Source organism: Armatimonadota bacterium (genome assembly GCA_017303935.1).
In the GTDB taxonomy this organism is placed as follows: Bacteria; Armatimonadota; Fimbriimonadia; order Fimbriimonadales; family Fimbriimonadaceae; genus JAFLBD01.
The window spans coordinates 775,254-832,924 of the sequence record JAFLBD010000002.1; the positions used below are offsets into that span (position 1 = coordinate 775,254).

53 protein-coding genes (1 of these 53 only partly in view) are annotated in these 57,671 nt (G+C 54.5%); 22 read left to right on the top strand and 31 right to left on the bottom strand.

The window, feature by feature from the left end; all coding sequences use genetic code 11:
• Positions 1–2,500: hypothetical protein (locus tag J0L72_08270; GenBank protein MBN8690772.1), on the bottom strand; the 2,500-nt coding region annotated here is incomplete at its 3' end.
• A 175-nt stretch (positions 2,501–2,675) separates the two neighbouring features.
• On the opposite strand from J0L72_08270, the gene J0L72_08275 reads away from it, so the two are divergent.
• The 4 genes from J0L72_08275 (at position 2,676) to J0L72_08290 (ending at position 5,745) form a co-directional block, all read left to right on the top strand.
• The gene (locus tag J0L72_08275) at positions 2,676–3,635 is read left to right on the top strand and encodes an alpha/beta hydrolase (GenBank protein ID MBN8690773.1); all 960 of its coding nucleotides are present in this window, start codon (positions 2,676–2,678) and stop codon (positions 3,633–3,635) included.
• Between the two features lie 96 nt (positions 3,636–3,731).
• Entirely contained in the window at positions 3,732–4,175 is a 444-nt protein-coding gene (locus J0L72_08280) for a hypothetical protein (protein MBN8690774.1), read from the top strand.
• 192 nt (positions 4,176–4,367) lie between these two features.
• The gene (locus J0L72_08285; GenBank protein MBN8690775.1) at positions 4,368–4,661 is read left to right on the top strand and encodes a hypothetical protein; all 294 of its coding nucleotides are present in this window, start codon (positions 4,368–4,370) and stop codon (positions 4,659–4,661) included.
• A 286-nt stretch (positions 4,662–4,947) separates the two neighbouring features.
• Positions 4,948–5,745: a DUF817 domain-containing protein gene (locus J0L72_08290; protein MBN8690776.1), complete on the top strand. Its 798-nt coding sequence runs from the start codon at positions 4,948–4,950 to the stop codon at positions 5,743–5,745.
• A 699-nt stretch (positions 5,746–6,444) separates the two neighbouring features.
• Here the strand turns inward: J0L72_08290 and J0L72_08295 are convergent.
• Positions 6,445–7,326, bottom strand: coding sequence for a hypothetical protein (locus J0L72_08295; protein MBN8690777.1), 882 nt, complete (start codon positions 7,324–7,326; stop codon positions 6,445–6,447).
• A 69-nt stretch (positions 7,327–7,395) separates the two neighbouring features.
• Here J0L72_08295 and J0L72_08300 point away from each other — a divergent pair, with 69 nt between their 5' ends.
• From J0L72_08300 to J0L72_08325, 6 genes are all read left to right on the top strand, one after another.
• A complete protein-coding gene (locus tag J0L72_08300; protein MBN8690778.1) occupies positions 7,396–8,139 on the top strand; it encodes an ankyrin repeat domain-containing protein in 744 nt (247 codons plus the stop codon).
• A gap of 47 nt (positions 8,140–8,186) precedes the next feature.
• Positions 8,187–9,101 carry a PEP-CTERM sorting domain-containing protein gene (locus tag J0L72_08305; GenBank protein MBN8690779.1) on the top strand — a complete coding sequence of 305 codons (915 nt, stop codon included), beginning with the start codon at positions 8,187–8,189 and terminating at the stop codon, positions 9,099–9,101.
• Positions 9,102–9,345: 244 nt separating this feature from the next.
• Complete coding sequence (locus J0L72_08310; GenBank protein ID MBN8690780.1) at positions 9,346–10,047, top strand: Crp/Fnr family transcriptional regulator; 702 nt, start codon at positions 9,346–9,348, stop codon at positions 10,045–10,047.
• Between the two features lie 79 nt (positions 10,048–10,126).
• Positions 10,127–10,732: a 4Fe-4S dicluster domain-containing protein gene (locus J0L72_08315; GenBank protein MBN8690781.1), complete on the top strand. Its 606-nt coding sequence runs from the start codon at positions 10,127–10,129 to the stop codon at positions 10,730–10,732.
• A gap of 6 nt (positions 10,733–10,738) precedes the next feature.
• Positions 10,739–11,236, top strand: a complete 498-nt coding sequence (locus tag J0L72_08320) for a Rieske 2Fe-2S domain-containing protein (GenBank protein MBN8690782.1) — start codon at positions 10,739–10,741, stop codon at positions 11,234–11,236.
• Positions 11,236–11,469 carry a hypothetical protein gene (locus J0L72_08325; protein ID MBN8690783.1) on the top strand — a complete coding sequence of 78 codons (234 nt, stop codon included), beginning with the start codon at positions 11,236–11,238 and terminating at the stop codon, positions 11,467–11,469. The genes J0L72_08320 and J0L72_08325 overlap by 1 nt, the downstream gene beginning before the upstream one ends.
• Here the strand turns inward: J0L72_08325 and J0L72_08330 are convergent.
• The 13 genes from J0L72_08330 to moaA all read right to left on the bottom strand — a co-directional run bounded on the left by J0L72_08330 (position 11,453) and on the right by moaA (position 25,775).
• Positions 11,453–12,658, bottom strand: a complete 1,206-nt coding sequence (locus J0L72_08330; protein MBN8690784.1) for a cytochrome bc complex cytochrome b subunit — start codon at positions 12,656–12,658, stop codon at positions 11,453–11,455. The two genes, J0L72_08325 and J0L72_08330, sit on opposite strands and share 17 nt — an antisense overlap.
• Before the next feature lie 4 nt (positions 12,659–12,662).
• Entirely contained in the window at positions 12,663–13,127 is a 465-nt protein-coding gene (locus J0L72_08335; GenBank protein ID MBN8690785.1) for a Rieske (2Fe-2S) protein, read from the bottom strand.
• An 84-nt stretch (positions 13,128–13,211) separates the two neighbouring features.
• Complete coding sequence (locus J0L72_08340; GenBank protein MBN8690786.1) at positions 13,212–14,360, bottom strand: cytochrome c; 1,149 nt, start codon at positions 14,358–14,360, stop codon at positions 13,212–13,214.
• Complete coding sequence (locus J0L72_08345; GenBank protein ID MBN8690787.1) at positions 14,357–15,055, bottom strand: 4Fe-4S dicluster domain-containing protein; 699 nt, start codon at positions 15,053–15,055, stop codon at positions 14,357–14,359. Before J0L72_08345 ends, J0L72_08340 begins: the two co-directional genes overlap by 4 nt.
• Positions 15,055–17,493 (bottom strand): molybdopterin-dependent oxidoreductase, encoded by a 2,439-nt coding sequence (locus tag J0L72_08350; GenBank protein ID MBN8690788.1) that lies wholly within the window; start codon positions 17,491–17,493, stop codon positions 15,055–15,057. The genes J0L72_08345 and J0L72_08350 overlap by 1 nt, the downstream gene beginning before the upstream one ends.
• 150 nt (positions 17,494–17,643) lie before the next feature.
• Positions 17,644–18,093 carry a hypothetical protein gene (locus J0L72_08355; protein MBN8690789.1) on the bottom strand — a complete coding sequence of 150 codons (450 nt, stop codon included), beginning with the start codon at positions 18,091–18,093 and terminating at the stop codon, positions 17,644–17,646.
• Positions 18,090–20,273 carry a molybdopterin oxidoreductase family protein gene (locus J0L72_08360; protein ID MBN8690790.1) on the bottom strand — a complete coding sequence of 728 codons (2,184 nt, stop codon included), beginning with the start codon at positions 20,271–20,273 and terminating at the stop codon, positions 18,090–18,092. The genes J0L72_08355 and J0L72_08360 overlap by 4 nt, the downstream gene beginning before the upstream one ends.
• A 45-nt stretch (positions 20,274–20,318) precedes the next feature.
• Positions 20,319–21,023 (bottom strand): sulfite exporter TauE/SafE family protein, encoded by a 705-nt coding sequence (locus J0L72_08365; GenBank protein ID MBN8690791.1) that lies wholly within the window; start codon positions 21,021–21,023, stop codon positions 20,319–20,321.
• Positions 21,024–21,051: 28 nt separating this feature from the next.
• Positions 21,052–22,458 (bottom strand): ThiF family adenylyltransferase, encoded by a 1,407-nt coding sequence (locus tag J0L72_08370; protein MBN8690792.1) that lies wholly within the window; start codon positions 22,456–22,458, stop codon positions 21,052–21,054.
• The gene (locus J0L72_08375) at positions 22,455–22,697 is read right to left on the bottom strand and encodes a MoaD/ThiS family protein (protein ID MBN8690793.1); all 243 of its coding nucleotides are present in this window, start codon (positions 22,695–22,697) and stop codon (positions 22,455–22,457) included. The genes J0L72_08370 and J0L72_08375 overlap by 4 nt, the downstream gene beginning before the upstream one ends.
• Positions 22,694–23,854, bottom strand: a complete 1,161-nt coding sequence (locus J0L72_08380) for a molybdopterin molybdotransferase MoeA (protein ID MBN8690794.1) — start codon at positions 23,852–23,854, stop codon at positions 22,694–22,696. The genes J0L72_08375 and J0L72_08380 overlap by 4 nt, the downstream gene beginning before the upstream one ends.
• Entirely contained in the window at positions 23,851–24,753 is a 903-nt protein-coding gene (moaCB, locus tag J0L72_08385) for a bifunctional molybdenum cofactor biosynthesis protein MoaC/MoaB (protein MBN8690795.1), read from the bottom strand. The genes J0L72_08380 and moaCB overlap by 4 nt, the downstream gene beginning before the upstream one ends.
• Positions 24,750–25,775 (bottom strand): GTP 3',8-cyclase MoaA, encoded by a 1,026-nt coding sequence (gene moaA, locus J0L72_08390; GenBank protein MBN8690796.1) that lies wholly within the window; start codon positions 25,773–25,775, stop codon positions 24,750–24,752. The genes moaCB and moaA overlap by 4 nt, the downstream gene beginning before the upstream one ends.
• Before the next feature lie 46 nt (positions 25,776–25,821).
• Between moaA and J0L72_08395 the strand changes: the two genes are divergently transcribed.
• The 4 genes from J0L72_08395 (at position 25,822) to J0L72_08410 (ending at position 30,945) form a co-directional block, all read left to right on the top strand.
• The gene (locus J0L72_08395) at positions 25,822–27,309 is read left to right on the top strand and encodes an MFS transporter (protein MBN8690797.1); all 1,488 of its coding nucleotides are present in this window, start codon (positions 25,822–25,824) and stop codon (positions 27,307–27,309) included.
• Between the two features lie 121 nt (positions 27,310–27,430).
• Positions 27,431–28,762 (top strand): NarK/NasA family nitrate transporter, encoded by a 1,332-nt coding sequence (locus tag J0L72_08400; GenBank protein ID MBN8690798.1) that lies wholly within the window; start codon positions 27,431–27,433, stop codon positions 28,760–28,762.
• Positions 28,763–28,835: 73 nt separating this feature from the next.
• Complete coding sequence (locus J0L72_08405) at positions 28,836–30,209, top strand: hypothetical protein (GenBank protein MBN8690799.1); 1,374 nt, start codon at positions 28,836–28,838, stop codon at positions 30,207–30,209.
• The gene (locus tag J0L72_08410) at positions 30,193–30,945 is read left to right on the top strand and encodes a Crp/Fnr family transcriptional regulator (GenBank protein MBN8690800.1); all 753 of its coding nucleotides are present in this window, start codon (positions 30,193–30,195) and stop codon (positions 30,943–30,945) included. The genes J0L72_08405 and J0L72_08410 overlap by 17 nt, the downstream gene beginning before the upstream one ends.
• Here the strand turns inward: J0L72_08410 and J0L72_08415 are convergent.
• On the bottom strand, positions 30,864–31,472 hold the full coding sequence (locus J0L72_08415; protein ID MBN8690801.1) for a molybdenum cofactor guanylyltransferase: 609 nt from the start codon (positions 31,470–31,472) through the stop codon (positions 30,864–30,866). The genes J0L72_08410 and J0L72_08415 overlap by 82 nt on opposite strands.
• A 10-nt stretch (positions 31,473–31,482) precedes the next feature.
• Here J0L72_08415 and J0L72_08420 point away from each other — a divergent pair, with 10 nt between their 5' ends.
• The 7 genes from J0L72_08420 to cadA (J0L72_08450) all read left to right on the top strand — a co-directional run bounded on the left by J0L72_08420 (position 31,483) and on the right by cadA (J0L72_08450) (position 41,628).
• A complete protein-coding gene (locus J0L72_08420) occupies positions 31,483–31,803 on the top strand; it encodes a carboxymuconolactone decarboxylase family protein (GenBank protein MBN8690802.1) in 321 nt (106 codons plus the stop codon).
• Entirely contained in the window at positions 31,800–32,840 is a 1,041-nt protein-coding gene (locus tag J0L72_08425) for an MFS transporter (GenBank protein MBN8690803.1), read from the top strand. Before J0L72_08420 ends, J0L72_08425 begins: the two co-directional genes overlap by 4 nt.
• A gap of 335 nt (positions 32,841–33,175) precedes the next feature.
• Entirely contained in the window at positions 33,176–33,631 is a 456-nt protein-coding gene (locus J0L72_08430) for a hypothetical protein (GenBank protein ID MBN8690804.1), read from the top strand.
• Positions 33,632–33,675: 44 nt separating this feature from the next.
• The gene (locus J0L72_08435; protein ID MBN8690805.1) at positions 33,676–34,872 is read left to right on the top strand and encodes a TolC family protein; all 1,197 of its coding nucleotides are present in this window, start codon (positions 33,676–33,678) and stop codon (positions 34,870–34,872) included.
• Entirely contained in the window at positions 34,869–36,443 is a 1,575-nt protein-coding gene (locus tag J0L72_08440; GenBank protein MBN8690806.1) for an efflux RND transporter periplasmic adaptor subunit, read from the top strand. The genes J0L72_08435 and J0L72_08440 overlap by 4 nt, the downstream gene beginning before the upstream one ends.
• Positions 36,443–39,544 (top strand): efflux RND transporter permease subunit, encoded by a 3,102-nt coding sequence (locus tag J0L72_08445; protein MBN8690807.1) that lies wholly within the window; start codon positions 36,443–36,445, stop codon positions 39,542–39,544. Before J0L72_08440 ends, J0L72_08445 begins: the two co-directional genes overlap by 1 nt.
• On the top strand, positions 39,544–41,628 hold the full coding sequence (cadA, locus tag J0L72_08450) for a cadmium-translocating P-type ATPase (protein ID MBN8690808.1): 2,085 nt from the start codon (positions 39,544–39,546) through the stop codon (positions 41,626–41,628). Before J0L72_08445 ends, cadA (J0L72_08450) begins: the two co-directional genes overlap by 1 nt.
• Before the next feature lie 574 nt (positions 41,629–42,202).
• Here the strand turns inward: cadA (J0L72_08450) and cadA (J0L72_08455) are convergent.
• The 6 genes from cadA (J0L72_08455) to J0L72_08480 are packed head-to-tail and all read right to left on the bottom strand — an operon-like array spanning position 42,203 to position 47,835.
• Entirely contained in the window at positions 42,203–44,452 is a 2,250-nt protein-coding gene (cadA, locus tag J0L72_08455; protein MBN8690809.1) for a cadmium-translocating P-type ATPase, read from the bottom strand.
• Entirely contained in the window at positions 44,449–44,640 is a 192-nt protein-coding gene (locus tag J0L72_08460) for a heavy-metal-associated domain-containing protein (protein ID MBN8690810.1), read from the bottom strand. Before J0L72_08460 ends, cadA (J0L72_08455) begins: the two co-directional genes overlap by 4 nt.
• Positions 44,641–44,663: 23 nt before the next feature.
• Entirely contained in the window at positions 44,664–44,957 is a 294-nt protein-coding gene (locus tag J0L72_08465; GenBank protein MBN8690811.1) for a metal-sensitive transcriptional regulator, read from the bottom strand.
• A gap of 49 nt (positions 44,958–45,006) precedes the next feature.
• Positions 45,007–45,771 (bottom strand): hypothetical protein, encoded by a 765-nt coding sequence (locus tag J0L72_08470; protein MBN8690812.1) that lies wholly within the window; start codon positions 45,769–45,771, stop codon positions 45,007–45,009.
• On the bottom strand, positions 45,768–47,309 hold the full coding sequence (locus J0L72_08475; GenBank protein ID MBN8690813.1) for a hypothetical protein: 1,542 nt from the start codon (positions 47,307–47,309) through the stop codon (positions 45,768–45,770). The genes J0L72_08470 and J0L72_08475 overlap by 4 nt, the downstream gene beginning before the upstream one ends.
• Before the next feature lie 43 nt (positions 47,310–47,352).
• Complete coding sequence (locus J0L72_08480) at positions 47,353–47,835, bottom strand: hypothetical protein (protein MBN8690814.1); 483 nt, start codon at positions 47,833–47,835, stop codon at positions 47,353–47,355.
• 79 nt (positions 47,836–47,914) lie between these two features.
• Here J0L72_08480 and J0L72_08485 point away from each other — a divergent pair, with 79 nt between their 5' ends.
• Positions 47,915–48,265: a hypothetical protein gene (locus J0L72_08485; GenBank protein ID MBN8690815.1), complete on the top strand. Its 351-nt coding sequence runs from the start codon at positions 47,915–47,917 to the stop codon at positions 48,263–48,265.
• On the opposite strand, the gene J0L72_08490 is transcribed toward J0L72_08485, so the two are convergent.
• The 9 genes from J0L72_08490 to J0L72_08530 all read right to left on the bottom strand — a co-directional run.
• Positions 48,244–48,651, bottom strand: a complete 408-nt coding sequence (locus J0L72_08490) for an antibiotic biosynthesis monooxygenase (protein MBN8690816.1) — start codon at positions 48,649–48,651, stop codon at positions 48,244–48,246. The two genes, J0L72_08485 and J0L72_08490, sit on opposite strands and share 22 nt — an antisense overlap.
• A 5-nt stretch (positions 48,652–48,656) precedes the next feature.
• Entirely contained in the window at positions 48,657–49,322 is a 666-nt protein-coding gene (locus J0L72_08495; GenBank protein MBN8690817.1) for a hypothetical protein, read from the bottom strand.
• Between the two features lie 209 nt (positions 49,323–49,531).
• Positions 49,532–50,182 carry a DUF305 domain-containing protein gene (locus tag J0L72_08500; protein MBN8690818.1) on the bottom strand — a complete coding sequence of 217 codons (651 nt, stop codon included), beginning with the start codon at positions 50,180–50,182 and terminating at the stop codon, positions 49,532–49,534.
• Complete coding sequence (locus J0L72_08505) at positions 50,179–50,604, bottom strand: cupredoxin domain-containing protein (protein ID MBN8690819.1); 426 nt, start codon at positions 50,602–50,604, stop codon at positions 50,179–50,181. Before J0L72_08505 ends, J0L72_08500 begins: the two co-directional genes overlap by 4 nt.
• Before the next feature lie 2 nt (positions 50,605–50,606).
• Positions 50,607–51,392, bottom strand: coding sequence for a DUF2231 domain-containing protein (locus J0L72_08510; protein ID MBN8690820.1), 786 nt, complete (start codon positions 51,390–51,392; stop codon positions 50,607–50,609).
• A gap of 148 nt (positions 51,393–51,540) precedes the next feature.
• Positions 51,541–53,223, bottom strand: coding sequence for a hypothetical protein (locus J0L72_08515; GenBank protein MBN8690821.1), 1,683 nt, complete (start codon positions 53,221–53,223; stop codon positions 51,541–51,543).
• A gap of 662 nt (positions 53,224–53,885) precedes the next feature.
• Complete coding sequence (locus tag J0L72_08520; protein ID MBN8690822.1) at positions 53,886–54,473, bottom strand: DUF305 domain-containing protein; 588 nt, start codon at positions 54,471–54,473, stop codon at positions 53,886–53,888.
• A gap of 40 nt (positions 54,474–54,513) precedes the next feature.
• On the bottom strand, positions 54,514–54,807 hold the full coding sequence (locus J0L72_08525) for a hypothetical protein (GenBank protein MBN8690823.1): 294 nt from the start codon (positions 54,805–54,807) through the stop codon (positions 54,514–54,516).
• A gap of 206 nt (positions 54,808–55,013) precedes the next feature.
• Positions 55,014–57,671 carry the 3' portion of an AAA family ATPase gene (locus J0L72_08530; GenBank protein ID MBN8690824.1) on the bottom strand. 18 nt of this gene lie beyond the right edge of the window, so only the last 2,658 of its 2,676 coding nucleotides appear in the window; its start codon lies beyond the right edge, outside the window — the gene reads right to left on this strand; its stop codon occupies positions 55,014–55,016.

Consider the following 57,671-nt stretch of genomic DNA (forward strand, 5'->3'; position numbering starts at 1 on the left):
ACTCACGTTCTTTGAGGTTTCTTAAGGATTCCAGGTGGTTCTGGATTTCCTCCATCGTCGAGCGCTTCTCGTGAATCGCATTGACTAGCCCCATTGCAAACTGAAGTTGGAGTTCTGGGTTGGACTCACGTTCTTTGAGGTTTCTTAAGGATTCCAGGTGGTTCTGGATTTCCTCCATCGTCGAGCGCTTCTCGTGAATCGCATTGACTAGCCCCATTGCAAACTGAAGTTGGAGTTCTGGGTTGGACTCACGTTCTTTGAGGTTTTTCAACGATTCCAGGTGGTTCTGGATTTCCTCCATCGTCGAGCGCTTCTCGTGAATCGCATTGAATAGCCCCTTTGCATACACAAGTTGCATTTCTGGGTTGGACTCATGTTCTTTAAGGTTGTCTAAGATAACAATGAGTTTTGACGTTGAGAAATTAGCTCGGCCGACGACATTGACGGTCACCGATGCTCCGATTAGAACCGCATCTTGATCTTGACAGTTGTGTAGGCACGCACTGAGCATTTTCAGCTGACTATCCGATATTTCCTGCCCCGCCTCTGATTCTATTTCTAGGATTACCGCCAACTGGATCAATCGTTGTGCGTCGGACAGATCACGCTCTATAGCAGTATCCTTGGTTAGATCACCAAAGGACTCCCAAACGCGGTAAAGAAATGCGTCAAAGTTCGGATTAGCCTGAGCAACCTTCCAAATATTCTCTGCATCCGTCAACGCCCGATCCGTGAGCATCGGGCGCATAACGTCTCGAAGTCGCGAAAGGACCATCCATTCAGCAATTACGTCGGGACTCAGTCCAAAGACTTCTTGCCCCACTGGAGCTGTAACATCCTCCTGCAGGGAATTTAGACTAGCTAAATTTGGATTCGAGATGGATGTTGGGAAAAGATCATTAAAGCCAAGTTCATGTGCGGCTTCGAGCGCTTGTTGCCGCGTTGCTTTTCCGACAACCGAGGCATACATGGCAAGGTTGTATTCCTGCGGAGTGAGGTTGGCGTTCGCCCAAGAATCGAATTGACGGCGAACCATTATTTCTGTGAGTTCTTCTTTGCCTTTGTAGGCTGTTCTACCTTCGTGCAGGCCAATTGTTGCGAAGAGAACATACAGCGGTAGATTGGTAAGCCCCAATTTTCGGAGATTTTCGATCATGAGCTCGGCCTCTTCAAGAGGGAATTCCTCGTTTTCAAACCGCTTTTGCCAACATTCCAAACTGATCCAAAGTAGCTCTTGATTGGACATTTCGGGCAAAACGAGAATTGTGCCGGATAGATCGAGCTTACTGGAATTGAATACACCATCCTCTTCGTGTCCAGGTTCTTGATAAAGTTTTGGCTCAAGAGTGCGCATAGCCTCGGAATTCAAGACCATTGACCAGCGCAATGAAGTCGCTTCACGGGCGAGAAGGAGAACTCTGACGCGCACTCCAGCTCGCTTGAATTTCTCTTCGGACAAGGCAAGATAATTTAGAAATCTTCGAGTAAGTTCAGGCTTGTCGACGGCGTAGTCGAAAATCAGAAAGGTGTCGTGGGCCGGGGTCCATTTTGCAAAATCTTGATATGTGTCATCTGTGAGCTGCCCCACAAATCCACTGACCCAGCCCTCAAGACGAGCGAGATGAACGAGGTGCAGTGCGAATCGACTTTTTCCTGCGCCACCCGGTCCTGCAATCCTCCACCAGGAAAGTCCCGGTTTACCCTTAAGAAACGCGCCCACCCTTTTGATCTCCTCATCGCGGCCCCGAAACGAAACATATTCGTGCGCAAAATCGAAGAAGCGATTCGCACCAGGATCTTCGGGAATGGTAAAGAGTGGCTGCTGTCGCTCCTCGATAGCCTTGGAGATGCTCTCAAGTTCTTTGGCTTGGGCTTCAAATCCTGTCCCAATCATCTTGAAGAGGAGCTTATGAGCAAACTCGGGCTTTTCTGCCGCGACGTCGAGGAGCGAGTTGAGATAGTTCTTCCGAATGTACTCTGCAAGTCTAACTAGCTCGTCTTCGTTGAGTACTTGTGTTGCTTGGCCGCCCTCAAACTCCGTGAAGATGTATTTAAGGAGTTCGATCCACTGCACCACCTCCCCGCAGGGCTCATTTCGAATAGACACCGATGACTTATTGACGTGACGTGGTAGTTCATCAGTATTTATGGAGTCGACATCTTCGGCGAGCGTGGCCAGGAACCTTGGATGTAAGTCGCGGAGTTTTTTGGCTGCGACAGAGAATCTCTTGTCATTCTTATCGGTGGAATATGTTTCTATGAGTGCACTGAGAGTGAGAATGATGAGATGGGCCATGTGCCCATTGATGAGCCAGTCCTTCGCGCTCTTGTTCTTTCTGAAAACCCTTTCGACGAACGAGCTGGCCACATTTAGGCTAAGACCTGCCAGTACTTGGGTGCCAGCCGCACCATCGGTGCCCAATAAGCTCGGGTTCCCAGTTGCGACAAGTGCAACGCCTGTTAAGCCGATTAGCCAGGCAAGCGATTTTGCGCGATCCACTGTTTATCTTACACTGGCAAATTTATGTTTAGATAACACCCGGCGCGACATTACAATCGGTGACCCAGAATCACACTCTCTTTCCCTTGTTTGTGACGGTCATGAGAAAAGCTACCGGCGGATGCCAAGTAACATGATCTTCGATGACCACAGCAACATCAACGGCGGGTGAGAAGTGAATCTAACACTGATGGCGGTGATGCTACTCGCATCCGGGAGTTCGGGAAATGGAAGTGCGCCAAAGGCGCCGGAAGTCTGGAACCCGGGGCAGGGCAGAACCCAGGTCAACCTATGGTCTGGCAAGATCCCAAGCCCGGTGAAACTCTCCGAGCCCGAATCTCTGATTCATGTCACCGATAAGCCGGTCGGTGGGAAGCCTTGGTACGTGGTCAATAACGTTTCGACGCCCACATTGACCGTCTATAAGCCCACCCGATCGGTGACCAAAACCGCAATGATCGTATATCCGGGAGGCGGATACAACCTCCTCGCGATTGACCTGGAAGGGAGCGAAATCTGCGAATGGCTGAACTCCATCGGCATCACCGCAATCTTAGTGAAGTACCGCGTACCGACGCCAAAGGTCGGGAGATATCACGAGTCGCTTCAGGCCCTGCAAGATGCCCAACGAGCGATCAGTCTGGTCCGATCAAAATCCAAAGCGCTGAACATCGATCCCAAAAAGATCGGCGTGATCGGCTTCTCGGCTGGGGGGCATTTGATTGCGGCAGTCAGCACCCGGTTCAACAAAAGGTCTTATCCCCGCCAGGATTCCATCGACGACATCAGTTGCCGGCCAGACTTTGCCGTTCCGCTGTATCCGGGGCATCTTTCGCCAGGGAGCGAAGTGGGGCAAGGCTCGGCAGCAAAGCGCGAGGGCTTGACCCTGAACCCAAACATCAAGGTGACCAAGGACACACCACCAACATTCTTGGTTCAATCGCAGGACGACCCGGTCGATGATCCGCGCAACTCGCTGAGCTACTTCCTCGCGCTGCAAGAAGCAAAGGTGCCGGTCGAGCTCCACATGTTCTCGCACGGCGGGCATGCGTTTGGATTGAGAAAGGGCACCATGCCCGTTGGCGACTGGCCGAACTTGCTCGAGCGATGGCTCCGGCACATGAAGTTTTTGTGATAGGATGGGAAGGGATTGAAGATTGCCGAAGTGAAAGAAGGACATAGTGAGTGAGTTCTATCAAGGGCCAGAATTTGCACGAAGAGAGTTGTGATAATGTTTAAAAAAAGTAGTTGGTGGAGCGCCGCCGTATCCGTCGCAATATCTGGCGCTGCTGTCGGTTGCAACGGCAACACCGATCGATGTGTGGTATTTGATTTGACCCAGAAAAACTACTATCCTGTGGAAAATCAAGGGTTTACTATTATTCAAAATGTTAAGAAGTCTTTCCCAAATAATACGAACGAGATTGTTGTCCCGTTCAATCGTGCATCTGCAAAACTAGACTTCATGTTGGAACCAAGTATAAAGCTGAAGTGCCGCACCAGAGATGGGGAATATCCAATATTTGGACTAGATGACAAGAGTGTTCCAGAGGATGGGATCGAGAGATTCTGGATAACTTCGTATAAGGATGTCGCAAGCGATTGGCACCTTATCGTGTTTCGCGGTAGCAAGAGCGACGTTTTGAAGCAACTCGGAAATCGTAATTCTAAGTAGGACTTCCTCTTCCGGATACACTCTAATTGCAGGCAATAGTTGCATCTGCGCTTTCGCCGAGTGCACAATCTCATATAGAGGCGCAGATTCAAATCTAAAACATAGAGCCCCAAACTAGTCATGGTAGCAGGTGTCATGTATAGCAGAAACTCAAAGCCAAGAAAAAGACTCCGTCGTTTGCGAATCGCGCTGATGGCAATCGAGTTTCTTCTGTTGACTGGGCCAGCAATCCTCTATCTGGCTTATGCAGATCGCCTGTTAGGAGAATCAAAGAGTCCACCGGGCGATTTCAATCACACCCGAGCCGCATGGGAAGGCTGGAACCAGCACGAGCTATTCATTCGGCCACTGCAAGCAACGATTTGCATATCTTTGCTGATCTGGGTCGCATACTACTGGATCACTGGTCGCAAGCACAGTTGGTATATGTTGTTCGCTTGTGCATGCGTTGGATTGGGATCCATTTGGCTCATTCTTGCGTGGTGAATCACCTAATGCGTGTATGAGCCAGAGCGGTTTATCCATGTGGATTGAAATCCTATTAGCAACTACGTTCTCATTTTCAAATTCGATCACTTAGCGGGCGACCGTCTCGGAATCATCGCAGCCTCTTATCTCGACGAGTCAAGTTGAGGGAGTTTGAGACTCCAATGGATTTGCGACAGTTGGAGCTTCTTGGCTACACCACAAACATGACGCGATGAGAATCCATAATCGGCACGAATAAGCCCAACTAGGAACGATTTCCTGTCTGATCTGCTTGAAATGAGCAGTGTTTCTTCGCGAAGTGAAACTGTTTGTGTGGAGAGAGCTTCAATGCTCTCTTTTCCCCCTTTTCCTCTTCGCGGCGATGGGTCTGACCCTTTTCACCACGTTCGGACTCCCAAGATACGACGCCCTCTTTCTGCTTGCCCTCGGATTCCAGATTTATCTGATTCGGACCGGAATCGAGACACCCAAAGAAGCCTGGACCATCGCGGCTTTCCACCTGATCGGACTCGGTCTGGAGATCTACAAAGTGGGGCACGGCTCCTGGACTTACCCCGACGACGGGTTCAAAATCGCTGGCGTTCCTCTCTACAGTGGGTTCATGTACGCCAGCGTGGCGAGTTACATGATTCAGGGCTGGCGAAGATTCGAACTCACCATGCAGAACCTCCCGAAATGGCCATGGCTAGTTTTGGTCAGCCTCGCCATCTACGCAAACTTCTTTTCTGCGCGATTGTTTGGCGACGTTCGGTGGTGGATTTTTGGACTTGTTCTCGCGGTCTTCTCGCGAAGTTCGCTGGAGTTTACAACGCTGCCGGGCCTACGCCGGCGAATGCCAATCGTAGTCGCGTTCGTCCTGATCGGATTTTTCGTGTGGGTGGCCGAGCAGATTTGCACCCTCCTGAAGGCGTGGCAATACCCGTATCAGCGCGATGTATGGACTTGGGTTGACGCAGGCAAGCTAAGCTCTTGGATACTGATGGTGATCGTCAGTTTTTGCATCGTGGCCGCGCTGAAGCACGAATTCACTCCTCGGAATCTGCGCGAACCCGAGCGCGAAGACGCATTCGGCGTCGCCTGACTCTTCACAGCTGCCGGTTCGTGAACACCGGTTTAGGTGCTGACCGTCACGCTGGTTTTGGAGTAATTGGACTTGTGGTGAGAGTTTGGGGAGGAGGCAGTGCCGGGTAGCCGGCTCCAGCCCCTAAATGTCTCGGCAGAGCGGAGGAGAATGGTAGGGGGATTTGGGTGTCACGTGGCGGCTCGGCGGTTCGATAACAAACCTCTAAATGAACTCATTGCCTCCCCGCGAGAAATAGTGTTTACCGAGAGTTTTCTATTGTTTTCTCTCTGTTTTCATGTGTTTACTCACGGTTTTCATGTGTTTACTGAGAGTTTTCATGTGTTTACCGGGAGTTTTCATGTGTTTACCCACAGTTTTCATGTGTTTACTCGCAGTTTTCATGTGTTTACTGAGAGTTTTCATGTGTTTACTGACAGTTTTCATATGTTTACTGAGAGTTTTCTATAGAAACCCGAGAGAAAACACTGAATATTTTGGTCAAACAATAGGTTCATTTGAACCTGTTTCAAGGTGCGGGAAGGGCGTTTTGAACACCGGCATCCTCGCCACCAATGTCGGCGGCGGAAGCATGAGCTCAATCGAAGTTTTCGCCAGCGAGACCCGTGAGATCGCAATGATTGGGAGTAGGGCAATCGCTCGGCTTACGTCGAAATGAGAGATCTCAAGAGGTCTATGTCCTGATCTTTCGCCGAACTTCTAGCGCGCTAATTTTGTCGGCTTATCGGGAGGGGTGAGGTGTTCGAGGTCGCAGCGAAAGTCGGGAACGCCCGTCTCCAGAGCATTCAGTGTATACCGCTCGATCGCGCTATTCCTGGCTACAAGCAGGTCTCCTTTGGCATCCCAAGTCGCCCAGTCCACTTCCGGTCCAAGAAGGTCAGAGCCTTCTAATTGGAATTCGAACCTATATCCCCCAACCAAGTAGCCGCGGTAGAACATGCGAAGTATGGGATGTTGCTTTGTGGGTTGCCATGACCAGCCCGGATTGTCCGGGCAAAATAAGGCATAGCCCGAATGCTTTAGACGGATACCGACCCAATTATCTGAGGTTCCTTCTTGCTGCCAACCGTCTCGTTTTAACCTTAAGGAAAGGATATCATTTCCATAAACGCTCCAATCAAGCGGCAAGATTTTGAAAGGGTCATTCTCTAGACCAAAAAAATTCCTTATGCGACGCATCGCACTGTCAAAGTCGTTTGAATGTAAGGTTTTTTCGCTTGAGAAATACCCGCCACCAGTGTACATGCTACTATCAGAAGAATCGAGCACCGTTTTCAGCTGTGGCGGTTTACAAATCCCGGTCCAAGCCGCGCCCTTTGACCCCATGGCGAAGTAGACCATCCATTCGCCGTCCCAAGAAAGATCGCAATAATAAGGGAAGAGTCCTCCCTTGAACCACGATCCGTGCACCAATTCATCCGTTGTGGTGTCCCACGAAATGATGTGGAAAACCTTGCTGGGCTTGCGCCGAATGATCACCGCCTTCGACGCCTTGTGCGCGCGGAGGATGTGCATCCGAGCGTGCTTCCTGGGCTTTGTCCAGGCTTTGGGTAGGTCCTCTTCTCGGATCGGCTCTTTCATCTTATTGGCCCTTCAAGTTTAAACGATCCGAAGAGTCCTGAATCTGTTGCGCTAGGGCATAATCCCGAAATGCCTCCTTGGATTATTGCTCTCATCGCTGTGGCTGCGGTCGGTGGGCTGGGATTCCTCTGGATAGAGTCCCGACCACAACACAAATTCATTGATGCGGCTGGCAACGCGGATATCGGAAAACTCCGCGCGTGGATCGACAAAGGAGTGGAGGTCAACCTGCCGGGATTCATGGGCTTGACGGCGTTGAATGCTGCTGTCCAAGAGGGGCGACTTGAGAACGTGAAGTTGCTTTTGGAACGAGGAGCAGATCCGAATCTGATTTCGATGAAGCAACTGCCATTAGGACTCGCTGCATCAGAAAACAAGAACGAAATCGTGGCGTGTCTGCTGGAGCACGGGGCCGACTTCAACAAGCCTTCGTTCCTGAAGGTAACGCCGCTCCAGGAAGCCATGACGGCAGGCAACTGTGAGGCGATGAAGATGTTCATCGACCGCGGCGCGGACGTTAACGGCAAGTCCTCTTTTGGGGACCCACTGCTGAGTTCGCTGTTGCTCACTCTGGTGGGGACGCGGGGCGAAGATGGTCGCGCAAAACTCCGGGCGATGGTCGAACTTCTTCTGGATCATGGCGCAAATCCAAATGTCCGAATGACCACGGGCGTACCCGCGATCATGATCGCGATCGAAGATCCCTTGACTCTGCGCCTGATGGTAGAGAATGGTTCGATCACTCAGACGAGCTACGACGGTATTGATCTGGAGCCAGAAATCCAGGCAGCTCTCGCCACATTGGAGCCGTAGACGGTCGTTGTTTATACAGATTTCGCAAGAATCCCTTATACTAAGGCATGCGCTGTTTTCTTTGCGTGGCTACGGTTTGTGCTTCGGCATTCTCGTTTGCGTCGTTTGACCTGATTTTGGTCACTGACTTTGCCGAGGACTGTGTCCATCGCTACGACGGCGACACGGGCGTCTATCTTGGATCGTTCGGCCAGGCATTTCTCGACGGTCCAAAGGCGATCAGCTTGGACCAAGCCAACAATATGGTGGTTGTTGAGCATGTCAATGGCACTAGCGCTTTCAACTACAACACCGGCACACACCTGTTCACCAGCGTCGTATTTGCCAACTCAGGCGACTCTACTTTCATTGGTTCGACCTATTTCCGGACGATTGGATCGGTCTCCACATCAGCAGTGGGCAGGATCACAAACATTCAGACAAGCACTTCACAGTCAATCCATAATGGTTCCGTTGTTGGGCCGTGGTCTGGAATTGCATCAGACGTTAACGGAAAGGTGTTTGCCGTCGAAAGCACCAGTGGCCGAGTGCTTCGATGGACACCAGGAATAACTGCGGCTGAAGAGGCAATTTCTGGGACAACTGTGATTCGAAGCGGATTGGGCTCTACCGGTGGCTTTATTTTGGGCCTAGGAGCGACGGGAGAAATGGTTTCGGTGAATTCGACCTCCATGGCCGTAGCAACAGGCACCGTTCCGTTAGGTACCGCCTGGACCTCTGCTATTGACGCTGCCGCTGGGCACGGCAGTTCGGCTTGGGGTCTTGGCATGACTGCCGGTGGCGCGATTATCCAAAGCTACGCTAAGCATCCCACTACGAACCTCTATCGTGGGCTCAACCGAATCAGTGCAACGCAAATGACGACGCCATCCGCGATGGTTGTTGTTGTTGCTCCAGAACCAAGTGCGATGCTGGGGCTCGGTGTTGCGGTTCTTGCCCTGCTCCGCCGAAGGCAGAAGTAGTCTTCACGGGTTGGAAGCAGCGTAGTGGGGCGTAAATTGGCGGCCCCGGAGGGAATCGAACCCCCGACGCCCTCCTTAGGACTGACATTTATTAGGTTCAACGAACTAGGCCGTTCGTCCGTCGTTGAACCTAAATGTCCACATTTTTCCACCGCGTTAGAGAGACCTTGGAGAGACAAGAAATGAGCTCAATTGCGGCAATGTGGTCTGAATATGCGCTTGACTAATCTGCCAAACTCATTCCATGTCTGAGCAAGTAGAAGCGCCGTCGCGCCGGGAGGTCTTCTTGAGCAGCACGCTGCTGGGAGGCCTCACAGATGAACAGGTCGGGGAGCTTGTGGTGAACTCTCGGATGGCACATGCCGAGAAGGGCGAGACGATTTGGCTTAGCGGTAGCAGTGTCTCTTTTTTTGGCGTCGTTGGTACTGGTTTTATTAAGATGACTACAGTGGGGCCAAGCCATCAGGAGATCACGACGGAAATCATGGGGCCCGGGCACGTGTTCGGTTTGTTAGGGGCCATCGATGGCACAGGGTGCCCGCAGTCAGCCAAAGCGATCACCGGATCCTGGTATCTCAAAGTGCCGAAGGCAGGCTTTTTGCCGGTCTATGAGAAGAACGTCGTTTTGAAAGAACAGGTTTTCAAGCGCACTGCGCACCGGCTAAGACAGTCATTCGACCTCATCGCCCACCTCTCAGTAGGGACGGTTGAGCAACGCGTGGCGGCGGTGCTTCTCGTACTCACGCGGTCGTTTGGGCGAGAGCTCCCAGAGGGAATCTTGTTGGATGTTCCTCTCACGAGGCAAGAGATTGCTGAACTCGCTGGTACGACCGTAGAGTCCACGATCCGCATCATTAGCCGTTGGCAGAAGCAACAGTGGATCGAAACCCAAGCGCGGCACATCCTTGTGAAGGACCTGGACAAATTGCTTCAGGCTGTGCGTTAGGTTCAACGATTTACCTGGGTGTCATGAACTATGACGGATATCATGGCGCGTGGTCTGTCGCCGTGCAACCATTCTCATTGTGAGTGAGCGGCAGTTCTACTTAGACCCAAGTCGGTGCATCGGTTGCAATGCCTGCGTTCAGGCGTGTGCCGAGTGCGACACGCACCCGGGCGTCTCGATGATTCACTTGGAGCAAGTACAGCGCGCCGATACCGTGCAGACAACGCCGATCATCTGCATGCATTGCGATGAGCCCGCCTGCGCGATGGTTTGCCCGGCGGATGCAATCAAGAAAACCCCCGACGGCGTGGTGCAAAGCTCGCTTAAGCCGCGATGTATCGGATGCACGAACTGCGTTTTCGCCTGCCCATTCGGTGTTCCGAAATATGACGTGGAGGTGGACCAGATGATGAAGTGCGACATGTGCTACGACCGTACTTCCATCGAACTGAAACCCATGTGTGCTACCGTGTGCCCATCCGGCGCTCTGTTTTATGGGACGCCCGAAGAGCTCGCCGCCGAACGCTCAGGAACTCCAATTAACGAGTTCATTTTTGGCCTTAAGAAGATCACCACCAAGGTTCATCTAATGATGCCTCAAGGGACAAAACGGCTCGCAGTCAAGCCGAATGCCGTCGTTCGCCGGTCTGACCTTCTGACCGCCGTGCGACAAGTGGAGCGCTAAACCAACATGAACGACAAGCTGAAAGAAGATTTTCCGATTGAGTGGGAAGACGACCACTTTGTGACCCGACGTGAGTTCTTCAAGTTTCTCACGTTAGCAAGTGGTGGTGTAGCCGTTGGCACGGCAGCACTGGCAGCTTACGCCCAAATTCCGAGGGAGGAAATCAAGTTTGAGGCCGCAAAGATATGCTCGACTGAAGATTTGAAGCCCGGTTCCGCCCTGGCTTTCAGCTTCCCGCGACCTGGTGATCTGTGCATTCTAGTCAGGAAGCAGGACGGCGAATTTGTTGCCTTCAAACGGCGGTGCACTCACCTTTCTTGCCCCGTGGAGTACGAAGTCAAGAACGAGCGTGAGCTCCTCTACTGCCCATGCCACAACGGTGCTTTTTCCTTGGACGACGGTAGCGTGGTTCAAGGTCCGCCGCCGCACCCCCTTCCCCAAGTTAAGATCGAAGTTCGCGGTAGCGAAATCTGGGCGACTGGTGCAATCAAAGGTGACCACTAGTGAATACGCCGCAATTCCATCGCCGTCGCCAAAAAGCAGTCGTCTTCGTCGGTTTTTTGCTGTTTGCGATGATATTGTTTCTCATCCAGCTTTGGCTGTTTGTGATGATCCTCGAAAAGATTTTGGCTGGAAGAACAGAAATGGTTCTCCCAGCCGCCATTGTGAGCATCGTGCTTTGTGCCGTCAACGTTTGGATGTTGATCGGCACAAAGCGACTCATGAACTATCGCTAGTCTTTGTGGCCTTAAGATCGGCGGGCGCGCTGTGGTGCGGCGGGGGCGTTTCCAGAATGCCCTTCAGCGTGAGCAGACCAATCATCAAAATGATCCCGATGCCGGTGACAATGACCCACTGACGCCGAGCTGGGTGCCTTGATTCCGACCGGTCGAGCCATGGGAGGAAAATCATTCCCAGGGTGACCCCAGTGGGAACGACGAATGTGGCGACCAATTCCCACCCGGACGGCATGATCTTCAAGAGTTCATAAAGTCCCAAGAAGTACCATTCCGGGCGGGGGGCGAACTCGACTTGGGTTGGGTTGGCGACGGCTTCCAAGGCTGGTTTGAACGCCAACGCCAGATAGACCAGAAACCCGACGCCCACGAGCTGCACGACTGCATCTTTGAACAACTGATCCGGATAAAACGGAACCGGTTTTCCGCGACGTGGCAAAACTGGGCCCGCAATGTGGTGCCGGCGGACCAAGTAAAGGTGGATCCCCATGAGGCCGATAAGAGCGGCCGGGAGCGCCATGACGTGAAGCGCATAAAACCGGGTAAGCGTTAGTGAGCCAACTTCCGCGCCACCACGAACCAAGTAGAGCAAAGCATCTCCGACAAACGGAATCGTGGCTGCAATTCGCGTTCCGACCACGGTCGCCCAATATGCCTTTTGGTCCCAAGGCAACAGGTAGCCGGTAAAGGAAAAGGCGAGGATGACTTGAAAAATGAAGACGCCTACAAGCCACGTCAGTTCTCGAGGTTTCTTATAGCTTCCCCAGAAGAACACCCGCAACGTGTGAGCCACAACCGCCATCACGATCAATGTCGATCCCCAGACGTGAAGTCCACGCACAAAGTTGCCGAGCGGAACTTCGGTGTTGATGTGCTTTACGCTGTCGTACGCGGTTTCAGGGCTTGCAGAGTAGTACATCGCCAAGGCAAACCCGGTGATGAATTGGAACGCCAGAAGCGTCATGAGCAAGTTTCCGAGCGTTTGCCACCATCCGACGCCAGGGGGCATGGGTTCGTCAAGATTCTTTCGAACGAACCCATACCATCCCAACCGCAGGTCTAACCAGTCTCGCAAACTGGGTCGCGCGAGTCTAAGTTCTTCTTCTGGATGAGTCGTCACCCGGGTTTCATCGGCGCGCTCTTCAGGGGAGATCGTATGTTCTTTTATGGGTAAAGGTGTTCTTGCCATGGAATTAAACCTCTCGATGGAGCAAGATGTTGCCGCCCTCCACTTTTACGAGGTGACGAATGAGACCCTTGGGCGGAGGACCGGAGACGACGCCTCCATGCTTATCAAAAACCCCTCCGTGGCAAGGGCACAAGAAGCGATCCCGATCTACTTGATATTCCACGCGACAACCAAGGTGGGTGCAAGCAGGATCAATGCACATCACTTGTTCCCCATCACGGCGGACATAGATCGAGTACTCCCGATCCACCACGTGGTAGCCATCCTTAGTCCGCATTGAGTATCGGATTTCCGTGGCGCGACCGTCCGGGATTTCTTCGATCCTGGCGATCTTCACCCATCCTTTTTTTCCTCTCTGGTTCATTGGGGAGGTGACGAAGCCCATCACCGGGCCGACGATGGCACCCACAATCCCGACATTGATCACCGCGACAATCGCCCCGAGCATCTTCCGACGTCCGGGCGACATTTCTTCTTGTTCGAGGGGTGATTTGCCTAGGTCTTTGCAGCATTCACATTCTTTTTTATTGGGTTGATGGCTCATGAGAACTCCTTAAGGGAAATAGCGGAGGACCGTCTTCTGATCCGTGTAGTCTGGGCCCAGCGACTCCATTACGCTGTCCACGATGGCCTGCGACTTGTGGTGGCGACCGGGTGAAGGCTCTCGGTCAAAGCCAATCTCGACCCCACTGGCCGACACCGCCTCGGTGAGCCGGGTTATGGAAGCGAGGATAGGCACGACCCACGCATGTTGGAATCGGGAGAACGGCGCGGTGAGGATGAGGAGGGCCACCACAATCAGGTGATAGATGTAAATGGTCAGCACCCACTCGCTCAGATTCATCCGTGCCACGCCCAGCGTGAGGAAGCCCGCCAGCGCGGAATGGAACATTAGATTGACGAATAAGAAATCGCCACTCAAGGTAAGGCCATTATCGATGTACTGATCTGAGCGATAACGGTACATGACGTACATGATGCCAATGAGTAGCATCAGGCCCGAGATGATCGGCAAGGCTTTCAGCGGGTGTTCGAACGGTAAGTCTCCGCGCGCGGGGTTGTAGATGGCCATCAAGATATCGGCCAGCAATAAGCCGCAGAACCCATAGAGCATCAGCCCATGCATGAACCAGCGATGCTTGTTGTCTTTCCAGAGCGAGGCCACCAAGAACCCGTCGACAATCAAAGACACTAGGACCACGGTCGCACTCTTGAACACGCCAAATTTCTTGATTTGAGGCCAGAGACGACCGATGCCAGTTGGTCGGACCCATTTTTCGAGCCTCCAAAGTCCCAGCATGAAGGCGATCACGGAAACGCCCAGGAAGATTCGCCCGACATTCCTCGTCGTCAACACCTGGGAGACCTTGAAAGCGAGCGGGACCTGATCCTCCTGATAGGGCTTTTCCAAAATTTCTTGAAATATCTTTTGGGCGTCTGCGTCGGAGAGGTCGGCCGTTGTGGTCGCTGGCATCATGCCTCTGCCCTTGCGAATGATCTGCATGAACGTGGCAATGTCCAACTTCGTTTTGGCAATGGGTGGACCAAGGCCGCCCATCGCCGATTGCCCGTGACAACCCATGCAATTTGAAGTCGAATAGAGTTCGTTTGGAACTGCTATGGGTGGCTTAGTTGGACTACTTTGGGCGAAAGAAAGCACGCTCGCCACGCCCAGTATCAATGCGATGAAGAGTCGGTTCATGCCTTTCCTCCTTCAGACTCCATGGGGATTGGGGCGTCTTGGCCCAAGGTAGAAGACTTTTGCTCGGCCATGACCCCGAGATACATTCCTGCTGGCTTGGTGCCCGCTTCGGGCAAGAGTTTGAACGGAATTCGTCCCGTCCTTTCTTGTTGTTCGGCGATGAAGTGGTTGATGACACTATCGGGTTCATCGAGGTCGCCAAAGATGCGCGCCGTGGTGGGGCAAGCCACCACGCAAGCGGGGTCAAGCCCCTCGTCTACTCGGTGCGCACAATAGGTGCATTTGCGCGCTTTCGCCTCCGCGATTCGCGGTTTGACGTAGTCCCTTTCATAAGGCTCGTCTTGATTGAGATACCACTTGTCTCCATCGCGGGATAGGTAGATGTTGCCGTAGGGACAAGCAGAGACACAAGCTCCTGTTCCCCGGCAACGATTTTGATCCAGCACGACAATGCCGTCGGGTCGGCGAACAATGGCTTTGTTCGGACAAGACTTGAGACAAGGCGCGTCTTCGCAATGATTGCAAAGCACCGGGATGTAAACGCGCTTCACATTCGGGTAGGTGCCGACTTCCACGTTCAGCACACGCGCAAAGAAAACATCCATGGGGGTTCCGTTTTCTTGTTTGCAGGCCAGCGTACAAGCGTCACAACCGATACACCGTGTTAAATCAATGAGCATCGAATAGCGGGCCATCACTTCACCTTCCTAATGTCAACTCTGGTGTCCTTCCAGTGCTGACCCGGTGCATAGACCGCGGGCAGGAAATACGTTTCGTGGGTTTCTTTGATTTTTTGGTGAGAGTGAACGGCATGGTACTTCCCGCTCGCGAGATACCGATCCCACCAGGCGTGGTCCACGCAAAGCACCCCTGGTTTGATCGCTTCGGTCACGAGCGCCCATAGTTGATAACTTCCATTTTCGTTGAAAATCTCGACCTGATCACCATCGCGAATCCCCTTCTTCGCCGCATCTTTCGGGTTGATTTCGACGACAGGCTTCCGGTTCACGTTCAAAAGCAGCGGGTTATTGCTGTGGGTCGAGTGAACGCGCCACTTCGAGTGAGGGGTGACAATGCTGAAAGGCTGCCGCTGATCTTGATCCGAGAGGTGGTCAAATGCGGGGCGATAGAGCGGAATCGTTTCCCCAAGTTTTTGATAGGAGCTTTCCTCCTTGTAAAACTCCATCCTGCCCGTCTTGAGGAACTCGCGTTGGGCTCCCTCTGGGAAAGGATAGGCGCGTGGTGGAAACAGCTTATCGTCGTGAAATTGTTCATCGAGACCGCATTCAGGATCGTGCACCTTGAGGCGGACGGGCCCGGCCTCGAGTTGATCAACGGTGATCCCTTCGACTTCCGGCCCACCCGTCTGCAGCATGAGGTCAATCACTTCCTTCTCGTCAAAGTCGATTTCTTTGAGTTTGGTCGGATCAATGCGCTTCACCAGTTCTTTCGCCATCCAAAACTCGGTACGGCTGCCATATTGCGGCTTCACCACTTCTTGTTGGACTTGCAAATACGGGTGACAACTCGTCCCGACCAGATCCACTTTCTCCCAAAACGTCGGGGCGGGAAGCACGACGTCGGCGTACTCGCAGGTCGGGGACATGGAGAAGTCGATCGCCACGAAAAGCTCGGTGTTATCAATCGCTTGACGCAGGGGACCTGAAAACTCAGTGACCAGCGGGTTAGCGTGAGAGACGATCAGTCCCTTGATTCCGCCCGTAGGAAACTTGATCTTGGAATTGATCGTGGAAGTCGGTCCGCCCAGTACGAAGTAATGCATAGGGACGGAGTTTGGTCGCTTGCCATTCGGGAACCACCAGCTAGAGACATCCAAACGGAAGTGGTGCTGACCCGAGTAGATCGAAACAGATTCGCCGGGTTTGCCGTGGGCTCCGACGAGGGTGGCAAAAAGGAGGATGGAGCGGATGGTGAGGTCACCGTGAAGACGGTGATTGACCCCCATCCCGATCACGATGGAGCTTGGCCGTTGGGTGGCAAAATCGCGAGCGAGCTTGCGAATCGTCTCCGCGGGAATATCCGTGTCTTTGGCGACATTTTCTGGGGAGTACATCGGCTTGCAGACTTCGTCCTCCACGAGTTCAAACGCAGGCCGAACGCGCACTTTCTGGCCCTGAATATCAACCTCACGAGTGCCATGGAAAGCAAATCGAACTCCCTCGGGAAGTTTCAAGGAGTCCATGGGGAGGACAAAGAGAGCATCCTGCGCTTCGTCCCACACAACAAACTCGGACTCGGTCCCCAAGCCCACGTCGCTGGCGCGGAGTCGCATCCCGTCGTCCTCTCGAACGAGCGTCGCCATGTCTGTGTACTTTTCCAAGAACTTCCAGTTCACAAACTGCTCTTGGATGAGAACTTGGCAGAGCGACAGTGCCAACAGCCCATCCGTACCAGGGTGAATCGGCAGCCAAAGGTCAGCACCTTTCGCGGTTTGGCTGCAGCGCGGGTCAATGCAGACGATTTGGCAGTTGTTACGTTCTTTGGCGTGCTTGGTGAGGAATTTCGCATCAGGAATGCGGGTCTGGAAGACGTTGCTCGACCAAAGTATCACCGTTTTGCAGTGAGCCCAGCTCTTCGTTTCGCACTCCACGCAGTCAATTCCGACTGTCTGCGTGAACCCCATGGAGATGTCGCCGTTGAAGTCATAGGCAGTGGCGAATGACATTCCGAGAAGCGATGCCATCCGTACTTGAGCACCCTTTTGGACATATCCCGTCCCAACAACTTGGTTGAAAAGGAGCACACTTTCCATCCCAAAACGATCTCGAATCGAAATCATCTTGGAGGCGATGTAGTCCAGTGCCTCATCCCATGACGCATCTCGCCACTTGCCTTCGCCACGCTCTCCGACACGGATCTTGGGTTGCTTGATTCGGTCAGGTCCGTAAATCAAGTGCGTCATGGACATCCCGCGCAGACATCCGCGTGGGTTATATTCCTCACACGGATAGTCGGCTGCCGGCTTGAGATCGACAATAACGTCGTTGACGACGGTGGCTAGCCACCCACAGGCGCCCGTGCAATTGGGGCTGTCGGTTGTTCGCACGACGCGAACACTTTCATCGCGCTTGGGCTGTTTAAACCGGCCGGGGACTGCGTGTCGAGTTGCCATATGTAGTCGCTCCGTGGCTATTGCCACTAGCAACTAGTGTGAGGCGCATAGTACAAGCTTTCTATGATCTAAATCATGAAAACTGTGTTGTTTCAAGAATTTCTGAGGCAGACTAAAATGGGTGGTAAAGACGCAGTTATTTATTGTTTGTTATTGGGATTGATAGCGAGCAAATCTGCGTTGCACGATTTCGGCCCGGCTAGGGCAGGTTTCCCACCGGCGATGCTCCATTTTGAGAGCTTCTTGAGCCAAGGTGGCCTCCTCATCGGGGGTCATGCGGGATTCAATCGCGGGAAATAGCAGTCGTTCTTCCCAGCGAATGTGATCTTCAAGAGCTTGCCCAAGCGGTACGCACGAAGTCGGCAATTCGCTGATGAGCTGTTCGATCTGCCGGTGGTCTTCATATAGTCGGGCAGAATCTGCACCGGCGAGCGGGCCGAGGAGCCGCTCCTCCTCGGCAAAGTGGTCGGCAAGCTCCCGCTCCCAAGCCGCACGAGCCAGTGCGGGAGCGTCCGGACGCTCCTCTCTTAGCGCACGAGCGAGGTGCAGGCCGTCATTATGATCCCGAGAGAATGGCTCCAGCGCAAAGGCCCGTTTCATTGCGGTGTCTCAGACTTCTCGATCTTCACGCAGGCTCGTTTGTATTCAGGGATGCCACTGACGGGATCGTAGGAACGGATGGTGAGATTATTTGCCGCCTTACGCCCGGGCCAGTGGTACGGGATGAAAACGGTGTCGGGGCGAATCGTGGTGACCACTTTCGCCTGAAGGACGACTTCGCCGCGCCGACTCGTGACGCGCATCCAATCCTTATCGGCAATACCATATTGTTCGGCCAACGTCGGGTGGATCTCCACGTAGGGATCGGAACAGAGATCAACCAACCCTCCGATCCGGCGAGTTTGTGTTCCACTCAAATAGTGCGACACAACGCGCCCGGTTGTCAGAACCACCGGGTACTCGTCATCCGGTTCTTCCAGCGGCGGACGGTACTTCACAGCATTGAAGTGGGCTTTGCCGTCTGGGGTCTCAAATTTCAGGTCCTCCCACAGGCGGGGGGTGCCTGGGTGGCCAATTTCGGGGCAGGGCCAAAAGACGCCGAGCTCATTCTCGATTCGCTCGTAGGTGATTCCGTAATAATCAGCGGTTCCGCCCTTGCTCGCCACTCGCAATTCGTTGAAAATGTCCTCCGAAGTCTTGAAGTGGTCAAAAAACTTGCCTCGTCCAAGCCGCCGAGCGAGTTCCAAGATGATGTCGGTGTCGGCCTTGGCGTTTCCAGGAGGATTGACCGCCTTTTTGATTCGGATCACCCGCCCTTCGGCGCTGGTGCTGGTTCCATCCTCTTCTTCGTGAAGCGATCCCGCCATCACGATGTCGGCATGGTGGGCTGTTTCATTCAAGAAGAAGTCGATGGCCGTGTAGTGCTCCAGTTTGTTGAGAGCCTCGCGGGTGAAGTTGGAGTCCGGAAGCGACACGAGCGGGTTGAAGCAAATAGAGATGAGGGCTTTGATCTCACCGGCGTGGATCATTTCCATGATCTCGGGTGCGGTGTGGCCCTTGCCCGGGAGTTCTTCGTCGGTGCAGCCCCATACCGAGCAGATGTACTCGCGGTGAGCCGGGTTTGAGATATCCCGGTTCCCAGGGAGCTGGTCGCATTTGTGGCCGTGTTCGCGCCCTCCTTGACCGTTGCCTTGGCCCGTAATGGTTCCGTATCCGCAGCCTTTGCGTCCAATCCGTCCGGTGGCGAGAACGAGGTTGATGCAGCTCACCACGTTGTCCACGCCTTTGGAACTGTGCTCGATCCCGCGTGCGTGCATCAAGAAGCTGGTCTTGGCTTCACCCCACATCTTTCCGGCTCGAACGATGTCTTCGACCTTGATTCCGCTGATGCGGCTCGCCTCTTCCAGCGGAAGCGCAAGAGCCGCTGCTTTCGTTTCTTCCCAGCCCGAAGTGAATTCCGCGATAAACGCTTCGTTGGTCAGTCCCTCTTCGATTAAGACCCGGAGGATGCCAAGGAGGAGGGCTGAATCCGTCCCCGGCAGGACGGGAAGGTGAAGATCGCAGGTGCGGGCGATGGGCGTGACGCGGGGATCGATCACGATGAGTTTCGCGCCACGATCTCGGGCCCGCCAGATGTAATCGGTCGTGACGGGGGAACACTCGGCCACGTTCGTTCCCGCAAGGAGAATCACTTCGGCGTGAACGATGTCCTCCCAGTAGTTTGAAGCTCGGTCAAGCCCGAACGCCTTTTTGTTACCCGCCCCAGCGCTCACCATACACAGGCGACCGTTGTAGTCAAGGTTAGCAGTCTGCAAGCCAAGCCGAGCGAATTTCCCGATCAGGTAGCTTTTTTCATTAGTGAGAGACACACCCGATAGAAACGCCACGGAGTCCTTGCCGTATTTGGCTTGAACTTCCTGGATGGCCTTGATGGTAGTGCTGAAGGCTTCTTCCCAAGAGATGGAGATGAAACCTTGTCCTGGCACGTTTTTCATCGGGTTGAGAAGTCGATCAGGGTGGCCGCCTTGCAGGTATCGCTTCACCCCTTTAGGGCACAACTTACCTCGATTAAAAGGGAACTCCTCCCAAGGCTCGAACCCGATCACTTGGTCTTTCTTGACCTTTAACTGGATCCCGCATTGCATGCCGCAGAAGCAACAGTGCGTCTTCACCAGCTTGTCGGGATCATCCCTGCCCACCCAACCGCCTGGAGGTGTGTAGGCGGGGTGCGGACCGAAATCTTCGATCAGCTTCTCGATTGAGACAGGGGGCTTAGCCATATCTGAAGTTTAGTATCGTTAGGGAGGATGCCGCTATGACAGGCGTCATAGCCCCAATCCCTTCTGGAGCAGCTTAGCCACAGCAAGTAGCAAAACCAATCCCAACGCTCGCCGAAGGGCAAGACTTGATACTCGATTGGCTCCGAGGAAGCTTCCACCGACTGCGCCAAGAATGCCAACTGTGATCAGCGGCCAGAGGCTCAGGCTTTCTCGCAGGAAATCAAAAGGTCGAGCCGAGAGACCGGCCAACGAGTTCGCAAAAATGAAACCCGCCGAAAGGGCTGCCACTTTGTGCGGCTGCGCCCACCGATTCAGAATCATCAATGGAGACAAAAAAATCCCTCCGCCGACCCCGACAAGCCCGCTCAAGAAACCAATGCCAGCCCCCGACCCCACAAGGATAGGACGAACCGGTGGTTGGCTCTCGCCGTCTTTCGCGGGAACGCTTAAAATCAGCACTCCAGCGGCATAAAGAAGCACCACCGCAAGAACGAGGTCTTGGGTTCGGTTCTCAAACTTGAGGCGACCCCCCAAGAAGGCAAAGGGAACCGAACCCAGCAAGAGCGGCCACGCGAGATTCCAATCAAAATGCTTCGCTCGCCCAAATACCACCAAGGTGATGCCTGCGACAAAGACGTTGAGAACGAGCGCTGTTGTGGCCCCGACCGCGCTCGGAATCGCGGTGAATGCAAGCAGCGCGAGGTATCCCGAGGCTCCGCCATGGCCGACCATACTGTAGCCAAGGGCCACAGCGAAGACTCCAAAAAAAAGCCACGGCTCAATCACGTTCAAGGCACTCGACTCCTCCCTGGAGCGAGAAGACGTCGCGAACACCCCGTGCCCTGAGGTCGGCGACGAGGCGGTAACTACGCCTTCCGGAGGCGCAAACGAACAAGGTAGGTCGTTGCCATTCGACTTCGTAGCATTCCGCCATAGGCACTCGATGATGGGGCCGGGTGAGCTCGGGAGTTTCGTTAGGCTCCCGAATATCCACCAACTCAAAGCTTGCAAGATTGATGGAGGTTGCATCTACGTCCCAAACGCTACCCCCGGAACTGAGTTCACTGGAGGACTTGCGACGGATCGTGGTTGCTTCTAAGGTGCGGAAATCAAACAAGAGCAATTTGTCGTCCAAGACCGGCAATCCAAGGATGCCTTTGATGACTTCGTTTGCTTGGAGTACCCCCATCAACGAAGGCACAACGCCGAGTACCCCTGATTGGGCGCAGGTTCCAACACAGTGGTCGGGAGGCGGTTCGGGAAAGAGATCGGCAAGGCACGGTCCTCCGGGCCGAACCGTCATCAGTTGACCTTCAAATTGGTGAACACTGGCGGTGACCAGGGGGCGGCCGAGCCTCTGGCAGACGCAGTCGAGCAGGAGCTTTGTGCTGAGGGAATCGGTCCCATCCACGATCCAGTCGTAACCGGAAATGAGTTGTTCGGCATTACCTTCAGCGAGGCGCACTGGAAATAGCTGAACCGACAGTTGGGGCCGAAGCCGACGCGCGAATACCGCCGCCCGCTCGACCTTCACGCGCCCGATATCGGAGGCGGCAAACAAGGTTTGGCGATGAAGATTCGAGAGCTCAACCAGGTCGGCGTCTACCAGACCCAGCGTCCCGATGCCGGATCCAACGAGTGAAGGCAGGCTCCCGGCCGCAAGGCCCCCCACCCCGACCAGTAAGACCCTCGCCCCAGCAAGCGCAGCTTGACCCTCGGGTCCGACTTCGGAAAGTCGCATTTGCCGGGCAAACATCTCATCGTCCACCGGGCTAGAAGCGGCTTCACCGGGAACAACCCACGCAGCGACCCCGCTGGCGTAGGTTTCGCGCTTCCAAATGGGAACCCGCCACTTGAGCTGGTCCATGATCCACTCGCAGGCTTCAAAGGCCTCTCGCCGGTGGGCTGAGGCCGTTTGCACGACGACCGCCGTATCGCCGATGGCAAGTTGCCCGACGCGATGGATCACTCTGGCTTCCAAAAGCCCAAAACGTTCTATGGCCTCTTGAACAAGCACCTCTCCCTGGGCAATTGACATTTCGGGGAATGCTTCATATTCAAGCCCAACGACGGACTGCCCCTCGGCGTGATTCCGTACTTTGCCTTCAAAAACGACGAATCCGCCGGCTTCATCGTGGGCTATTGGCTCAGCGGCAATCGGGGCACTGCTGAGTGAGAACTTCATCCGCCTGCCACCGGGGGAATCAGGACGAGCTCTCTACCATCATGTAGGGGGGCAGCTGGATCGACAAACTCATGGTCAATTGCAACTCGAATCAGTGCGGGCGGAAGACCGAGCCGGTGCTCGGCGATGAGCGTTTCGACGAGTTCGCCCACGGTCTCGCATGGGGTCGTTTTCTGTTCAACGGCAAGCCCACGGCGCTCTCGCAGGACGGCAAAATAGCGGACAGTGACGGTCTTCATCGGTTTCGATTCCATGGGAAAGGCAAGAACTCGATGTTCTCGCCTTGGGCCAACGTGATCCCATTGGGGTTGATCCTTACAAGTCCGTCGCTCTCCAATAGGCCAAAGTTCGCGTGGGAGCCAATGACGTTTAGGATCACAACCTCACCGCTGGGTAGTAGCTTCGCCGGGAGAAACTCTTCGCGTCCCGGCTTCCTATCCATCTTTCTCGCGACTTGCCTGGATTCACGGGGCAATTCATCACCGAGCCAGGCACTGACGAAGATAAGGAAGCCCACCCAAGTCGAAAGCGGATTCCCTGGGAGGCCAAACCATGCTTTCCCATCTTCGCGCGTTCCGAAGGCAATCGGCTTGCCCGGTTTCACGGCGACCCCATGGAACTTCACGTTGAAGCCCGCCTCTTCCATGGCCGAAAGAACAAGGTCATGCGCCCCGACGGAAACTCCGCCGGTCGTGATGAGGAGCTCGGAACTTTGGATCGACTCGTGGATCTGGGTGTGCAGCTCTTCTTGAGAGTCCCGGGCGTGCCTCACTTGTGCGTCGATGCCTCTGAGGGCCAAAGCTGAAGACAGGGCGGTCGCATTGGAATTGAAGATCTGACCGTCTTGGAGTGACTGGCCAGGCGGCACGACTTCATTCCCGGTGCTGAGGATGGTGACATTGGGCAGACCGCGGACTTCAACCGTGGCAAGTCCGCAACTCGCGCACGCGGCGAGATGGGGTGGTGTCAACGTCGCTCCCTTCTGCGCGACGAGATGCCCCACCGGAGCTTCTTCAGCCTGAAGCCGCACATGCCCGCCCTTTCGAACTTCTCCCACGAGCAAGCCGTCTTGTTCCGAAGCGTCTTCTTGCGCGATGATGCCGTAGGTTCGGGTTGGCACGGGGGCTCCTGTGAAGATGCGCACGGCCTCACACGGCTGGATACCCCCAGGAGCCGTCGCCCCCGCGGCAACCTCACCAACGATTTCCCAGGGCCCTTCCGGACTCCCGACGGCGAAGCCGTCCATGGCAGAGTTATCAAAGAGCGGTATATCAAATGGCGAAACAACATCCTTGGCCAACACCCGCCCCAACGCGTTGCGCAGTTCCATTCGTTCCGTTGGGAAACTCGGGCGATGATCGCGAATAATGGAGAGCGCCTCATCGACGGTGATCACGGATGGCCCTCCCCAGCGAGCATCGAATGAACGTGCAACAGGCTCGGCATCAGGCAGACCATGGCATCCTCGCACGCTCCCGGACTGCCCGGAATTGCCAGCACAACCGTTTCTCCAATGATCCCAGCCAAGGGCCGAGCTAGCATGGCGGTGGGTAGCCGTGAGTGGCTGTAGGATTGGAAGGCAGCGACCACACCAGGGAGGCTTTTTTCGAGGAGCGGTGCGATGGTATCAGAAGTGATATCCCTCGGGCCAACTCCAGTGCCTCCGCTGATCACGAGCAACGAAACACCTCTTTCAGCGGCAGCGCGAACCTCATTAACCAGCAATTCCGATTCATCGGGCAGAACTTTCACCGAGACAGAGCCTGCGCCGTGGCCCTTGAGCGCCTGCTCAAGGGCCGGGCCGCTGCGATCTTCGTACTCGGCACGATGCGCTCGATCTGACATCACCAGAACTTGTGCGCTCCAGTCGCTAAGCTTGGGAAGATCGCTCTTCCCTCCAGTCTTGGAAAGAAGGCGGACGCCGACGATTTCCATGTCGTCGTCGATCATTTTCAGCATGTCGTAGAGGGTGAGCACGGCGGCAGCGGCCCCGGTCATGGCCTCCATCTCAACCCCGGTTTTGCCCACAGAGACAACGAAGACCTCGACCACGATCCGGTCTGCTAGAAACTCAAACTCGACCCGCACATGCTCAATCGGGATGTTATGGCAGTAAGGAATCCACTCGGTTGTTTTCTTCGTCGCCTGAATCGCCGCAACCTTAGCGACGGGAACCGGGTCTCCTTTGGGAGTATCGCCATTCTGCACGCGCCGAATCGTCTCCTCGCTCGCCGTGAGTTCAGCGCGAGCGAGGGCCGTTCGCTTGGTCGTGTTCTTAAAAGAAACGTCTCTCATCCGCCGATTTGCACCATTGTCAAGTTATCTCGTTGAGCCCAGTTTCGCATCGGTGGATGGGCGCTCCACTTGCCATCGAGGCACTCTTGAACGGCTATCTCTAGTTCTGATTCGGGTGCTCCTCCTCGAATCAAGTCCCGTAATGAGACGCTGGGCGGTAGGAAGAGACAAGATTTGAGCTGACCGTCTGCCGTCAAGCGAAGGCGATTGCAACCTGAACAAAAGCTCTCGGTCACGCTTGACACAAAAGCGACCCGGCCTGCGGAGCCACCGATGACATACTCCCGGGCAACACCCGAGGCCCCATAGGCCAGGGGTCGAAGCTCAAAGCGCCCGGAGAGCCGGGTTCGAATCTCAGCGGAAGAGACGACCTGGTCTGCGTTCCAACCGTTATCGAGAAAAGGCATGAATTCAATAAACCGGACGGTCAGATTGTGCTCGCGTGCAAACTCGCCGAAGTGGATTATTTCATCCTCATTCACTCCGGGAAGAACCACCACGTTGATCTTCGTCTCTAGCCCCGCCGCATGGGCCGTCCCAATTCCGTGGAGAACCCTGGATAACTCGTTGCGCCGTGTGATCTCAAAGAAGCGATCCTGCCGCAGCGTATCCAAACTTACATTGACGCTTGCCAGCCCAGCCGTCTTGAGCGCCACTGCGTCTTGGGCCAAGCGGGTTCCGTTCGTTGTCAATGCAAGCTGGTTCAGACCCGGGATGGCGGCAAGGGATTCAACGAGACTAATGTAGCCCTTGCGCAGGGTTGGTTCGCCGCCGGTAAGCCGGATCTTCCGCACGCCACGCTCCACGAAGAACCGAGCAAGACGCTCAATCTCCTCAAAGCTCAAAATTTCTTCGCGCGGTTGCCAGACCACACCTTCTTCGGGCATGCAGTAGACGCACCGAAAATTGCATCGATCCGTGATCGACACCCGAAGGTAGTCGTGGAATCGACCAAACCGGTCCGTCAGCACGTCCGCATGGTTCACGGCTGAATTGTGCCGTAAGCCGCCCCGTGGAACCATGATATCCATCATAAACCTCGCCGAGAGTGCAGGCCATAACAGAGTCATGCCTGATCGAGCCATTGCCAACCGCATGCTCATTCTCAACACCATCGCCTTCACGGTGTGCTTTGCCGTCTGGACGATGTACGGTGTGCTGGGCGCATTTTTGGTCGATAAGCAGATCATTCCGATCTCCAAAGAGCAGCTCGGTTGGCTCCTTGGTGTCCCCATTCTCACCGGGTCGATCATGCGGTTGCCGGTCGGGCTACTCACGGACCGTTTTGGGGGCAAGCCGGTCTACATTGGCGTGATGCTCCTTGCGACCGCCGGAGTTGCATCCGTGAGTTTCGCAACTACGTTCGCCCATCTCGTGATCTCGGGGCTCATTTTTGGGATGAGCGGCGCGGCTTTCGCGGTCGGCATCGCCTACACTTCCGTGTTTTTTCCCAAGGAAAAGCAAGGAACTGCGCTCGGGATCTTTGGAGTTGGAAACGCGGGCTCGGCGTTAACCACCCTGCTTGCTCCCCTCGCGTTGCAAAGACTTACTCAAGAGGGCAACGAATTGGAAGGGTGGCGCACTTTGCCTCTGATCTATGCGGCATGCCTTTTTGGAATGACGATCCTGTTTGCGCTCTTTACGAAGAATCGGGTTACGGAAGGAGCGAGCCAAAAAACGCTCCGCACCATGCTTGCCCCTCTCAAGTCGGTTCGAGTTTGGCGATTCGGTGCGTACTACTTTCTTGTGTTTGGGGCGTTCGTTGCCCTGGCTCAGTGGCTTGTACCTTACTACCTCAACGTCTACGGAATGAGCCTCGCGATGGCAGGCCTGATGGCGAGCATCTTTAGCCTTCCGAGCGGCTTAGTTCGTGCCCTTGGAGGGTGGATGAGCGATAGGTTCGGGGCCCGAGCCACGATGTACTGGGTGCTGGCGAGTTGCGTGGTCTTGTTCGCGCTGGTCGTCGCGCCGCGCATGGACATCATGTCCCCAGGGGAAGGAGTTCTGGCGGACCGAGCCGGAACCGTGACTCAGGTCGGTCAAGATCGGATTCAAATTGATGATCAGTCGTATGCTTTGAAGACGGCCCGTGGCTCGACCCAAACCCTGTCGAGCAAGGGTTCGAGCCTTTCTGAGGGCACGATCATCCTCCCCAGAAGTCAGTCATGGCAGGCGCCGGTGGTGCAGGTGGGCCAAAAAGTTAAGAAGCGCGAGCTACTTGCCCGCGGTGTGACTCACGTTTACTTTCAGGCCAACGTGTGGGTGTTTACAATTATCGTTTTCTTGGCGGGAATCATGATGGGGATCGGGAAAGCCGCCGTGTATCGCCACATCCCCGACTATTTTCCGAATGACGTCGGCGTCGTGGGTGGAATCGTTGGGGTCATTGGCGGGCTCGGCGGATTTGTGTGCCCGATTCTGTTTGGCTACCTGCTAAAACTGACCGGACTCTGGACCTCTTGCTGGCTGCTCCTGGCCCTTATTAGTGTTGTTTGTCTGGTTTGGATGCACGTCACGATCCTTAAGATGGCAAAGCAGGCTCCGGCGACTGAGTAGAGCAGCGCGTTCACCAGAGCCCCAGGACTATGATGCTTGGGCCATTTGGACTTCTATGACGGGCATCATAACGCGCCGTGAGCGGATCATCGACAATGAGGAAAGACAAAGAGTCCGACCCATGAAGACAGAGAACGACACTCAGATAGTTCAAGAATGGCAACCTAACGATCCTGCCTTTTGGGAGTCAACCGCGAAGCCAATCGCCTGGCGGACGTTGTGGATCACTACGTTCTGCCTTCTTCTGAGCTTCTCCACCTGGTTCATGGTGAGCGCACTGGTCGTGAAGCTCTCCGGGATCGGATTCAAATTCACGCCCCAAGAACTGTTCTGGCTGACCGCCATGCCCGGCCTCGCGGCTGGAACTTTGCGCATAGTCCACACTTTTCTCATCCCGATTTTTGGCACACGGAAAACGGTAAGTATCTCGACGTTGCTCTTGGCGATCCCTTGTGTGGGCTGGGGGTATGCAGTCATGAACCCTCAAACTCCGCTCTCAACCTTTTTGGTTCTGGCGTTTCTCGCGGGTTTGGGTGGGGGCAACTTCAGCTCATTTATGCCGAGCACATCCTTGTTCTTCCCAAAATCCAAACTGGGTACAGCACTCGGGATTCAAGCGGGAATCGGCAATTTTGGCGTGAGTGTTGCGCAGTTCCTCATCCCCGCCATTCTCGGGATCGCCCTGGTGGGTAGTTCGCAAACTTTAACCAACCCAAAGACCGGGGCGACCAGCAACATCTATCTTCAGAACGGGGCACTGATTTGGGTGCCTCTTGTGCTCTTAGGTGCTGTGGTCGCTTGGTTTGGGCTTCGGGACGTGCCGGTTCAGGCCAGCTTTAGGGAGCAACTCGATATTTTCAAGGAAAAGCACACGTGGGTCATGACCTCACTCTACATCATGACCTTCGGGTCGTTTAGTGGCCTAGCAGCTGCTTTTCCGTTAATGATCAAGCAACTTTACGGCGGATTCGATGGCGCACCGGATCCACTGGCTTTTGCATTTCTGGGGCCGCTGGTTGGGGCAGGAGTCCGTGCTGCCGCAGGGCCAGTCGCAGACAAAGTTGGCGGGGCAAAGGTGACGATGGTCAGCGGGATCGGAATGCTGGCGTGCAGTATTGCAATCCTGCCATTTGCGAATCCAGGCTCAATGGCCAGTTGGAGCGGCTTCCTGTGGCTGATGCTCGGCATCTTTTTCTTTAGCGGCATCGGCAATGCGAGCACATTCAAGCAAATCCCTATGATTTTCCCGCCGCGCCAGGCGGGGGGCGTCATCGGATGGACTTCCGCGATTGCGGCCTATGGGCCGTTCGCATTCAGTCTGATTCTCGGCTCAGTGCTCGGTTCGGGTCGCAATGCGGCCCCGTTCTTCGTAGGCCTTGCCGCATTCTACGTGATCAATATCGGACTGAATTGGTGGTTCTATTCCCGAAAAGGGGCTGAAAAACCCTGCTAAGCCATCTAGTGGACGTTACCGGTATGACAATCATCATGGCGGCGGCCCGACTGAGCCCTCAATAATGAAAACCATGATCAAAGAGCGGCCTTCGTTGACTCTGCTTCCGATGCGTTCGACGATACCCGTCGCCAGGTCGGGCACGGATCGGGCGGAGACCCAGGTGTACCGCCCCTTTTTTGTGAGCGGCATCATCACCGTATTGACGGTGGGTTGTCTGCTCGGGGCGATTGCCTTGATGGGTATCGCTCGGCAAGGAAGCTATACGGCTTCCGCCTGGACCCCCTACGTCTTGGCTCACGCCAACTCGCAGCTCTTTGGGTGGGTCGGCTTCTTTGTGATGGGCTTTGCCATGCAACAGCACGGAACCACGCTCGCCAAGAGCGCGTCGTTTCACAAGATCGCCTGGTGGGCTCTAGGCAGCATGGGAGCCGGTATTACGCTGCGATTCGCAGCCGAACCTCTCGCCCAGCAAGATGCCTCACGCTGGCTTTGGTTAGGACTAGTCTCTGCTAGCATTCAGATCGTTGCTGTGGCGTTGTTCCTTTACAACATCGGAGCTAACCGATACCGGAAGGGGGAACCTCTCACGTGGCCAACAGCGTTCGTATTTGCCTCCTTGGGGTGCTTGCTCTTGGTCTCCCTAGCCGAGCCAGTAGCATTTGCGCTTAGTCACCAGCCGAGTCGAGAGGCTTCGATTGCCTTTGTCGCCCAATGGTTCACGCCTCTTCGGGAACTGCAATTTTTGGGCTTTGTGGCGATGATGATTTTCGGTGTCGCGGCGAGCAAGTTCCCCGGATGTCTTGGTTTCCGAGCCGCTGATTCAGGTTGGGGCCTTGCCGCATTCGGACTCTGGTCGAGTGGGCTGATCGCCCGGGTGGTGGGTTGGAACGTGTATTTTCAGTCCGGGCTCATGCCGGGCACAGATTTGTGGTTTCGGCTCGGCGGCGTTCTGTTGGCTCTGGGGGCGGGGGCGATGACACTTTCTTTGGGTGTCTTCAGCCCCGTGCGCCATGCGAATCCAAGTCAGAAGTTCATCCGCTCTGCTTTTGCCTGGTTGCTGATTGCCGGCGCGCTTCTGATCCTAGAGCCCTTGCATTTGCGGGCGATAGGCGCTCCGTTTTCGCACGCCTACACCGGCGCGATCCGCCATGCGGTGACGGTGGGATTCATTTCACAAATGATCGTAGCGGTGGGCTACCACTTGGTCACGAAAATGCTGATGCTCGATGAGCGAAAGGTTCCCGCCCTATGGAGTGTCTTTGTTCTGCTGAACGTGGGCAATGCGGCACGGGTCGGTTTGGAAATCATCACGGACGTGAATCGCTCTGCCTTCGCCCCAATGGGCTGGACCGGTTTCGTGGAATTGCTCGGTCTCGGCATTTGGGCTACGGTCATGCTCAGATTCTTGCTCCGAAGGAGCCAGACCTATGCGACAAGCTGCTGATACGATTCGAACCATTCTGGATGGCTGCGGCCTGGGCCATGGCAGTAATCCTGCGAGCCTGGACCGCCTCCAAGCCGCCAGCGAGTTGAGAACATTTGACGAAGGGGCCTACCTCTGGCGTCGTTCGGCTCCAGCAAGATTCTTCTGTGTTCTCGTGTCCGGTTTGGTCAGACTCACTCAAGAGGCGCACTGTGGAAAGCAAGTGGTAGTTGAGCTTCTTGGCCCCAGCGATTGCACCGGCTTGCTCGCGACCCTCGGCAATGTATCTCATCCGTTCTCCTGCTTGGCTCTAACCGATGTTGAGGCCCTGATCGTTGACAGTGATGCCTGGCGGGATGCCACCTTTAATGACCCAGAGCTGCTCCGAAAAGCGACCAGTGCGGCCGTACCGCGTATGTTGGGGGGATACGGGTTTATGGCGGCCATGGCCACTGGCGAAGTGGAAGCTCGATTGGCGCTTGCTTTATTGCGGCTCGATGAGATCAACGCCCGGGATCACGGCCTGGCGACTCCCATCCACCTCACTCGCAAGGCTCTGGCCGAAATCGGGGTCACCACAGTTGAAAGCGCCATCAGGATCACCTCCCGGTGGAACAAAGCAGGAACGATTCTAACGGGCCACAAAAGCCTCACCGTCCTTGACCGGGCCAGTCTCTATTCGACGGCCCACTTGGCCGACTGTAATAAAGTCTTGAGCTCCGACGGCGTATTGACTCCTCTGCACCATTCGGGCTGAACCCCAAGCCGGAGTAAGTCCGATTCGTTGACGATTTCCACGTCCAAGGCCTCCACCCAATCCATGATTCTGGGCGAATCAACAAGGGAGAGCCTCTCCCAGGCATGGCGACAATAAACACCGCACAAAGGTTGCAATCGACCATTGATAGAGGGAATTGCAGCTTCTTTGTCGCCTAGACGGGATTTAAGAGCCCTCGCGACGGCCCCGTCAAAGAGGGGTACATCGCAGGAAAGAACGAAGACAAGATGGCTTGAAGGGCAGAACGCGCGAAGGGCCGCGAGAGGCCCGCGCTCAACCTCGTTATCGGGATGGAAGCAATAGCCATCGAGGGGAGTGCGACCCAGAATAGTGGGTTCCCAACCGGCTTCCCGCAACATTCGTGCTAACCGGACGGCAAGCGGCTCGCTCTCAATCAAGATTGAAGCCTTATCGAAACCCATCCGGCGGCTTGCTCCACCAGTCAACAGGACAGAAGACTGGTCAGCATGATCGATATCATAGTGCGTCACCGCCTGGCCTTCCATACTCTTGACTATGGCACGGTTGCCAAAACGATATGTCCGGTTCTTTGAAGACTTTCCCGAGGTCGGGAAGGCCTACGAGACCTACGGAGAAGCAGTTGCAACCGCAGGACCGCTCGACGAAAAGACCCGATGCCTCATGAAACTCGCGATGTCCTTCGGTGCTCGTCTCGAAGGAGGCGCAAAGAGCCATGCTCACAAGGCCCTCCAAGCTGGGGCAACCGTTGAAGAGTTGCGCCATGTTGCATTGCTCGCCGCGCCGACGTTGGGATTTCCGCACATGATGGCTTGCCTTAGCTGGATTGATGCAGTTCTTGAAGAGGAAAAGCCATGACTAAGAGCCCACCCAAAAATCCACTCCCCATCGCGATCATCGGTGGCTTGATTTCTTCACTCGGTCTCCTCACAGCCGTTTACTTCGGTTCAGGCAAGCTCACTCGCTTCGATTCGCCGCTGGCGGCCTACACGGCAGCAACCATTTTTGCTGCCTTCGCATTTGCCTACCGTTACTTGATGTGGATTCAAAGACCCGCGACCTGGCGTTACTTTGTCGCTTCGTGGAAGCTCTTTATGGAGCCCAAAAAGCTCGTTCGGAACATCTTCAAACTCATCGGTTTGCTGGTCAACAACATAGTCCTTCAGAAGTTCATTGGAAAGCGAAGTACAACTCGGTGGCTCGCCCACATGGGCATGGCGTGGGGTTGTTTGATCGCTTTTGCGATTACTTTTCCGTTGAGCTGGGGTTGGATTCAATTTGGCGTCGCACCGGATGGATACAACTATCAGGTCGAATTCATGAGCATTCCCCAGTTTGCGTTCGACCCGAACAGCATCGTTGGATGGCTCCTCTTTAACGGCCTCAACATCAGCGCGTTTCTCGTCTTGGGAGGCATTGGCCTCGCAATGCATCGCCGCGTTTTCCAGCACGGAGCCCATGCTGTCCAATCCATTGAAAACGACTTGATTCCGCTCGTTCTGCTTTTTGCGGTCTCCATCACGGGCGTGATGATCACGGCGAGCTACAAGCTGATGGGAGGGGCTCACTTTAGCTTCGTCTCGCTGTTACATGCATTCACCGTGATCATCCTGTTGCTTTGGATGCCGTTCGGCAAGCTCTTTCACGTGATCCAGCGCCCGGCTCAGCTTGGGGTTGCGTATTACAAGGAAGCGGGAATTGAGGGCCCTAAGGCGGTATGTATTCGCTCGGGGGATGAGTATCAATCCAAGCTACACCACGATGATTTGGTCGAGGTGATGAAGGAGGTCGGCGTGGACTTCGGCGATCACCAAAATCTGTCACCTGCTGAGAAGCGCAAACTCATCGCCATCAATCAGCTCGCCGCGATGGAGGATCGCTCGTTCGTTGGCTGAGGGAGTAACGCCCTCCACGGTACGGAGGGCGTTAAGCATGCACAACTCTAAGTTCAAATTGGCGGCCCCGGAGGGAATCGAACCCCCGACGCCCTCCTTAGGACTGACATTTTCTAGGTTCAAAGAGGCTGAGGGTTCGTCCGCCGTTGAACCTAATCGACCGTCGTCTTCCACCGCGTTGGAGAGACCTTGGAGAGACCAAAAACTCCGCGTCTCAGCCAGCTTCATTGAACTCTTCGGGAACTCCGAAGAGTTCGCTTTCTCCGCGACTGGCGCGTCCAGTGCTGCAGTGTCCTGGCACTTTTGAAACTTGGTTTACGTCATACTGACGGAACGTGGAAGTTTTCGGCGCGGTGAAATCGGTGGCAGGGCGAGCATTGCTTGCTCTGGTACTTGTGCTGACCCAGTTCCACTTCTGCGAATCAATTTACGTGCGTGACTCTGGCGAAGTTTGCCGAGAGTGCTTGGTCATCGACGATCACGGTGCGGGTGAGGCTGAAATTGATCAGCCACATGGCGACTGCCATGACTGCTGTGAAATTCGAGAATGCGAGACGCCAAAGGCTTTTGAAACTTCCGCGCCCAGCCAGCAGTTTGCGTTCGATTTCGCAATTCTCCCCGAGCCTCTGGCTATGCCGGAGGTCATGGATGGCGGCGTCCCGTGGAAGTCGTTTCCATTTGATAGCGGGGCTCCGGCGACCGGACCACCCCTTGTTCATTTATCCCGCGGGCCCCCTGCTCTCCTTTTCGTTCAGCCGTCTGCTGGACGCAAGGTCGAGTCTTTGGCGTAGCCGCTCGCTCTCTGCTCCAGCCCTGAAACGCATTGGAGCATCCATTGAAGAGAACACTCATCATTCCTGTATTGCTGGCATCAGCATTTTGCCAAGCACAAACTCAAATCTCAGCCACTGACGCCCTCAAACTGGCGTCTCAAAACCGTCCCAGCCTTGCGGCATCTCGACTCGGAGTTGAACAAGCTCGCCTTTCTGCGCGGGCATTGAGCGCACTTCCGCCGCTCAACCTCGCCGCAGGGGCAAGTTCGCGAAGCGAAGTAGGAGCGACAGACCAAGACCTAGCTCTCACTCAAGAAATCGACATCTTTGGCAGAAGACGTGCTTCCGGTCGGGTTGGCGAAGCTGACGTACAGCTTGCTCTCGCCAGATACCGGAAAGAGGCTGGATTACTCCAATCAGAGGTGCTCACCGCGTTTGCCATTGCCGTATCTGCCAGCCACCAGCGGGAAGTTGCAACCGAACTGCTCGAAGTCGCTGAGGGACTCCTCAACGCCACCAAGCGGCGATTTGATGAGGGAAAGGTGGCAGAGCTTCAGGTGACAAGAGCGACAATCGAGTTTGAGCGAGCAAAGCAGACAAGGGAACTCAAAGACGCCGACTACCAAGCTGCGATGACAAGGCTGGCAAGCCTACTCGCTGTTCCTCAAGGCGAACTTAGCGTCGTCCCGGATGCCGCCATAGAGCCCGTCGCGATCCCGAGCATCATGGATCGTCCTGACATTCTAGAAATCAGAGCCGAGGTGGCCAAGGCGTCGGCGGAAGCAGGGTTCGCCAAGGCAACCTCTCGACCTGAGTTTAGCCTTCAAGTCGTTCGGTCACCGTGGTCAAACGACCGAGGCTACTTCGTGGGGAGGGCGCAATTCTCATGGAATCTGTGGGACCACGGCCGAGCACGAAATGAGGTTAGGGCCGCAAACCTCCGGGCTGAAGCAGCAGCCAAGGCACTGTCGGATGCTACCGCACGGGCCGAGCAAGAATTTGCCGCTGTCCAGATCGAGTTAGAGTCTCGACAGGTGCGAATCAAGAGCTACGAGGCGATTCTTGTGTCCGCAAAGGACCTCGTGGTGAAGTCCCAGAAGGGATTTGCGGAGGGATTTGGAACGCAGGTGGACGTTCTTGAAGCGACCAGGGCGCTTCGAGAGGTAGAGCAGGAACTCGTGGAAGCCAGGCAGCAGCTTGCTTTCGCGGTGATCAAGCAGTACGAGGCCTCTGGCTACCTAGTCGAGGTGCTCAAGTGAAGAAGTTCGTACTCTATCTCCTCGCGCTTTTGCTGTTGTCGGGTTGTGGAAGTAAGAGTGAACCTCCCAAGGTTGACGAACACGGTCATGAGGCGGAAGCGGCAAAGACCGACGAGCACGGACACGAAGAGGAGGGGCACTCCGAAAATAAAGTCTCACTGAGCGACGAAGCGAAAGCAATCGCAGGAATCGAAACCACGGCCGTTCGGATGGAGCCGTTCCAGCCGATCCTTCAAGTGCCCGGAACCGTCTCTAGTACTGATAAGGGAAAAGCGGTCGTCACCCCACCAGTTGCGGGAAGAGTTGTCTCGATTTCGGCGCGGCTAGGCGACACCGTGCGTCAGGGCCAAACACTCGCGACCATCGAGTCTCCCGAACTCTCCCAGGCTTGGTCAGCGATTGCCGATGCGACTCGGATTAGAGATGCCGCAAAGTCAGACGTTGAGCAAGCTCGATCTGAAGTTCAGTTGTCGCAGGCAAAACTGAGCGCGGCGAAAACGAACCTTACTCGTCAGCGACAGTTGGCCCAGGCCGGTGCATTCAGCCAAGCTCCCGTCCAGCAGGCGCAGAGCGAATTGAACGATGCACAGAGCGAACTCTTCAGCATTCAGAAGGAACAGGCCAGTCACGCGGAGCAAGTGCGCAGGCTAGAGAATCTCTTTCGCGACGGCATTGTTTCGAAATCGGAACTGGAAGCCGCACGGCTTGAACTTCAGCAGGACCAGATCAAACTGGATCGAGCTAAGGTCCGGATCGAAGCGGCAAAGGCAACCTATGAACGCGAAAAGAACATCGCCGCTCGGGGCCTTCTCAACGCTAAGGAACTTCAATCCGCCGAAGCCGAAGTGAAATCCAGTGAGCTAGAACTCGAGCGAGCAAGGCTCAGAGTTCGGGCAGCGGAGTCTTCGCTTGCGAATGCCAACCGGGCGATCAGCAATGCTCAGGCGGTCTACCGCTCCAATTCTGGAAGCGGTGGAGCGTCGGTGGGCCGAGTATCGTTGGTAGCGCCCATCTCCGGTGTCATCACGCATCTTGATGTCACGAGGGGGCAAGCGGTTGATCGAACCCAAGTGCTTTTGGAAGTCGAGAACCTCCGCTCGGTTTGGGTAACGGCGAATGTTCCTGAGTCAGAAATTGAGAAAGTTCGCAAAGGAGCGATGGCAACACTCTCCGTGGCCTCGCTCCCCAACCGCGAGTTTAAGGCGATCATTCAAGTGGTCGGTACTAGAGTTGACCCGAAAACGCGTTCAATCCCTGTTCAGTGCCTTGTGACCGAATCAAATGGGCTTCTGAAGCCTGATATGTTTGCCAAGGTCTTCATTGGCGTAGGCCAACCAACCACAAAGCTCGTGATCCCGAAATCGGCTCTGGTCATGGAAGGGGGCAAGTCCTTTGTCTTTGCGAAGCATGGCGAAGCCTTCGAAAAGCATGAGGTGGTGCTAGGAGAGCAAGACGGAAGTCGCGTTGTGGTTCTGTCCGGAATTGAGGAAGGCGAGACAATCGCCTCGAAAGGCGCGTTTATCCTGGCCAGCGAGCAGAAGAAATCTGAGCTCAAGGGGCACGAACACTAATGCTTGAACGTGCACTTGAATTCAGTCTGAGGCAACGATTCGTCGTCGTGCTTGGAGCGATCTTGCTTGTCGTTCTCGGCATTCTGGCTTGGCCGCAAGTCAATCTCGATGCCGTCCCCGATATAACGACCAACCAGATTTCGATCAACACCGAAACGGGGGGAATGAGCCCCGAGGAAGTCGAAAAGCTGGTTACCTTTCCAATTGAAACCGCGATGGGAGGGATTCCGGGAGTCGAGCAGGTACGAAGCCTAAGCCAATTCGGTCTCTCCCAAGTCAACGTGGTATTTCGCGATGATAAGGACATCTACTTTGCCCGTCAGCTTGTCTCCGAACGCCTCAATGGGGTGAAGGATGAACTGCCTGACGGTGTGGGTTCGCCAACAATGGGACCGGTTTCAACTGGGCTTGGCGATATCTACATGTATGCGATTGAGAGTCCTGATCGGACACCCGCTCAGCTACGCGAGCTTCAAGACTGGGTCATCGCTCCTCAGCTACGAACCGTTCCTGGAGTAGCCGAAGTGAACGCCACTGATGGCAGTGTGAAGCAATACCAAGTGGTCGTCTCACCCCAAGCGATGCTTGCAAGGAGCGTCTCGGTTGATGACGTGGTTGCCGCGCTTCAGAACAATAACGAAAACGCCGGAGGCGGTCTCCTCGAACGCAACGGCGAGCGAGTACTCATCCGAAGCGTCGGCCTAGCCCAAACCACGTCCGACATCGAGCAGATTGTGGTCAAGTCAGAGGATGGGGTTCCCGTTCTGATCCGCGATGTGGCAAGCGTGGAACTGGGAGTTCCGGTGCTGACCGGGATCTCGACGAAAGACGGCAAGGAGAGCCTTATGGTCATCGTGATGATGCTCAAGGGCGCGAATGGTCAAACCGTTGCCAACGCCGTCAACGAGCGGATCGAGGACATCAAGGGTCAACTCCCGAAAGACGTTACGCTAACAACCACTTACGACCGGGCTGAATTCGTCGGCGATGTCTTGCACACCGTTGAAAAGAGCCTGCTGGAAGGGGCGGCTCTCGTCATCATCGTTCTCGTTGTTCTGCTTGGAAACTTTCGAGGAGCAATCATTGCCGCCATTGCCATCCCGCTCGCCATGCTGTTCGCCGTCCTGGGAATGAAGCAGTTTGGGATCAGTGGCAACCTCATGAGCCTTGGCGCGATTGACTTTGGAATCATTGTCGATGGCGCGGTGATCATGGTTGAAAACTGCGTTCGGAGGCTCTCGGAAGCTCGGGCGATGCTTGGGCGAACGCTCACGAAAGAAGAGCATGCGGCAGTTATTAAGCAGGCGACTTCTGAAGTTCGAAAGGTGACGCAGTTTGGCGAGATGATCATTATCGCCACCTTCATCCCAATTCTCGCGCTCGAAGGCGTGGAGGGCAAGATGTTCAGGCCCATGGCGCTTGTGTTCATTCTGGCGCTGGTCGGCGCGCTCATCCTGTCGCTCACATTGATTCCCACGCTCTGCTCACTCTTCTTGAGCCGAGATACTCAGGAGAAGCATAGTCGGCTTCTGGGGTTCTTCGAGAGGCTCTACGCTCCAACCCTCGCCTTTGCCCTCAAGCGTCGAGCTTGGGTAATTGGAGCAGCTTCGATTCTCTTGGTTGCTTGTGGCTTTCTCTTTACGCGGATCGGGTCGGAGTTTGTACCGAAGCTCGATGAAGGGTCGCTTGTCATTCAGCCGATCCGCGTTCGCACGGTTGACATGGAGCAAACGATCAAACTCGTTACGGCCTATGAGAAGAAGGTTCTGGAGGTGCCCGAGGTGCTGACGGTCGTGACCCGAACTGGAACCCCAGAGATCGCAACCGACCCGATGCCGCTGAGCTTGAGTGATAGCTTCCTCACGCTGAAGCCGAAAGCGCAGTGGCGACCAGGCATGACCAAGGAAAAACTCATCGCTGAGCTTCAATCTAAGATTCAGCAAGTCCCCGGGCAGGGCTACAATTTCAGCCAGCCGATTGAACTCCGGTTTGCAGAGATCGTCTCCGGTGTAAAGGCGGACGTCGGGATCAAGGTGTTCGGCGAGAACCTCGGTGAGCTCAAGGCAAAAGCCGACGAGATCTCAGCCCTGATGCAAGATATTCCGGGAGCGACTGATATTGAAGTCGAGCAAGTCGATGACGTACCGGTGTTCCAGATCGACATTGACCGGGAGGCCATTGCCCGCCTGGGAATCAGCATCGCGGATATCCAGCACATCGTCTCGGTCGCTCTTGGAGGCGAAGAAGTCGGTCAGATTGTGGAAGGAGATCGTCGGTTTGGTCTTGCGGTGCGACTGCCCGAAGATATCCGCAACGATCCAGAAGCGATCAAGTCACTGCGAGTTGAGACCCCCACGGGCGGCTCTGTGCCTCTATCGAGTTTGGCAACGATAGGCGATAGGGTGGCTCCCGCCCAAATTTCGCGGGAAATGGGCAAGCGGCGAGTCGTCGTTACGCTCAACGTTCGGGGTCGCGACCTTGGCTCGTTCATCGCAGAGGCACAACGCAAGGTGAAGTCCGACCTGAAACTTGATGAAGGGTACTACGTGACCTGGGGTGGGCAGTTTGAGAACCTTCAGCGGGCCTCCCAACGGCTGACGATTGTTGTGCCGGTTGCGCTGGGGCTCATCTTCGTGCTCTTGTTTTCGACCTTTGGGTCAATGAAGCAGGCTGCGTTGATTTTCACTGGCGTGCCGCTCGCGATAACCGGAGGAATCATAGCACTGGCTCTTCGCGGAATGCCTTTTAGCATCACGGCGGGAGTCGGTTTCATTGCTCTGTCGGGCGTTGCGGTTCTCAATGGAGTGGTGATGGTTTCGGCGATCAACCGATTGAGGAGCGAGTCGGGAATGTCGGTCTTGGAAGCCGTGAAAACAGGTGCGTCACAACGATTGCGCCCGGTTCTCATGACCGCGCTCGTAGCTGCGCTTGGGTTTATTCCCATGGCGCTGAACACGGGCATCGGGGCAGAGGTTCAGCGACCGCTTGCAACCGTTGTGATCGGTGGGATTCTCTCGGCGACTCTGTTGACGCTTGTGGTCTTACCCGTCCTTTACACCTGGTTCGAGAAAGACACTGTTTCCGTCCCGGAGGTGTCGTGATGCAAAGCAAGTTTCGTATTGATGCGATGGATTGCCCCACTGAGGAAGGGATTATCAGGAATCGACTTGGCAGGATTCCTGAAGTTCAACAGATTGAGTTCGACTTAATGAATCGAACCCTCACGGTTGATCATTCGTTCGTGAACGAAGACCCAATCCTAAAGGCACTTTCTGAAGTCGGGATGAAGCCGAACAACCAATGTGAAGTTGGTTGCCCACCCAAGCGTCGCGTTACCCATGTAAAGGAAACACTTCTTCTTGGGCTTGCACTCTTTCTTGCCGTAATGAGCGAGATTGTTGCTTGGACGACGGGTCAAGAGAAATCTTGGCTCGTCGTCGGGCTTGCCGCGATGGCGATGGTTCTCGGCGGAAAGGAGACCTTCGCCAAAGGAATCATTGCCGTCAAGACATTCACCCTTAACATCAATTTCCTCATGTGCCTTGCAGTCGTTGGAGCGATGATCATTGGATCGTGGCCTGAGGCTGCCATGGTCACCGTTCTGTTCGCAATCGCCGAGCGAATCGAATCCTACTCCTTGGATCGAGCCAGAAATGCCGTGCGAGCCTTGATGGAACTTGCACCTGAGAAGGCTTGGGTGCAAGATGCGACGGGACAGTGGACTGAGGTTCAGGCCTCTTCGGTTGCCGTAGGTCAACGCGTTCGGGTGAAGCCGGGCGAACGGATACCATTTGACGGAGAAGTCGTACTTGGGCAAAGCGCGGTTAATCAGGCTCCAATCACGGGTGAGAGCTTGCCTGTAGACAAGGCTGTGGGAGACCAGCTTTTTGCTGGGACCATTAACGAACAGGGGATTCTTGAGTTCACGGTGACAGGAGATCGAGGAAACACGACTCTCGACCGCGTCATCAAAACGGTGCAGGAAGCGCAAGGGACTCGCGCTCCTACACAGAGGTTCGTTGACAACTTCGCTCGGTATTACACGCCGGTCGTCGTGGTGCTGGCATTGCTTGTTGCCGTCGTTCCACTCGCCTTTGGCCAACCGTTCGAGCCGTGGCTCTACAAGGCTCTGGTTTTGCTCGTGATTGCCTGCCCGTGCGCTCTTGTTATCTCGACACCGGTGACAGTTGTCAGTGGATTAGCCTCCGCAGCGAAGCAAGGGATCCTCATCAAAGGTGGAGCCCACCTTGAGTCAGGCCGCACCCTGCGCATGATCGCTTTGGACAAGACGGGGACATTGACGCACGGAAAACCAAAAGTCACAGACTTCGTCATCTTGCACGACTACCCTCAGGAGAAGGCTCTCCAGATCGCGGCGAGTCTGGATCATTTAAGCGGGCATCCAATCGCCAAGTCGATCACCGATCAATGGTCAGGTGCTCTTCTCGATGTCGATGGTTTCGAGTCGATTACGGGTCGGGGGGCGGTCGGCTCAATCGAAGGTGAAACATACATCATTGGTAACCATCGACTTGTGGAAGAGAGAGGGGTGTGCTGTGACCACGTGCACGTCGAACTTGAGCAGTTGCAGTCTGGCGGTAAGACAACCGTGGTTCTTGCCAACTCTAAAGAAGCGCTTGCCATCTTCGGAGTAGCGGACACCATACGACCGGAGAGCGTCGAAGCGATCCAGCAGCTTCACGAACTCGGGGTCAAAGTCGCGATGCTTACGGGGGACAACGCGCAAATGGCGAAAGCAATCGCGGCTCAAGCGGGAATCGACGACGTACGAGCGGAGCTTCTTCCAGACGATAAGATGAGAGTCGTTGAGGAGTTCATCTCTGATTTCAAGGGTGTGGGCATGGTTGGTGATGGCGTCAATGATGCTCCAGCTCTTGCAAGAGCGACGGTCGGATTCGCGATGGGAACTGCGGGAACTGATACTGCTCTCGAAACCGCCGATGTTGCCCTCATGAAGGACGACCTACGCAAACTTCCCAGCTACATCAGTCTCAGTCGAAAGACCGCAAGAGTCCTCTCCCAGAACATTTGCTTCGCGATCGGAATCAAGGTTGTGTTCTTCGCACTTGCGATGACAGGCCATGCGACTCTGTGGATGGCAGTTTTTGCTGACATGGGAGCAAGTCTGCTTGTAGTCGGCAATGGGCTCCGCTTGCTGCGCTGACGAATTGCTAGGTCGGAGACGTGTTCGGTCCGCACGAACAGTCCTGGACCGTCCCACTTGGAGAACTCCGCCTGGACTCGCCCCTTGATTCGACATATTAACGAGACCTTTGCGTCCTTCACCACGGCGGCGACTCGTCAATTAAGAAACACTATTCCTCCGAAAGGAGGCGATGTTGTCACTGCCGTTCTTCCTTGCCACGGCATCATAACAGAGAGCTATAGGGAAAGTAGCTTGTCGCCTCTGAATAGCGCTCAACAGCTGTCAGAGGCGACGCCCTCCGTGGTCGTAGAGAGACCTTTGAGAGACCAAACACCTCCTACCAAACCCTACTCCCACACTTTTAGATTCAAAAACTTGGCGGCCCCGGGGAGATTCGAACTCCCGACTCACTCCTTAGGACTGACATTTTCTAGGTTCAATGACGCTAGGCACTTGTCCGCCGTTGAACCTAAATGACCGCCGTCTTCCGCCGCGTTGGAGAGACCTTGGAGAGACCTGGGGCGAGACCCTCTAGCCATTCTCAATAAGCGAAATCGGTAAAGCTCAGTTCTAACCGCGAACACACGGCAACCTAAGCTGTTCGTCCATCAAAGCTGCGGAGTCTCAATGAGTTTAGGATGACCGAAACGCTGCTGAACGCCATCGCACCAGCTGCCAACATTGGGCTGAGAAGGCCCAGGGCCGCCAGGGGGATCATAACGACGTTGTAGACGAATGCCCAAAACAGGTTCCACTTGATTGTTGAAAGGGTAGCGCGTGCAAGGCGGATAGCCTGCGCGACGCCGCGAAGATCTGATCGAAGAAGGGTTACTCCAGCGGTCTCCATTGCAACATCCGTCCCGTGGCCCATCGCTATACCAAGGTCAGCTTGGGCCAGGGCTGGCGCATCGTTGATTCCGTCTCCCACCATGCCCACGCGGCCTGCGACTTGGTATTTGCGGACGAATTCGGCTTTATCTTGAGGTAGCACCTGAGCTTCCACTCGCTCAACTCCTACTTGATTCGCAACGGCAGCAGCGGCCCTGAGGTTGTCTCCAGTCACCATGACTGGCTCCACACCAATTTGTTTCAGCAGCCGAATAGCCTCAGCACTATAATCTCCAACCACGTCGGAAACGGCGAGCACAGCGTAGTTAACGCCTGTCTGAAGAACAAAAACAGTCTTACCCATAGACTCAAGCTCTTCAAAGGTCTGGCGAACGTCTTCAGGGATCGCTGCCAACTCTGCGACCCATGAGAGTTTGCCGATTACTGCCATCTCCCCGGACAGGGTCCCTTTCACTCCATTACCACGAATCGCTTCGAAGTTTTCAAGCTGAGGGATGGCTAAGGCTAGGTCTTTAGCTTTCTTCACAACCGCTCGTGCAATCGGATGTTCGCTTTGAGACTCCAGCGCAGCTGCAACGGCCAGAGCTTCTTGATCACCCCAGGTTCCGGAAATGACAATGTCGGTGAGGTGAGGTTTGCCTTGTGTTATTGTTCCCGTCTTATCGAGCAAAACCGTTTTGATGCTGCCAGCCCTTTCGAGAGCCTCGCCATCCTTTACAAGGATGCCCAGTTCAGCACCTCTTCCTGTTCCGACCATGAGTGCGGTCGGAGTGGCCAAGCCAAGGGCGCAGGGACAAGCGATAACAAGAACCGCCACGGCAGCCAAGATGCCCGGTTCAACTCCGCGTCCCGATACTGCATAAACAAGGACAGTTAGGACAGCAATTCCAATAACGGTTGGCACAAACACCGACGACACTTTGTCGGCGAGACCCTGTAGTGGGGCCCGAGAGCCTTGAGCTCGCTGCACCATAGACGCAATCTGGGCGAGCATCGTTTCAGAACCAACGTGCGTCGCTCTGAACAAAAATGAACCTTGATCATTCACCGTTCCACCAGTTACAGAGTCTCCAGTCTTCTTACTAACGGGAACCGGCTCACCAGTCACCATTGACTCATCTACGAACGATTCTCCCTCGGTGACGATTCCATCAACCGGAACGCGCTCCCCTGGTCTAACTCGTATGATCATGTCCTGTAGCACCTGCGTGAGCGGCATCTTCTGTTCCGAACCATCTGGATTAACAACGCTTGCCTCCTTTGGTGCGAGGTCCATGAGCTTCCGGATTGAGTCCGACATGCGAGACTTCGCTCTTGCTTCGAGATATCTGCCGAGCAATACAAGCAGAACAATCACAGCTCCGGTTTCATAATAGATGTGCTCGCTCTGCATGTGACTATGGCCCCGGTGTGCAATGAGCGAGTAAGTCGAGTAAATCCAGGCCGCGCCAGTTCCCATCGCGACTAATGTGTCCATGGTCGTATTTCTATGGCGAAGGGCCTTAGCCGCCACAGCGTAAAACTGACGACCGCACCAGAAGATGGCGGGCGTCCCCAGAAGCAGAAGGCCCCAGTTTGCCCACTCTGCTCGGGGATGCCAGAACATAGAAACGAGGACGAGTGGAACCGTGAGTAAGCCGGAAATCCACAGGTTGGCCCGCATCTTCGCAAGTTCTCCCTCTGACTCGACTCGTAGATGTTCTGCGTGTTCGGACGCGGAATGTCCCGCGTGAGGATCATTCTCGACGAGCTTTGCCGTGTACCCGGCCCCCTCCACCGCGTCCAGCAACTGCGTTTTTTCGAGAGCGATGTCATGCCGAACGGTTGCATGGTGAGTCGCAAAGTTGACTACCGCCGATTCGACACCTCCCTTCTTGACCAGCGCGTTTTCGACGCGCCGAACACAGGAGGCACACGTCATGCCCTTGATAGATATCGCAGTTTCTACGATTTGCTCTTGATCGTGGATATGAGCCGGTTGACTGTTATTCATTGCTGCCTTACCTGATAGCCTTGTTCGACAACTGCTTCAATTGCGGCCCGCACTTCGACTCCACTAACTTCGACTTCGCCCGATTGCAGGTTGACGCTGACATCAGTTGCGCCTGGAATCGATTCGAGTGCCTCGCGCACGTGGCGGACGCAGTTTTGGCAAGTCATTCCTTCAACGATTAGTTTCATTTGGGTTTATACTCCTTGGGGTATTAGGTTTTCACGAGACGCTTCAACACGTCTTCTAGCTCTTCGAAAAGCTCTTGTTCTGACATCGTGCGCGCTGTCGCATGGGCATGCACGCTATCTCGGTTCGCGATGCAGTGGCGAATGTGCTGGGTAGCTACTGCCGCTGAAACTTGATTCAAAGCGGCAGAAACTGCGCTGACCTGAGCGATCACGTCGCAGCAATAAGCGTCTTCGGAGAGGAGTTTTCGCAAACCGCGGACTTGCCCTTCTATGCGGGCAAGCCTGCGGTCAATGCGGGATCGGCTTTCTTCGTTCATGAACCTACACTATCTTATACCCCTATGGGTATCAAGTAGTTCCCGAATCCTAGAATCCTACTGAATAGCCGATAGCGAAGCGCACCGAAGACTTCGCTCGCCCTTTGGTTTCGAAGACATCCGACTCGATGCCAAAGTCCAGAACTGACCTCACTCCTACTTGCTGTCGGATCCCTAAGCCTACGCTTCCAACCCAGTCGCGCGAACGATCCCGAGACTGTTCCATGGAGAACTGAGCTACTAGCGTGCGGTCAAACTGCGTGGGATAGCCAAGGGGCTTGGTGTACCCGACAGTGATTCCTGCTGTTGTCTGACGCTCATCCATGATGCGAGCGGTCGAGGTCATCACGTCCAGGTTGAGATGGATTTTGTCGTACTGACCAACCGTTTTGGTGAGAATTCCGCGAGCGCGGACTTCCACTCCCTTTGAACCTGTGCCAGTGGGTAGGCCCACATCGAGTCGATATGCAAGTGCAGGCTGATCATCTATCTCTCTACGTAACCCGTTGAAGTACGATAACTCGACGTTTCCGAAGTCACCTCGACGATTGCTTGTCGAGTAGCTAGGTTCAAAGCCAATACCAATGTCTTGGTTTTTTGCAAAACCGTATTTGTACTCCGTCTTTAGACCGTACTTTGGGCTGGACCGTCTGAAGGTATCAAGTGTGAACCCTGTTTCGAAGGCTCTTTCTCGGTAAGCGATAGAGTAAGCATCGTCAAATCTCAGCGGTCGTCCTGAATCCACGTTGTTATGGTCAACCGCTAAAACCACACTCGCGAGGAGGCCTGTCGCAATGACGGATATGAGTCTCACCGGCTTCCTCCCGTGGTCGGCTCAGGACGGTATGGGTTAGGTCGGTCAATCTTTCTGTATGTGTCTGGCGTGCCCCGGTTGATTTGAGCCCACGCATCTAAAGAGAGCGGCTTCGATTGGGCGAGATCAGGATTTTCTCTGACAAACTGGTCAAAGGCCGATTTTGATGTAAACGCTCTTGACCATGCACTGCATTCTGGATGCTCCCCGAACTCCTCAAGGAACACAACTCCCGGAATGTTGCTTGTTAGAATTCCTTCCTCGTCTGAGATTAGAACAAGGATTCGTGACGGATCCTCCGTTGCGGCTCGAATGATTGCTCGTCCAGGAGTTTCTGCCGCCATGTCACGAGCACACATGAGGCATCGAACGAGCATAGTCCACCCGTCTGCAGTGACGGTGGCCCCCCACATCGGCCCATCGGGCAAAGGAATCGAACAATGTGCACAAACACTCATGTCCATCCATCCCATCCCCGACATATACATCACATCGTCTTCCATCCCCCTCATAAACCCCATACCTGGGGTGCTGGTTGGGTGTCGATGATCATGTAGGGAACCTGGTACATCTTCGCCCGAGCCCGGTTCGTGTCCTTTGTGCGTTGAAGAGAGCACGCGATATATCGCAATCTTCACCTGTTCTTGTCTCTGCTTTTCGGTCAGTTCCTCTGCCGCCAAAATGTCATTGACGTTGTCGTGAAGCATGTGCAGGTTATCGAATGCGTTAGCGATCATGGGGAAACGCTTTGAGAACCGTGGGCTCATTTCAGCCGTCATCGGCATGAAGTCCCGCATCCGGTAGAGTTCGGTGGTTCGATACTGCGATCCTAGAACGCTATACTGAGCCGCTTGATCCTGCACCGGGACACGAAAGAGCATGTCGTAGTTTACGGTCTGGAGCCAGTGGTATCCCCAGAACAGTCCGTTAACCTTTGGATAGTTACTCCGAAAGCGACCAGAGAATGGAAATGAGTCAAGGTACTCCATGTTCATGGGCAGCCCCGTGATGGCATAGGGTTGCGCCGAGTAAAAGCTCCATAAACGCTCGATTTCCGCCTCTTTCTGAGCATCGCTCCAACCCGGATGCATCAAGACATCGATGGTTTGGAAGTGTAGTATGTGGGCCCAATCAAAGACTTTTTCGAGGTACCCGTACTTTCTGACAAATGTCGGAGATAGAGCCGCTTCATCGACTGGTATTCGAGGTGGTTTCTGGAGGACTCGGTCAATCGTTTCAAACACCTTCGTCTCAAGCTGTGCCTTCCGACCTGTAACTAGAGCCTCGTACGCCATCGCGTGGCCAACTCCCGTTCCGTACATGTCTTGGGCAAACGGTGGAATGCGTTCAATTGCCCAGTTGTATGGGGCAGCTTTGTAGAAAAGATGATCCGCGCCGGGGGAACTGATCCATCGGGGCAAATCTGAGGGCATGGTCGGTAGAGTTCCTGAACGTGTAGGCTGGTGACCGCCATGGTCTTGTGCGACAGCCATCGTGACCGATGTCAGTGCGACGAAAAGTAGAAGTGTGTTTCGCATATAAGTCTCCTGGAAGAGAGGGCCAAAAGTGGCCCTCCAATTGCTAGTTCTTCGCCACCTCCGCGAGGAATTGGTCGAGGGTCAGGGCCTTTGCGCCTTCCGATGGGTTCTTCTTGATGTAAGCATCGAAGGCCGCCTTGCTACTGAATGCTCGAGAAAGAGCGGCGCAATCCTTGTGCTTCTTGAATGTGTTCAAAAACACTGCGCCTTCTGGCGCACTCCATTTACCACCCGTCCTCTTGAGAATGACGGGTGCCCCCACTTTCTCACTTGGCGAGTAGACCACGAGGTCGCCCTTGTACCGCTTCTGATCCTTAATGACGCAATAGAGGCATCGGTACTCGATTCGCTTGTTGCCGACCTTAACGACGACTTCGTTGTCTTGCTCCTTCGTGTTTTGCACGAGTTTGAGCTTGCAGTAGGGGCAATCGGCTTCGTGAGCCGACGCGATGGAGGTCATGCCCATCGCGCCGACCACGGCGAGAAGAGCGAGGGATTTCGAGAGGGTGTTGAGGATGTTTTTCATTTGATTTTCCTTTTGGTTCTGGCGGCGAGCCGCTTCACGCTATGTTCAACAAAGGTGAAGGGCCCGCCACGTTGTTTGTGTGTCTTTCGACCTAAGCGACCACCCCCGAGAGGGACTTGGCGCAGGCGCGGCAAGCTTCGGCGCAAGCCACACAATGGGCATTGTCCTGATGACGCTCGCATTCTTCGGCGCAGGCCTTGCAGGTTTCCGCGCAGGCTTCGCAAAGAAGGTGGGAGCCGTTCTTCATCTCGGCGGAGCAGCGGTCGCATTCGTCGCGGCACTCCTCGCAGAGCGACGTACACGCTTCCATGCCGGGCATGTCGCGGCAGGCGTCTGCGCAAGTTTGACAGTGCGAAGCGCAAGCCTCGCAGGATTCGATGATGTTCTTATGGTCGTGCATAGTTTTGTTTACTCCGCGATGATCGCGTAGGTCTTGAAATCACTGGTCATGGGCGGCTCCTCGCCGCGCTGCTTGTACGCCCGAAGGTCTTCGAAGGCGCGTTTATGGCCTTCGTGAAACTGCGGGGAGCCCACCCAGGCTTTGAAGCTGTCTTCGTCCGTCCAAAAGCTCACGACCAAATACGGCTCGTTAACTTCGGTACAGCGCAACACCTTCATGCCGAGGAATCCGGGCATGTTGTCGATCATGCGAGCGCGGCTGCAGAAGAGGCATTCGAAGCGCTCCTTGTAGTCCGGCTTGCACGCAATGTAGTTGATCGCGACGAATCCCGCACGCGCGGCCGATTCGGCATCGATGCCGGTTTGCGCGCGGGCTTCCGCGATAGGGCAGGTCATAGGTTCTTTGTTTTCGTTCATGGTGGCTATCCAGGGATCGTCGCGGAAATCGTCTCGCTGATGGGGCCGGCCTCTCCTTTCGAGTTGGCCCATCGCAAGACAAAGTGGGCGGTTTGGTTGGCATCTTCGCCGTCGAACTGAGCCGTGTAGGGCGATCGTGTGTCGAGGGCGAGGAACGTGCATTCGCTCAGATCGGTCGGCGCGACGCCGCCGATCTTGACCCAAACTTCGCAGCCGAAGACTCCGGCGGGCTTGGCCCGGTTTGTGGGCGAAAGCTCGTCCACGAAGGCGACCGTGATGCGAAGGCGCTGAGAAGTATTGGCCGAACCGACTGGCCTCGATGTCGGGACGCCAATCGGGCTACGAGTTTTGTCGCGAACCGGAATGCCAAGGGCTTCCCGCTCTGGGTCGCTGACCGATGCGCTGGCTTGCAGGCGGTTTACGAGGGCGCGAATCGCGGCTTCATAGGCCAGTCGGTTGGCGTCCTTGAGCTGCCGGGCAGCCTGGGCCGCCGCCTGCGTGGTGATATGGGCCGAATAGCTGCTGGTCCAAGCGGTCTGCGCCGTCACAAGCGGAGCGAGATCGCCAGCAACCAGGCCAAGGCCAGCCAAGTTCGCATTGGCGTACGTCACTAGGTTGGTCTGCCACGAGTTGAACTGGGCATCCGATGCGGGTAAATAATCGTCAGGCATATTTTTTCTTCCTCCGATATCGCTGGCTTCTCCAACGATGTCCGGGACTGGATCAATAAAGTCGCGGCTCATAAGCTCAACCTCGTTACTCCAATCTTCAACCTCGTTGGTTGAGCTAGCGATGTAAGCGAGCGGCCCCTTGAACTCACTGAGTGGATCAATGAGGCTGCGGGGGAACACAGCGAATCTTGAGGCCGCACGGTCATGGTTTAGACGCCACCTCCCCAGTGGCCGCAAGGGATTACACCTTGTTGTCCCCTCTGCTGCAATGATGTGCGAATCAGTCTGTTCGTCATACGGAATCTCGTTGTCGAGCGGAGAGCTTGCATCTCTCCGATTTCACGGGCTTGGTCCGAGATGACGGCTTCCGCATTCGCCTTCATGTCCGTCCGGGACAGGTTGTCGAGGGCACGCTCGGCGATGGAGATCGCTTCGCTGTGGTGCCCGATCATGGACTTCAGGAACATCATGTCAAGCTCACTGCCCGACATGGCTTCCATGTCCATCATCATCTTGTCGAGGTACGGATCGTTCGGCGAGGCGGGGATCACGTCGCTGCCAGTGAGCGTTTGTCGCACACTCTTTAGTGCCGTGATCTCTGGACCTTGAGCATCTTTAATTGCCTGCGCGATTGCGCGTATCTGGGTGTCTGAACCACGATCAAGCACCATCTGCGCCATGTCGATAGCCATCAGGTGGTGCGGCACCATTGCGTCGATGTACTGCACGTCGCTCTTGGCGATGAAAGGGACGGTGTACGCGTTTGCTCCCAAACCGAGTCCGCCCCCGCTGCCACCGCAACCGATCATTCCGACTCCAAGCACCGTCGCGGCGAGCCCAGCAAGGATCAATCCTTTCATTTCACCACCACCTTGCCGCGGATCATGTCCATGGAGCAGGCGAACTTGATTTCGCCAGCGGATTGGGGGGTGAACGTGAATGTCACGGTTCCACCTTCCTTGACGGTTTTCGTTTGCTTGAGCGACTTGAATTCAATCGTCGAGCCGCAGCCCATGTTTTTGCCGCCCTTAAAGGTCAGAATGACTTTCTTTCCCTTCTTGACTTGAATCGTCGCTGGCGAATACTTGCCATCCTGGACGGTGACAGTCGCTTTCTGAACGTCTTTTGTTTGCTGAGCTACTTGCGTCTTGGCCGGGCTTGATTCGCCTTGCCCACAACATCCGCCTGAGTGACCCGAGGATTGGAAGGCGAGGGCTGAAGCCGCCAAAGAGAGAAGGGCGATTGCCGCCATCGTTGTCGAGTTAATGAGTTTGTGTTTCATGTTTAGTTTCCGTAGACCAGTTGGCCTCCAAAGTGCCCCGCCAGAGCGACCGCGAGAGCGGCCACTAAAAGGAGAGCGAAGTACGTCTTGCTCTGGATTTCGCCCTTGCGTCTCCAGAGGGTTGTTGAGATCATGAGTGCCGTTGCAGTTGCTGCAAAGAGTGCATGACTAAGTGCTGGGCCCGTCCACTGGTAGCCGCTTCGCAGAAGGGCAGCCACTCCCGTAGGAATTGCAACAGCCGTGCTGATTGTTCCCAGGAGCAGGCCCCACCATCCGGTCGTTCGCAACCCGCTGTCTTTCTTCCGTGCTCCGATCAAGTCGAACGCAACTCCAAAGAGAAAGAGTGCTATGGGGAAGTGAATGACAACAGGATGAAGCGAGTGCTTTGGAATAACTTGATCCAAGCCGACACTGATACGGGCATCGGTTTGGGTCTCCTTTCGTGAACGCGACTCAGCCGGATGGTCGCCTGGATCACCTGGAAGCGTGTCCAAACGAACCTCCTCACCATTCGACCATCCATCCTGGTCTGAATCGATACTGGCTAAGCGAGTCCAAATCTCGGCGTCTACTCCTGCTCGTTCAGACGACTTGATTGCGCTTCTTACATCTCTGCCAAATGGATTGTGCAAAGGCACATCCGTATGGCAAGTCATGCATTCAGCTTTGAGCAGTTTGGAACTCGGCTTCAGTTCAGCAACGCGATGCAACCGTTCCATCTCCTCTGGAGTTGCCACGCTAATGGCAACCCCTAGCACGAGGCAAAGACTCGAAACAATTCGTTTCATTGACCCGCGCCCTTTTTGGATCGGCATCGTTTAGCCCCGCAGCCGCAGTTTGGACGTCCAGCCCCGCCGACGTTAAGTCGTCGTAGAATGAGCCAGATGTACGCTGCACCTGCGAGTACCAGTAAGAACACGCTGCCCCAGTTCGCCACTACTTCACCTCGATAGCAAAGCCGAGAGTTCGTACTGAGCCGCGCCAGTCAAACTGGGCGTAGACCTTGTATAGACCGGGTTTGGGAAATCGACCAGTGAAGCGCATCACGCCTCGTTTCACGAGTGCTTCGCTCTCCGAATCTTCGGCGGGATGACTGTGGACCACGGTTTGCCCATCTTGATGAAAGATCATCATGTGGCCAGCCGCACCAAGCCACTTGACTGTATCCGTTGCGGGAGCACCTGACTTATCATCGAAGAGCTTCACTTCAACGATTGCTTTCTTGCCGACTTCGATGGGCTCAAGCGTGCCAAGTTCGCCACGAAGTCCGCCATCTTGGGCAGTTCGGGTGAGGGTTAGTTTGGTATCCCAAGTGGGTTTGTCCCCATGAACGCTCACCTTGGCGATCAGCACCCTGGAACCTTTTCCGGTTGGAGCGACATCTCCGTAAACCCAGTAGTCGCCACCGGCTGGAAACGTGATGGGAATCTCCCATGTTCCGTCTTCTGTCATTTCAGGATGTTCGTGGATGAACCAATTCAGGTCACGACTGGCAATGAGAAGATGGAACAGCTTTTCATGCGCGATATCGAAGTCACGTTGAGTAGTGCCAGCTTTGACATCGATCACTCTCATGCGAAGCTTGGTTGGCTGACCCGCCATCGCATGCGTGGGCCAGTCGACTACGTCAAGGCGGTAGGGTTGCGGCCTGCTTGCATTGGCAGGACGCTCGTCTTTGACATCCACTAAGAAGCTGATGGTCTTCTTGCCTTCGCCCGGAATATCCAAGGCTAAGTCAATCTTGTAGTCCCCGCCATGGGGGAAATACAACTCGATTCCGTAATCGCCCGGCACTCCTTCGCGATGAACGTTAGGCTTGGCCTCTGGCATGCCTTGCATACTCGGCATCGTCATGACGGCGGTGGCTGAGATGCCTCCAACGCCTTTGAATCCCTCTTCGATGGGATCCTTGGAAGTTGTATCGACGACCCGAAATTCGACATCAATCTCCTCACCCGCAAACAGGCCATCTTCAGGAACCCGAAGTTCGGCCTCGAATTTCTCGAACTTCACCTTGGTAACCGTGTCCGCACTCGGGGCTTCAGGAGTTGAAGCTCTTTGCTTCAGCACGGACGGCACTTTCACGTACGCGAGTGCCGCTGCGGTGAGATACTTGCGAGGGTTCTTTTCAAACGGATCACCACAACCTTCACAGCACATGTACCAACGAACCCCGTCGAAATCGACGTAGTCACTTGCTTTTGCATATGTTGAGACGGCTTCCTTGCCCACGGGGCAATAAAGTGCCTCATTTTTGGGCACGGCTGAGAATTGGGAAGGAGACTTGGCGAAGGCGGTAGCTGACTCCGCCGACGCGAAATAGTACCGAATGCCGTTGTGATCCTTTGTTGAAACAGCCTTGTTCGGTTCAATTCGCTTTCGTGTTACGGGGTCGAAGAAGAACGATCCGATGGTATTTCCAGCTTTCCTCTGGGTCTCGATAAACTTGTCGGGGGCTTTCGCAAAGTTGCCTTCGCAGCCGGGGCAGCAGAAGCCAAACTGGGCTCCTTGATACTCGACGAATGTTGTATTTGATGCGACAGCACCGCCCATGACCGGGCACTTGAGTGATTGTGCCTGACCGAGCAGCACCGCCGACAAGGCGATGATGGTAATCATTGGTTTTCCTGTGTTTCTGAGATGAGACTTGCGTCAAACGACGAACAGCCACGCTGAAATCAAGTTCAGCGGGCTCGACTAAGCAAGTAACACAGGCGGGGCTCGCCCCAACCAGACGGAATGCGATCTTTGAGCAGGTGGCCCTGAGTCAGTTCCACGTATGCCGGGCTGGCGCAGTGAAGAAAGCTGAGGCGCGAGAGAAATCAGTTCTGGCGGCAGTAACGCCGCGAAGGGCAGGAAAGAAGATTGCGAGGATGTCGAAGCAATTGCAACTGGTGAACCGCGATTTTCCGACGGAGCCGAAATGCTGCAATCGCAGGAGCTTTTCTTTGCGGAGAACGACCCGTTTGCTGACGCCGTATGTGAGCCACACGGCTCCGGCCCAAGAGTTGCTTCGATATGACAGCTCTGGACGCTTGAATCAATAGGTGAGACCTGCGTTCGACAGCACGGCATGTCGCAATCTGAATGCTTCAGGAACATTCCAGCAAGCGCACTGGAGGGCACTTGGGCCAGAGCCAGTACCAGAGCAACGACAATTTGAATCAGTGCTCCCTTGCTTCGCATACTCACCAGAACAGAATTTACCCGGAAAAAGTTCCCGCCATCAAAATTGGAGCCGCGCACAGATTCCGATTCTGGCGTTCTGAGTCAGATGTATCCTAGTGCATTGAGTGATCTACCGCATTCGGTGTCTGCCCGTACTTGCTCTGAAGCCACGAGGTCAACGTTCTGATCTCGGCTTCTTGATCTCGGATTATGTTCGCGGCCAAGGTGCGAAGCTCGGGTCGCTCCGCAAACGTCGCCAGCTCTCGGGCCATGAGAACCGCATGCTCGTGGTGTCCAATCATGTCTGCGACGAAGCGTGCTTCAGCATCCTTCGGACTCAAGTTCTGTAGTGGTCGCATCATCGCCTTGTATTTCCCATCGTCGCGGTATTCGGCTTCGTACCACTGAGCGTACCAAGTTTTCATCTCCGTAATCTCTGCTTCCTGTGCTCGAATGATGTTTGATGCGAGTGTTCTGACATCAGGATCGACTACGACCGAAAGGAGCTCCTCGGAACTCGTGACAGCCTCTTGATGGTGTGGGATCATTCCGTGGATAAAGTCTCGCTCAGATGCAACAAACTCGGGTTTGGGATTAATCTGACCTTGAGAATCGTCTCGTATTGCCATAGTCCCTCGGTAAGCCAAGAAGACTGCAACCAAGACAATGAACGCAAACAGCACCAGGTGACGTGGGTTCATAGGTTTAAGTTAGGATATCTACTTTGCCAAAAGAGTTGTCCTAGCCATAAATGATTCGTTGGACACTTTGGAGCCATTCCAGAATTGGCACGTGAGGTGTCTCGTAGGCTAGGATCGAAAGTCTGCCTTGCAGATCGAAATCATGTCCAATGATTCGTGCCCAAGATGTCAGATTGATGCAGGTTGCTACCTGGAGTAAGTGATTGACCGGTACAGTGCTCTCGCTAATGTACTGTAGAGCACAATCCGGGCTCGCCTCGTGGTGAACTTGCACAAGTTCACTTTTAAATGGCAACAGAGCGAAGAGCCCGAAAAGGAGGTAGCGCAACTTCACTTTTCCAGTCTAACAAATAATCACAGAATCATGGCGGCCCCGGAGAGATTCGAACTCCCGACTCACTCCTTAGGACTGACATTTTTTAGGTTCAACGAGGCTGAATGTTTGTCCGTCGTTGAACCTAATCGACCGTCGTCTTCCACCGCGTTGGAGAGACCTTGGAGAGACCAAGTGGAGCGACAATCCGATTGACTCACCTCGTTCTACCACCCCTGCCTTGCCTTCAGCAATGCAACGTCTTTATCGCTCTTCCTGCGTTCAAGACAGCTAAGTACCGCGTGTTGGGTCTCGGGCGTCCAGTAGATCTTTAGATGCTTCCTAGTGCGCGTGATAGCAGTGTAGAGGATATTGTGCGTGATGTCTTCTTCGTTTGCCTCGGTAACAACAACTTTCACCGAGTCATACTCAAGACCTTGAGCTTTATGAATAGAAACAGCATAGGCCACTTGGAACGGAACAACAGCATTGGACATATCATCATCGTCGTCTGTACTGCGAGCCTTGAGTACATCGAACTGGACCGACGATCCTCCTAAGTAACGAAGTTCAACACCATCTACATCGAGCTCTGTAACGGCTCGATCCAACTCGACCTCAAATTGAATTCGATCACCGAATGCTTGAACACCGGTGATGCGGCCCTTAAGGTTGTTGTAGATAAGCGGTTTGAACCTTGTGCTCTCGTTGAAGAGGACAGGGTCCCCAACCTTATAAGTCGCAACACCCCAACTCACAGATTTGCCAGCATTACTACTTTGCAAAAACCGATTAATATTATTGATCCCGTATAGACCATCGTAGTTAAGGCAAAGTGTGATCTCATCTTGATCTTTTGATGTAAACAGCGACTCGTCAAGTACCGTAGAATACTGGTTATGCGCGATGGACTCTTCAATACCGTCCTCTAAATTGCGAACCTTGCTCCAGAATCCGAGAAGCGCCTCACTATCTGTTCGAAAAGGCCTCGTCAACTCGAACACAGATTCTCTTGGTAAGAAGTGGCGTATGATACTGAACCAGTTACCGAATTGAATCGCTTCAATCTGAAACACGTCGCCTACGAGCACGAGGAGCTTAAATGAAGTATTTTCTAACACCTTTAAAAGGTCAGCGTTACTGACAGTGCTGCATTCATCTATTATCAAAATGTCGTACGCCTCACTCTTCGATTTTTGACTACTGACCGTTCGGAACCAAGTGTTTTGGGCAACGACCTTTCGCTTCAGGTTATCAACGGCGGGATTAGTGTGTGCCAGCAAGAGCTTCGTCCTGTCATTCAGATAGTTCGCGATGTAGTTAACCATCGTTGATTTACCTGTTCCTGCAGCGCCGTAAACTAGGGCGACACGAGACTTCTCAAAAAGTGACTTGAGTGCCGCCTTTTTTGCCACATCGTCAACAATTAGTGGTGTCTCGTCTAACCATCTATCAACTGCATCACCGTGTCCCCCAATGCCAGATCCAGCAAACTCTTGGAGCTTCCTTATAATGGACACTGTTCCCTCTTCGTACTCGCGAATGAACACATGCCCTTTGTCCATTATCATGAACCGATTCCCATGCCCCTTATATAACTTCCCGTTATAGGTAGCAATCAGTTGGTCAACTTCGCCAAACGACTCCAGTTCTGCAACAGGCGTGTAGAGAAGGCCATGCCTTTCAACGTTATTCTTCACACGCCGGACCAATAGTTCGTGAGTCCTCCCCGTAGCGTCAATGGAGGCGAAAAGATCAGAGAACCTGGGATTATGTTGCCGGAGAGATGTGCAGAACGGCATTTCATCAAACGGCTTGCACCCAGAAGACAGCTTCAAATTCGAGAGAAATCCACACTCTGCGGCTTCAGACTGAAGCTTAATTATTCGATTGTTCATCTGAAGTAGCAGGTATCGCAACACATTTGTTCCAGGAAGATGTTTGCGGATGATTTTCCGAGCTCGCTCCAGGGCAGGAAAGATGACTTGCTTCTGAGTCCCATTCAGAATCCGATCACGGAGTTCTAGGTATTGCGTGTCTGAGATATCCATTAAGTTCAGTAGGCTGCCCTCGGTTGCCGTAAGATATTGCATCAGGGAGCGATACTCCTTATCTCCTGAACCTACATTGATGTCTTGACCTAAAATCTTGGCAAAGTTGATCAACTCACAAGGACGGATTGAAACTTCCCATTTCTGAATAATCCAAATGGGCATCGTGAACCCCAAGACTTCGATAGACTCCTGGACGAGCGTTAGGTTTGCGGAGTACTGCTCAGTGATGTCGATTGAAGTAAAGGCAATGAGTCGGTCAAATTTGCTCGTGTTGTTGACCGCTGCGGTGAAGGTGACCTCGTAGAAAATGCGTCCGTTTATGAAGAATGGACGGACTTTATGTATATAGTAGCGATCGTGTCTGGCATCCGGTTTGGCAGGTCCAACGAAATCGATGCGCTCAGCGATTTTGCGGTGATATTCATGTAGTGAAGGGTCAAGGTCTACTGGGAAAGATTCAAGATTGTGCAGAATCTCAAACCCAAAGACTTCTCTCGTCAGCGTGCGGATTCTTAACAAATACTCGAAATATTTGAGCATTAACCGCTCCGATGGGTCTCCTTCAAGGGTGTAATGAGAGGAACTCATCTGTAACAGCCTGTGGAATCTGTGAAGGAAGTTGATCTGCTTCTTTCCGGATCCGACCCAGTCCATAGCCGGCCCCACGAGCGCATATTCAAACTCATGGTTGCCATCACGGCGGTGGAGCCGAACAGCGACCGCTTCGACGAGATTTCGTAGCTGGGCAAGAATGTTCTGAGATAGCAATGCCCGGTCAGCAGACAGCTTTTCGATGTTAGTGCAGATAACCACACTAGCGCTGGCGATTTG

Coding starts and splice junctions, on each gene's coding strand:
- J0L72_08280 (MBN8690774.1), top strand. CDS start 3,732: ATGTTTAAAAAAAGTAGTTGGTGGAGCGCCGCCGTATCCGTCGCAATA.
- J0L72_08475 (MBN8690813.1), bottom strand. CDS start 47,309: ATGCGAAACACACTTCTACTTTTCGTCGCACTGACATCGGTCACGATG.
- J0L72_08445 (MBN8690807.1), top strand. CDS start 36,443: ATGCTTGAACGTGCACTTGAATTCAGTCTGAGGCAACGATTCGTCGTC.
- J0L72_08345 (MBN8690787.1), bottom strand. CDS start 15,055: ATGGCCCGCTATTCGATGCTCATTGATTTAACACGGTGTATCGGTTGT.
- J0L72_08465 (MBN8690811.1), bottom strand. CDS start 44,957: ATGAACGAAGAAAGCCGATCCCGCATTGACCGCAGGCTTGCCCGCATA.
- J0L72_08505 (MBN8690819.1), bottom strand. CDS start 50,604: ATGAAACACAAACTCATTAACTCGACAACGATGGCGGCAATCGCCCTT.
- J0L72_08310 (MBN8690780.1), top strand. CDS start 9,346: ATGTCTGAGCAAGTAGAAGCGCCGTCGCGCCGGGAGGTCTTCTTGAGC.
- J0L72_08295 (MBN8690777.1), bottom strand. CDS start 7,326: ATGAAAGAGCCGATCCGAGAAGAGGACCTACCCAAAGCCTGGACAAAG.
- moaA (MBN8690796.1), bottom strand. CDS start 25,775: ATGGTTCCACGGGGCGGCTTACGGCACAATTCAGCCGTGAACCATGCG.
- J0L72_08420 (MBN8690802.1), top strand. CDS start 31,483: ATGGCACGGTTGCCAAAACGATATGTCCGGTTCTTTGAAGACTTTCCC.
- cadA (MBN8690808.1), top strand. CDS start 39,544: ATGCAAAGCAAGTTTCGTATTGATGCGATGGATTGCCCCACTGAGGAA.
- J0L72_08410 (MBN8690800.1), top strand. CDS start 30,193: ATGCGACAAGCTGCTGATACGATTCGAACCATTCTGGATGGCTGCGGC.
- J0L72_08510 (MBN8690820.1), bottom strand. CDS start 51,392: ATGAAACGAATTGTTTCGAGTCTTTGCCTCGTGCTAGGGGTTGCCATT.
- J0L72_08400 (MBN8690798.1), top strand. CDS start 27,431: ATGAAGACAGAGAACGACACTCAGATAGTTCAAGAATGGCAACCTAAC.
- J0L72_08415 (MBN8690801.1), bottom strand. CDS start 31,472: ATGGAAGGCCAGGCGGTGACGCACTATGATATCGATCATGCTGACCAG.
- J0L72_08320 (MBN8690782.1), top strand. CDS start 10,739: ATGAACGACAAGCTGAAAGAAGATTTTCCGATTGAGTGGGAAGACGAC.
- J0L72_08500 (MBN8690818.1), bottom strand. CDS start 50,182: ATGAAAGGATTGATCCTTGCTGGGCTCGCCGCGACGGTGCTTGGAGTC.
- cadA (MBN8690809.1), bottom strand. CDS start 44,452: ATGAATAACAGTCAACCGGCTCATATCCACGATCAAGAGCAAATCGTA.
- J0L72_08305 (MBN8690779.1), top strand. CDS start 8,187: ATGCGCTGTTTTCTTTGCGTGGCTACGGTTTGTGCTTCGGCATTCTCG.
- J0L72_08360 (MBN8690790.1), bottom strand. CDS start 20,273: ATGGCTAAGCCCCCTGTCTCAATCGAGAAGCTGATCGAAGATTTCGGT.
- J0L72_08370 (MBN8690792.1), bottom strand. CDS start 22,458: ATGAAGTTCTCACTCAGCAGTGCCCCGATTGCCGCTGAGCCAATAGCC.
- J0L72_08515 (MBN8690821.1), bottom strand. CDS start 53,223: ATGATTACCATCATCGCCTTGTCGGCGGTGCTGCTCGGTCAGGCACAA.
- J0L72_08425 (MBN8690803.1), top strand. CDS start 31,800: ATGACTAAGAGCCCACCCAAAAATCCACTCCCCATCGCGATCATCGGT.
- J0L72_08480 (MBN8690814.1), bottom strand. CDS start 47,835: ATGAAAAACATCCTCAACACCCTCTCGAAATCCCTCGCTCTTCTCGCC.
- J0L72_08355 (MBN8690789.1), bottom strand. CDS start 18,093: ATGAAACGGGCCTTTGCGCTGGAGCCATTCTCTCGGGATCATAATGAC.
- moaCB (MBN8690795.1), bottom strand. CDS start 24,753: ATGAGAGACGTTTCTTTTAAGAACACGACCAAGCGAACGGCCCTCGCT.
- J0L72_08285 (MBN8690775.1), top strand. CDS start 4,368: ATGGCAATCGAGTTTCTTCTGTTGACTGGGCCAGCAATCCTCTATCTG.
- J0L72_08460 (MBN8690810.1), bottom strand. CDS start 44,640: ATGAAACTAATCGTTGAAGGAATGACTTGCCAAAACTGCGTCCGCCAC.
- J0L72_08335 (MBN8690785.1), bottom strand. CDS start 13,127: ATGTCGCCCGGACGTCGGAAGATGCTCGGGGCGATTGTCGCGGTGATC.
- J0L72_08340 (MBN8690786.1), bottom strand. CDS start 14,360: ATGAACCGACTCTTCATCGCATTGATACTGGGCGTGGCGAGCGTGCTT.
- J0L72_08350 (MBN8690788.1), bottom strand. CDS start 17,493: ATGGCAACTCGACACGCAGTCCCCGGCCGGTTTAAACAGCCCAAGCGC.
- J0L72_08375 (MBN8690793.1), bottom strand. CDS start 22,697: ATGAAGACCGTCACTGTCCGCTATTTTGCCGTCCTGCGAGAGCGCCGT.
- J0L72_08405 (MBN8690799.1), top strand. CDS start 28,836: ATGATCAAAGAGCGGCCTTCGTTGACTCTGCTTCCGATGCGTTCGACG.
- J0L72_08330 (MBN8690784.1), bottom strand. CDS start 12,658: ATGGCAAGAACACCTTTACCCATAAAAGAACATACGATCTCCCCTGAA.
- J0L72_08300 (MBN8690778.1), top strand. CDS start 7,396: ATGCCTCCTTGGATTATTGCTCTCATCGCTGTGGCTGCGGTCGGTGGG.
- J0L72_08490 (MBN8690816.1), bottom strand. CDS start 48,651: ATGAACGAAAACAAAGAACCTATGACCTGCCCTATCGCGGAAGCCCGC.
- J0L72_08495 (MBN8690817.1), bottom strand. CDS start 49,322: ATGCCTGACGATTATTTACCCGCATCGGATGCCCAGTTCAACTCGTGG.
- J0L72_08520 (MBN8690822.1), bottom strand. CDS start 54,473: ATGAACCCACGTCACCTGGTGCTGTTTGCGTTCATTGTCTTGGTTGCA.
- J0L72_08395 (MBN8690797.1), top strand. CDS start 25,822: ATGCCTGATCGAGCCATTGCCAACCGCATGCTCATTCTCAACACCATC.